This is a genomic window from Priestia sp. D51, from assembly GCF_053345675.1.
The window spans coordinates 803,275-860,945 of record NZ_JBLTIR010000001.1; the positions used below are offsets into that span (position 1 = coordinate 803,275).

Consider the following 57,671-nt stretch of genomic DNA (forward strand, 5'->3'; position numbering starts at 1 on the left):
AAAAATGACAAGGAAAGTGATACATATTCCTTCAATAATAAATGAATTACTTAAAGCCAAGCCTTTTAAGTCCAATGAATTTGTCATCGCACTATAACTGCCCCATAGAGACCATGTAAGAATCATGACACATAAAAGAATCAGGCTTTTGGATAAAAATGAGTTAAGCATATTACCTCCTGCAAATTATTTCAAAGATAAGGTACAAAATTCCTACCCTATGATACCATATTTTATTATTTTGTATATATTTTTCTTATAGAGTATAATATTAGATTGTTCTGAAATTACAACAGCGGCACAACGTGTAATAAAAGGTTCAGCGGAGTAGACAGTGATTTAGTAATAGATAAAAGAGGTTGGAAAAAAAGGATTTTAGTCGAAGGGAAAAACGAACCATTAATCATCATGTTTGATGGTTCGTTTTTTATGGTGAACGTAGGTTTCATTTGTTTAGTTCTTTCCAGCAGTTGATTGGAGGGCAAGACGAAGACTCCTGCGGGAAAAGCGGAAGGGGTGAGACCCCGCAGGAGCGCAAGCGACGAGGAGGCTCACCGGCCGCCCGCGGAAAGCGAAGTCTTGCACGGAAATCAACAGAGGTGTCACAAGCAATCCCTGCTAGCTTATTTATTTCATTTGTTTCCCTTTAGACTCGCTTGATTTAGTTATGTCTCAATCTCTTCTTTTTTATCATGTGTTTTCTGATGGGAACAGCTTTTATGTTTTAAATCGATCTTTTAATAAATTCCATAGGGAACTCACTCCGAGACTAATGCTGATCAGAATTCCTGATAAAGCTACTATTAAAGCGATATATTCAAAGATAGAAAACTGCTTCATACTATCCCAATTGATGTTTCCCTTTAGCTTGCTAATAACTAAATTCATTCCGTAAATACCGGAAAGAACGGTATAAATCGTTAAAATTAATAATAAGTAATTGTGACGCTTGGCCGCGATTTTCTCTTGATTTTGATACAAAGTACCAAGGGTTTCTTTGACTTCTTGATAAAGAGAATTGATGTGGAAGATTTTTTTAAAGAGCTCAGAAAACTCTTGACCTTCCGTGCGAGAGCTAATTTCTAAAAATAAATATTTACCTGAAAATACAGTAATAGAGCGAATTAGTCGCTCGATGCCCTCTGAATTTTTATGAAACGTGAGCTGAGAATACTCATAGGATAGTTTTAGCAACACGATTTTATAGAAAAAATGCAAAAATAAATTATAGTAATGCTGGCCAAATAGATGATTCATCAAAAGCTGATCCGTTTTAGAGTCTGTCGATTTAGAAATACACGAAAACACATGGTCTGTTATAACGTAATAGGTTTCAGGAGCCCATCTGGAATACACGTGTTTGGTATTATACGTTTTAATATACTCATGGTTGTGTGCAGAGATAAACGGTTTCCCGTCAGGCGTATAGCTATTTAGCTGCCCAGTACGAAATAAAGTTGTGGAGTTAATTTCTTGCTCTTGATTTACCGTTACATAACTTAATACAAACATCCGTTCATCGATAAAATAAGGAAGACTCCCGACGTGCTGTTCACGCGTCGCTTCTTTTTTGATGTGTTCGTTCAAAAATGGCGCGAGCTGTGAAAAAATATAATCCTGTACTTTGCTATAGCGATGATGTTCATAGGTAATGGTGGATCCATGCTCTTCAGCAAGCTTCGGTTCTAATACACGAAAATGATTCATGAATTCTAAAATGTCATCATAGGTGTAATGATTATGACTCATCTCAGTGCGAATGGTCATGACGCCAATTTCAAAAGGACATAAAAAAACATCCACAGACAGCACGTTGCTAGACACGGTGGTGGAGGAAGTTTGTAGCGTAACGGTATGGTCTATTTTTTTTGAAAATCGAAGCAAGCCTTCTTTTTCGCACGAATCAGGAAATAGAATACATTCAATGTAAGGAAGAAAATATTGATCCAAGCTATCATGAGATACGTAATACTGTTCTCCGTAGTATTCTTTTTCTACATGTTTGTTTTGAATGGAAAAAAACTCAAACATATTTGCTTCTAGTGCATGAACAAGCTGCTCTTTATTTTTTCGATCAAAGGAAAAAGGAAAAAGAAACATGTTCATTGCTTTGGTAGGCATAATAGTTTGAAATGGTTCTGTTTTCCTTGGTGTATTGGTCATAAACTACATCCTTCTTATAGTCGGTTGTATTTTTTTTGAGAGTCGAAAAAATGCAGACAGAAAGTAAAAGGTAAAACAGGCTTTATAAAAACCGCTCTACCTGCCTGTAATGATTCGACGTATCATTTATAATATGCCAATTTTTTTAGAAAACAAACGTAAAAAACCAACTAACATCATGATTAGTTGGTTTTACATACAGTGTGTAATTAGTGAATCGTGCGATATACACCAGTGACTTTTCCTAAAATCGTTACGTGGCGAAGAATAATAGGCGCCATCGTTGAATTTTCAGGCTGTAAACGAACGAAATTTTCTTCTTTAAAGAAACGTTTTACCGTTGCTTCGTTGTCCTCGGTCATAGCGACCACAATATCTCCGTTATTAGCAGTTTGCTGCTGACGTACGATTACCATATCGCCATCTAGAATACCTGCTTCAATCATACTTTCTCCCATAATTTCAAGCATAAATACATGATCATCTGGAGAAACGAATTTATCTGGAAGAGGGAAATATTCTTCCACATTTTCAACGGCTGTTATAGGAAGACCCGCTGTTACTTTACCGATAACAGGAACATTAATGACATTGCTTTTAGGGATGTTTACTTCGTCTAGTTGAAGAACTTCGATTGCTCTTGGTTTTGTTGGATCTCTGCGAATTAACCCTTTGCTTTCTAAACGAGCTAAATGCCCGTGTACAGTGGAGCTAGAGGCTAATCCCACCGCTTCCCCAATCTCACGAACAGAAGGCGGATAACCTTTTAATTTTACTTCGTGCTTAATAAAATCTAGTATGTCTTGTTGACGTTTTGATAGCTTCATATTTTTCACCTCGATTTTAGCTATTCTTTAGGTGAATTATACCACGTGATGTGTCAATATACAAACATAAGTTCGAAGAATTCCATTGACAGAAACAAATGTTCTCAATAAAATAAGAACATATATTCTGATAGGGGGATCATAATATGCACCAATTCTTACATTCTATGAAACATTACGCTATTTTTTTTGCAGTTATCGCTGCACTTACATATGTATTGACGCTGGTTTTAGGAGCGGATAAAGTAGATTTAGACAAATATTCAACGGTTACTATTACAAAAGGAGATACGCTTTGGGACTTGTCCAACAAGTATCATAATCACCATCATTTGACCACCAATGAATTTGTCAAATGGGTTGAAGACGTCAATGATCTAAACTCAGACACTGCCCAGTCTTTATCTCCTGGAGATAAATTATATATTCCTGTTTTAAAAAAAGAGTTACATAATCAAGTGGCAATTGAACAGTAGTGTGTAACGGCCGTTCCTGAATATTGTTAGAAGCCGAAAAGGTCGTGATAAAAGTGGACGCCATTATTTATTGCCGTGTAAGTACGGATAAAAAAACCCAAGAAACATCTTTACAGCGCCAGCAAGAAGAATTAAAAAAGCTTGCTGATCTTCACCATCTAAACGTAAAAAAAGTCGTAATGGAAAAAGCAAGCGGATATGACGTAGACAGAGAGGGTATATTGGATGTTCTTCATACAATGAAAGAAGAAAAAATATCTGTGCTGCTCATTCAAGACGAAACGCGATTAGGCAGAGGAAATGCCCGAATCGCGCTTCTTCATGCTTTTCATAAAGAAAATGCTACGATCTATACGATTAGTCATCAAGGTCAGCTTCAGCTTTCAGAATCTGATTCGATGGTGTTAGATATTATTAGCTTAGTGGAAGAGCATCAGCGGAAATTACATAACGCTAAAATTAAAAGAGGAATGAAAAGAGCCGTAGAAAACGGTTATCGTCCGCAGCAAAATTTAAAAAATCAAGGAGTTAACTCAGGAAGAGAAAAAAAAGAAGCGCCGATTGAAGAAATTGTCCGCCTTCGTCATAACGGCTTAACCTTTGCTGAAATTTCAGTTACGCTAAAAGGTTTTGGTTATAATATTTCAAAAGCAACGGTACATCGTCGCTATCAAGAGTATCAAGAGAGTGCTCAATCTCTTGATAAAACGAAAGAGATTTAGTAAGATGACTACATGTTGCCGGAACTGTTCGGTAATTTTAATTATTGATTATAAGGAGATAGGTTTTATATGCTATCAAAAGATAAACTTGCTCGTATTAATGCTCTTTCAAAAAAGGCAAAGGCTGAAGGTCTGACAGAATCTGAAGCGAAAGAACAGCAAGAGCTACGTCAGGAATATTTAAAAGTTTTCCGACAATCTATGACAAACCACCTTCATACGATTAAAGTTGTGGACGAGGAAGGTAAAGATGTTACGCCTAAGAAGTTAAAAGAGAGCAAAAAGAAGCGTCTTCACTAAGACGTTCTAGTAAAACTAGAGGGAGAGTTCCCTCTAGTTTTTTGTATATTTTTAATAAGGCACACAAAAACTGTAAAAGTGGAAATTTTTTTGGTTCAAGTATTGTACAAATAAGCAAATCATTAGTATGATAACATATGTACATAGTTTTGAAAGGAATGAAGAGTATGACACAACGTATTGAAGATCTTTCGATTGCAACAATTCGTACTTTATCAATCGATGCGATTGAGAAAGCAAATTCAGGTCACCCAGGTATGCCAATGGGAGCTGCTCCAATGGCGTATACATTGTGGACAAAATTTATGAACATCAATCCAAAGAATCCAAACTGGTTCAACCGTGACCGCTTTGTATTATCAGCAGGACACGGATCGGCACTATTATACAGCTTGCTTCATTTAGCTGGATATGACTTATCAATTGAAGACCTTAAAAACTTCCGTCAATGGGGAAGCAAAACACCAGGTCATCCAGAGTTCGGTCATACAGCAGGTGTTGATGCAACAACTGGTCCACTAGGACAAGGTATTGCAATGGCTGTTGGTAAAGCAATGGCAGAACGTCATTTAGCTGAAACATACAACAAAGAAGGTTTAGAAATTGTAGACCACTTTACGTATGGTATTTGTGGTGACGGAGACTTAATGGAAGGTGTATCTGCTGAAGCAGCTTCATTAGCGGCACACTTAAAATTAGGACGCTTAGTTGTTTTATACGATTCAAATGATATTTCTTTAGACGGAGATTTAGATCGCTCGTTCTCTGAGAACGTAGAAGATCGTTTCAAGGCTTACGGATGGCAAGTAATTCGTGTTGAAGACGGCAATGACTTGACAGCGATTGCAAACGCAATTGAAGAAGCAAAAGGCGATTTAACACGCCCAACGCTAATTGAAGTAAAAACAACAATCGGATTTGGTTCTCCAAACCACGCGGGTACTTCTGGCGTGCACGGTTCTCCATTAGGTTCCGATGAAACAAAATTAACAAAAGAAGCTTATGCATGGACATTTGAAGAAGATTTCTATGTGCCAGAAGAAGTGTATGCTCACTTCAAAGCTACAATTGCTGAAGATGGCCAAAAGAAAGAAAACGAATGGAACGATGTATTTGCACAGTATAAAGAAAAATATCCTGAACTAGGTCGTCAATTTGAACTAGCAGTAGAAGGAAAGTTACCGGAAGGCTGGGAAGAAACGCTTCCAGCATACGAAACGGGTTCAAGCCTAGCTAGCCGTGCTTCTTCTGGAGAAGTATTAAACGCAGTAGCACAAGCTGTACCTCAATTCTTCGGCGGTTCAGCTGACTTAGCTGGGTCAAATAAAACAATGATTAAAGGTTCAGAAGACTTCACTGCAGCTGATTACAGCGGACGTAATATTTGGTTCGGTGTACGTGAATTTGCAATGGGAGCTGCATTAAACGGTATGGCTCTACACGGCGGTGTAAAAGTATTCGGAGGAACATTCTTTGTATTCTCTGATTATCTTCGCCCAGCAATTCGCTTAGCAGCTTTAATGAAGCTTCCTGTAACATATGTATTCACACATGACAGTATCGCAGTTGGAGAAGACGGCCCAACACATGAGCCAATTGAACAATTGCCATCACTTCGTGCAATGCCAGGTCTTTCAGTGGTTCGTCCTGCAGATGCAAATGAAACAGCTGCTGCATGGCGCTTAGCATTAGAATCAACTGACCGCCCAACGGCGCTTGTATTGACTCGTCAAAACTTGCCAACGCTTGAAGGTACAAAAGAAAATGCATACGAAGGCGTGTCTAAAGGCGCGTACGTTGTATCTAAAGCTGGTAAAGACCAAGCGGATGCATTAATACTTGCAACAGGCTCTGAAGTAAGCCTAGCAGTAGAAGCACAAAAAGCATTAGCTGCAGAAGGCATTGATGTATCTGTAGTAAGTATGCCTGCATGGGATCGTTTCGAAGAGCAATCTGCTGAGTACAAAGAAAGTGTTATCCCTAAATCAGTGAAAAAACGTTTAGGTATTGAAATGGCTTCTACACTTGGCTGGGAACGCTATGTTGGAGACGAGGGACAAGTTCTTGGTATTAATCACTTCGGTGCATCTGCTCCTGGTGAAACAATCATGAAAGAATTTGGTTTTACAGTTGAAAATGTAGTAGCAAAAGTGAAAAGCTTGCTTAATGCATAATTCTTTTTCACAAGAAAGAGCAGACTCCTATGGTCTGCTCTTTTTTTTCGACAAAAAAACAAAGAAATTTTTTCATCGATAGACAAGCATTGCGTACACCATTCGGTATAATAGTACAAAAAAGAACGAGCCGAAAGGGAGGATGAATCGTGAGAACGTATGAAGTATATTTAATGGAGGAAGAAGTTGCATCATCCTATTTTCGAAGAGAAAAGCTCATTTATCAGCTGCTGATTGAATATAAAATGAAACGTCACTTGCAGGAAACGCATTTACAAAAACAAGTTCATTACATTACTCGCCAACTGCCCAATTCATTTATTCAACGAGAATTACTTCAGGCGTTTTCTCATTATCCTCATTTTTTTACTCATCAAGAGACGTTTGTGCTGGAGTATCCTCATAAAAAAAGTCGAGCATCTATAAAATTAACGAATCGCTGTATAACAATTGAAGGAGATGGCAATGTTGATGCTGAGACAGCTTTTTTTGAAGTATTACGCAAGCTAGATCCTTGTTTTTTAGCAGTGAATTATGGAACGGATGAATACGGCTGGCTGAGGCCTGTGAAAACAAGAAAATTTGTGTAATTATTTAAGGAAATTGGAACGGAAATATTGTATAATAGCGTATGGTCTAGTACACTGTAAGTTAGACAACACGAAGGAGGAAGTAATACCATGGGAATGTATATTCTAGTTGGTGTTCTAGCATTAATTGTTGGGATAGCGCTAGGATTTTTCATTGCTCGTAAGTATATGATGAGCTATCTGAAGAAAAATCCACCAATTAATGAACAAATGTTAAAAATGATGATGATGCAAATGGGCATGAAACCATCGCAGAAAAAAATTAACCAAATGATGAAAGCAATGAACGGCCAAATTAAATAATGGTTAATTGGACAGACACTCTCTATTCAGAAGGGTGTCTTTTGTTTTATGATAGAGATAAGAAAATGGTTGTAGGGCTAGGGGGATACGATGAAAATTTTTCGAGAGTTATGGTGGTTTTTCAAACAGGAAAAAAAGTCTTACATAACGGGGATAGCGCTGCTTATTATTGTGGCAGCATTAGAACTTCTCCCGCCTAAAATTATTGGTTTAACGGTAGATGGCATTAAAGAAGGGACGCTGAATGGAAAGCGCTTAATGCAGATGGTTGGCATTTTGCTAGGAGCTGCTGTTGTGGCCTATTTCACAAGATACATATGGCGTATTATGATATTTGGTTCATCTGTTAAACTAGCCAAGCAGCTGAGAAATACCCTCTACACTCATTTTACCAGGATGAATCAGGCCTTTTATCAGCGGCGGCGAATTGGGGATTTGATGGCCCATGCAACGAATGATATTCAAGCTATTCAACAAACTGCAGGTTCGGGCGTTTTGACGCTCGTGGATTCCATTGTCACAGGAGGGCTTGTTCTATGCACAATGGCCCTAACAATCAGCTGGAAATTAACGCTTATTTGCCTTATTCCTATGCCGCTTATGGCCGTTTTAACAAGTTACTATGGTACATTGCTTCATGCGCGGTTTCATCACGCACAAGCAGCATTTTCTACTTTAAATGATAAGGTTCAAGAAAGCATTAGCGGAATTAAAGTCATTAAGACGTTTGGGGAAGAAGCAGCTGATGTCGAAGAATTTCGTATGAAGTCTGCAGATGTTGTTCAAAAGAACATGAAAGTAGCACGAGTAGATGCATTGTTTGATCCGACCATTTCGATTATTGTAGCACTTTCTTTTTTACTTGCTCTTATTTTTGGCAGCAAGATGGTGATTAGTGAAGAGTTAACACTGGGACAGCTTGTTACCTTTACAACTTATTTGGGCCTTCTTATTTGGCCGATGCTCGCGTTTGGCTGGCTATTTAACATTGTGGAACGAGGAAGAGCATCATATGACAGGGTATTTTCTTTATTAAAAGAAGAAAATTCGATTGAAGAAGCAGCGCATCCTAGTGTTGAACTGCCAACAGGAAATATTGAAGCTGTTATTCATAGGTTTTCGTATGGTAAAGAAGACGAATACACGTTAAACGAAATTTACTTTACACTTTCTCGCGGTCAAACGTTAGGGATTGTCGGAAAGACGGGTGCTGGGAAAACCACGCTTTTAAAGCTGTTGCTTCGTGAATTTGATGTAAGCGACGGAGCTGTTTTATGGGGAGGAAAAGACATTAAAGATTATGCTTTTGATTCACTGTACAAAAGCATTGGATATGTTCCTCAAGATCACTTTTTGTTTTCAACAACAGTCGCTGCTAATATCGCGTTCGGAAAAGAAGACGCAAGCAATCAAGAAATCCAAGAAGCGGCTAAAGTTGCAAATGTACATAAAGACATCCTCGATTTTACAGATGGCTATCAAACAATAGTAGGTGAAAAAGGCGTTTCGTTATCTGGTGGACAAAAACAGCGTATCTCGATTGCAAGAGCTCTTCTATTAGATCCTGAGCTTTTAATTTTAGATGACTCGCTATCAGCGGTAGATGGAAAAACGGAAGCGGGTATTTTACAAGCGTTGAGGCAAAAACGTCAAAATCGAACAACGATTATTACAGCGCATCGGCTGAGCTCGGTTACTCATGCAGACCTGATTCTTGTCCTTGATAAAGGGAAAATTATTCAGCGAGGAACTCATGAGGAACTGCTTAGCGTGAGCGGCTGGTATCAGGATATGTACGATAGACAGCAGCTTGAACGTGCGGTAGAAGAAGGAGAGACGAAAAATGAAAATTGAGCATTCTTCGGTACATAAACGTCTGTTTCACTATACAATTCCGCATAAAAAATCATTTTTTTTAGCGTTCACTCTATTATTAATTGCTACGGCTGCTGATTTATTAGGGCCCATTTTGATTAAAATTTTCATTGACGATTATTTAACTCCTAAGTATTTGCCTTTTCAGCCTCTGGTGTGGCTTGCAAGCAGTTATTTGCTTTTACAGCTTTTAAAAATTGTCGTTCAATACTTTCAGCTTCTGCAGTTTCAGAAAATTGCGCTTCAAATTATTCAGCAGATTCGAATTGACGTTTTTTCTCATGTTCATCGTCTGGCGCTTCGCTTTTTTGACAACACGCCAACGGGAAGCCTTGTTTCTCGAATTACAAATGACACGGAAGCTATGAAAGAAATGTTTGTAGAAGTCATCGCGGTTTTTATTCAAAATGGGGTATTTTTGATTGGTATTTTTATAGCGATGTTTATGCTAGATGTGAAGCTGGCTTTTTACTGTTTAGTTCTTCTCCCGTTTATTTGGGGACTTATGAAGCTTTATCAGCATTACAGCGCTATTTACTACGGACAGCTCCGAGAAAAGCTAAGTCAGTTAAATGCCAAGCTTCATGAGTCTTTACAAGGCATGTCCATTATTCAATTATTTCGTCAAGAAAAGCGGCTTCGCTCGGAATTTGAAGAAATTAATGATGAGCACTACAAAGCGGGCATGCGCAATATTAAGTTAGATGGTTTGCTACTGAGGCCTGCTGTCGAAATTCTTTATATTTTAGCCGTTATTCTTGTGCTCAGTTATTTTGGCATTTCCGTAGCTGACAGTCCTGTTAAAATTGGTGTTCTTTACGCGTTTATCAACTATTTGGATCGTTTTTTTGAGCCCGTTAATGAAATGATGCAGCGTCTTTCTATGTATCAGCAAGCGATGGTATCAGCCTCCCGGGTATTTGATTTGATGGATGAGGAAGAAAAAAATCCAGTGATGACAGGAGAACAAAAGCAGGGGGTACAAAAAGGAACGGTAGAATTCAAAAACGTCACGTTTTCCTATGACGGTGTTCGAGATGTGCTTTCTGATATATCATTTACGGTAAACGAAGGAGAAACAGTGGCTTTAGTAGGCCATACTGGAAGCGGGAAAAGCTCCATCATTAATTTATTAATGCGTTTTTATGAGCAGCAAAAAGGAGACATTTTGATCGATAATAAACCACTGTCGTCCTTTTCAAATAAACAGCTTCGAGATCAGGTAGGGCTGGTGCTGCAAGATGCCTTTTTATTTGCCGATACCGTAAAGCGAAATATTACGCTGCATGAAGACCATTTTTCTGATGAGCAAGTAAAAGCAGCGGCGAAATTTGTGCAAGCTCACGCATTTATCGAAGCTCTTCCTAATAAGTATAATGAAGTGCTAGTGGAAAGAGGTTCAACTTTATCAAGCGGTCAGCGTCAGCTCTTAGCATTTGCAAGAACGGTGATTCGAAACCCTAAAATCCTTATTCTTGATGAAGCAACAGCCCATATCGATACAGAAACGGAAGAAGCGATTCAAGAAGTGTTAAGAGATATGGGAAAAGGCCGCACAACGATTGCGATTGCACATCGTTTATCAACTATTCAACACGCCGATTGTATTTTAGTATTGCATAAAGGGAAAATCGTCGAAAAAGGAACGCATGCTGAACTGCTAGATAAAGGCGGTTTGTACTATAATATGTATCAGCTTCAGCACAGTGAAAAAGAGGAAAATTTCAATAAAGAAACAGGAGTAAAAGAGATTTATAAAGAATTGATAGAGTGAAGGTGAAAAAAAGAAACAACCTTCATGAAGAGGTTGTTTCTGTTGTTTGAGCAGGGAATTCATTGTAAACGTTTAATAAATGATCTAATTCTTGACTATGTTTAATAGCAGGTGGAGAGTTTAATCCACTTACTCGGACTATGCGGATGAGTTCTTCTCGTTTCTTTTCAATCGCTAATAGAATATCTTTTTTGGCCAATGCTATGTATCCCTTCTAACAAGTCGTTTACCTAATTATACAAGATAATGGTACTATTTGAAAGAAGTGAGATAAGACAATTTGGTTACAAAATGGTAACGAAAAAGAACAAAAAGAACAAAAAAGGGAAGTGGGAAATGTGGGAGATTTAAATTTATTTTTGGCATTTGGCGCAGGCTTTTTATCGTTTATTTCACCCTGCTGTTTGCCTTTGTATCCAGCTTTTTTATCGTACATAACGGGAGTATCAGTCAGCGAGCTAAAGGAAGGCGCTAAGTCACATCAGCGCAAAGCTTTTATTCACACAGCTTTTTTTCTTCTGGGATTTTCTGTTATCTTTATTATGATTGGTTTTGCGACATCCTTTATTGGTCAGTGGTTTTTTAACTATAAAGATTTAATTCGGCAGATTGGCGCTATTCTTATTATTTTCTTTGGTCTAGTTGTACTAGGGATTTTTAAGCCTCGAATTCTTATGCAGGAACATAAAGTTCAATTCGCCAATAAGCCGGCTGGACTCTTAGGTTCTTCTTTTATTGGTATGGCTTTTGCTGCCGGCTGGACTCCTTGCACGGGACCTATTTTAGTATCGGTTATGGCGCTTGCAGCGACAAACCCAGGCTCCGGTCTTTTGTACATGATAACGTATTCACTTGGGTTTTCTATTCCGTTCTTTATCATGACATTCTTTATTGGAAAAATGAACTGGTTAAAAAAACATATGAATTCCATGATGAAAGTTGGCGGATACGCAATGATTGGCATGGGGTTTATTTTATATTTTGACTGGATGACAAAAATTATTATTTATACAACGAGCGTATTTGGAGGGTTTACGGGCTTTTAAAAAGGGAAAATGATACAAAAAAGAATCTGGAAGTTGGCAGGTTCTTTTTTGTTTTTTAAAGACCAAACGTTCATTTTAGCTCTTAGGAAATAAGCAAGAATATGACTCGAAAAAATATATAGAAAAAATTTATTTTTACTATATCTTCTATAAATACGGAGTGATACAATGAAATCGTCATATTTTTAATTGTTAAAAAGAGGTGTATAAATTGAAAGATATTTTGTTAATCTTGCTTTTGCAACTGATCTATGTACCGATCTTGACGCTGCGCACAATTTTTTTAGTCAAAGGTATGAGTATGTATGCCTCGGTTTTTGGATTTGTTGAAGCGTTAATTTATGTATTTGGCTTATCCCTAGTATTTTCAGGAGATCAAAGCACGCTTGCTATGGTTGTATACGCAGTTGGATTTGGAGTGGGAATTATACTTGGAAGTTATATCGAATCTAGGCTTGCTATCGGATATACAACATTCTTAGTTAACCTTATGACCAAAAATGAAGAGTTAATTAACCGCCTTCGACAGGAAGGTTTTGGTGTTACTGTGTATCAAGGTGAAGGAAGAGACAGTGCACGCTATAGATTAGACATTTTAACAAAAAGAAGTAGAGAAGAAGAGCTATTAGCATTCATTGAAGAATATGAGCCTCGTGCTTTCATTATTTCATACGAGCCGCGTAAATTTAAAGGCGGGTTCTTACTAAAAGCAATGAAAAAGCAAAAACAAAAGCAAAAAGCAAAAGCAGATATTACCTCTACTAAATAAAAACAGAAGAGATCCTCTTCTGTTTTTTGTTGCACTTTTACTTCTGATGTTTTTTGGATTATAATATAAGTACACACTAAACTATAGTAAAGGAAGGATTTCATTGGTTATTGCTTCAACACTTGTCGCAATTTTTATGGCTTCTTTCATATTAGTTGTTCGAATGAAAGCCGCTGATAAACCAACGAATGCAAAAAAAATTATACTTCCGCCTTTTTTTATGAGTACGGGAGCGTTAATGTTTATCTTTCCAATGTTTCGAGTAACGGGTGCAGAACTGCTTGAGGCGTTAATAGCAGGCATGATCTTCTCAATCCTGTTAATTAAAACGTCTAAATTTGAAATTCGTGACGATCATATTTACTTGAAGCGTTCAAAAGCTTTTGCATTCATTATTATTGGTTTGCTTATTATTCGAATTGCAATGAAAATATATTTAAGTTCTTCAATTGATGTTGGCCAGCTTGGCGGTATGTTCTGGATTTTAGCATTTGGTATGATTGTACCTTGGCGCATTGCGATGTACACATCGTACAAAAAGCTCGAACGAAAGCTGCACAATGATCGTCTTGGAAATACAACGATATTAAATTAAAAAAGGTGGCTACGCAGCCACCTTTTTTGATTTAAAATAAATGCTGATAGGGGACGGCATCTATTTTTTGCTTTTTTAATGTTTTTAATAAAAATTTATGATCACGTTTAGGCGTAGCTAAGATGTATCCACGTACGATTAAGTCTTCTGTTATAGAGGCGGCTTGTTCCTCAAGTGCGAGTTCCCCAATTTTCCCTGCAATTTTTTGTTTGGCCACATCGCGAAATAGTTCAGGTACTGGTTCAACAAGAACGTTTAATAGCTGCTTTTGATCCGCTGACCAAAGGTGAATGGTTTTGGAAAGATAGTGATCTTGCCAATCAAGTTCAGACATGCCGTCTTCTTTTGGTAAGCGCTTTAAAAATTTTCTGAACATAAAAAATCCGCCGATAGCAAACATGCTCATTAAAAAGACAACCCAAAATAAAATAACCCATAAAAACCAGCCCTCTAGCATATTTTTCACTCCTTTATAAAGAGATTAATCATAACATTACTATATTTATACATTTATTATAAAAGCCTTGTTCCTTTTATGGCAATATAAAATTCCTGCACTTTATGTGAAAAGAGAGTCATTTTTGACTTATCGATAAGTTTATATTGACTTATCGATAAGTGAATTATCGTTAGAATTATCTAAAAATGCTTATTTTTCCGCCTTTTAAAAGTTGGCACGATTTTTGCATATAAACTAATTGAAGAATTATTTAATATGAGAGGAAGATAAAAAATGAGTCAAACTTTTAGCAAAGTAGCAACAAATTTACCGGGAGAAAATGCAAAGCAATTATTAGATAGAAGACACCGTGCCATTCCGAAAGGTGTAAGTTATGGCATTCCGACATTTGCTGATACGGCTGAAGGGGCGATCGTTAAAGATGTCGATGGCAATACGTTTATTGATTTCGTAGGGGCAATTGGCACAATCAATGTAGGTCATAGTCATCCAAAAGTGAAAGAAGCGCTTCACAAGCAAGTAGACCGTTTTATTCACACAGGATTTAATGTCATGATGTATGAGTCATATGTAGAGCTTGCAGAAAGACTAGCAGCAATTGCTCCTGGTGAATTTGACAAGAAAGTATTACTTTTAAATAGCGGAGCAGAAGCTGTAGAAAATGCAGTGAAAATTGCTCGTAAATATACAAAGCGTCAAGGAATTATTTCATTTAACCGCGGTTTCCACGGCCGTACATTAATGACAATGACAATGACAAGTAAAGTAAAGCCATATAAATATGAATTTGGACCGTTTGCTCCTGAAGTATACAAAGCTCCATATCCTTATGAGTATCGCCGCCCACAAGGATTATCAGTTGAAGCATACGAAGAGTTTATGATTACTGAATTCAAAAACTTCTTAAATACAGAAGTAGCACCAGAAACGATTGCAGCTGTTGTAATGGAGCCAATTCAAGGTGAAGGTGGTTTCATTGTTCCAGGTAAACGTTTTGTGCAAGAAGTGTATCAATTATGTAAAGAGCACGGAATTTTATTTGTATCAGATGAAATTCAAGCTGGTTTTGCACGTACGGGCCGCTACTTCGGTATTGAACACTTTGACGTTGCACCAGATTTAATTACAGTATCTAAATCACTAGGAGCTGGTGTACCGATTAGTGGTGTCATCGGCCGCGCTGAAATCATGGATGAATCTAATCCTGGTGAGCTTGGCGGAACGTACTGCGGAAGCCCTCTTGGATGTGAAGCGGCTTTAGCTGTACTTGATATCATTGAAGAAGAAAAGCTAAATGAACGCGGTGAGTACCTTGGAAAAGTGGTAACATCACGATTTGAAAAATTAGCAGAAAAATATGACTGTATCGGTGATATCCGCGGATTAGGAGCTATGTCTGCTATCGAGCTTGTGAAAGACCGCGAAACAAAAGAAGCGGATAAAGAGCTTACACAGCGCATCGTAAAAGAAGCAAACAAACGTGGATTATTACTGCTTAGCGCGGGAGTATTCGGAAACGTTCTTCGTATCTTAATGCCAATTGTTATTACAGATGAGCAGCTAGAAGAAGGCTTAGCTATTTTTGAAGCAGCACTAGAAGCAAGCGTGCAGCAAACGGTTGAAGTATAAGAGAAATTGAGGCATGAGTGAAGAGAGAACTCTTCACTCATTCTTCATGAATCACAAAGAATGGATATGTTTGGACACTCTATTTATAGATTTTTCATTTTCTGATAAAATAAAATAATAATTATTTTTTGACGAAAAGGTGATTCAAATGACCATTCATAAAAAGCAGATTCAGCAAATTAACGACGAACTTTACGATATATTTGAGTCATCATTTGATGAAATCTTTGTAACTGATGCAAATGGGTATGTATTAGTTGTAAATTCAGAGTGTGAAAAAAATTATGCTTTGAAAGTGGAAGATTTTATTGGAAAGCACGTAAAAGAACTTCAGGAAATGGGCATCTTTTATCCTTCGGCCACGTTAAAGGTGATTGAATCTAATCAAGCAATTGAATTGGTTCAAAAAACAAACTCAGGCCGATATCTTCATGTGCGGACTAGGCCAGTATTTACTAATGACGGGCAATTGAAAAGTGTTATTAGCTATTCTCGAGATCTCACAGACTTAATGGAATTAAAACGAAAAGTAGAAGAGATGGAAGAACAGCTTGAAAACTATAAGAAAGAGTTAAACGAATCCGTAGATTTAGAAGGAATCGTAACAAAAAGCGAAGCGATGAAAAAAGTTTTTTCAACCATTCAACGAGTGGCTTCTGTAAATACAACCGTTCTCTTACTTGGAGAAACAGGGGTAGGAAAAAGCAGAGTAGCAAAACTGCTTCATCAGCTTAGTACAAGAAAACAGCAGCCGTATCATGAGCTTAATTGTGCAGCGCTTCCTGAACAGCTTATTGAGTCAGAGCTATTTGGCTATGAAGGCGGTACGTTCACTGGAGCATTTCGCGAAGGGAAAAAAGGGATCATTGAGCTTTCGAACGAAGGCACGCTTTTTCTAGATGAGATTGGTGAACTTTCTCTTTCAGCACAAAGTAAGTTGCTCCATGTACTGCAAGACCGTACAATTCGTCCCGTGGGCTCAACAAGAGCAGTATCAATAGACGTACGAATTATTGCTGCTACGAATCAAAACCTGGAGCAAATGGTCGAAGAAGGAAAGTTTAGACGTGATTTGTACTATCGACTTAACGTGGTGCCAATTACGATCCCACCTTTACGAGAGCGAAAAGAAGATATTCTGCCTCTTGTCTATCAGTTTCTTCATCATTTTAATACGGTATACGAACGTAATGTACGCTTATCACCAAAGGCATTAGACGCATTTTTAGGGCAGGAATGGAAAGGAAACGTTCGCGAAGTGGAAAATATCATTGAGCGTCTGGTTGTTACAGGAGAAGAAATGATTACGCTTAAAGACTTGCCATTTGCAAAAGAGTTTGCTATCGATCCACCTGTGCATACGCTTCCTGAAATGATTGAACATGTGGAAAAAGAAATGGTCATCAAGGCGTTTGAACAGCATAGGTCATCTTACAAAGTAGCCGAACAGCTTGGTATTAGTCAATCACAAGCGAGCCGTAAAATTCGAAAATATGTGTCGGACAGTACCGAACAGTGAGTAGATAAATTTAAGCAGGGAGTGAAGAAATATGAAGCAAGCAAACTTATATATTAACGGAGAATTTGTTTCGGCAAATGATACATACGAAGTGGTAAATCCAGCAACAAATGAAGTAGTAGCTACCGTTGCAAAAGGCGGAGAAAAAGAAGCAAAGCTAGCAGCAGATGCTGCTTATGAAGCGTTTCAAACATGGTCTAAAAAAACAGCAGAAGAGCGCGGTAAATTATTATTTAAATGGCATCAGCTGATCGAAGAACACACGGATGAACTGGCTGAAATCATGACAGTCGAGCAAGGTAAGCCTCTTAAAGAAGCAAAAGGTGAAATTGGCTATGCCAACGGATTCGTTTCATGGTACGCAGAAGAAGGAAAACGCATTTACGGAGAAACAATTCCAGCTTCTTCTCCTAATAAACGATTATTTGCTCATAAGCAGCCTGTGGGAGTTATGGCAGCTATTACACCTTGGAACTTCCCGGCAGCTATGATTACGCGTAAAGTAGCCCCAGCTCTAGCAGCTGGATGTACAGCGGTTATTAAACCGGCAGAACAAACGCCACTAACGGCTCTTCGTCTAGCAGAGTTGGCGCAGGAAGCAGGTATTCCAAAAGGCGTAATGAATGTAGTTACAGGAGATGCAAAAGCGATTGGAGAAGCGTGGCTTCAAGATGGACGCGTACGCAAACTATCGTTTACGGGCTCTACAGAAGTAGGTAAACTGTTAATGCGCGGAGCAGCTGATACGGTTAAAAAAGTGTCTTTAGAATTAGGAGGACACGCTCCGTTTATCGTAACAGCAAATGCTGATTTAGATAAAGCAGTAACAAATGCAATTGCTTCTAAATTCCGTAACGCTGGTCAAACATGCGTATGTACAAACCGCATCTACGTGCACGAGTCTATTGCTAAACCGTTCGCAGAGCAGTTTGCAGCAGCCGTTAGTCAGCTGAAAGTCGGAAACGGCTTAGAAGAAGGTACGGATATCGGACCTTTAATCGATGAAAAAGCGTTAGAAAAAGTAAAGCGCCACTTAGATGATGTTGTAGCAAAAGGTGGAAACGTCTTAACTGGAGGGGCTGTACGCGAAGAGGGAAGCGGACTTTTTGTTGAGCCTACGGTTGTAGATGGTGCAACGGATGATATGCTTTGTATGTACGAAGAAACATTCGGACCGATTGCTCCAATTGCGACGTATCAAACAGAAGAAGAAGTTATTCGCCGTGCAAATAACTCGCCTTACGGATTAGCAGCTTATGTGTTCACTGAAAATATTTCAGAAGCTATTCGTATTGCTGAAGCTTTAGAATATGGTATTGTAGGACTAAATGATGGACTACCTTCTACACCACAAGCGCCGTTTGGCGGCTTTAAAGAAAGTGGACTTGGACGTGAAGGCGGACATTACGGAATTGAAGAATATTTAGAAGTAAAATATATTTCTTTAGGCTTTTAATAAAAAGTGATTTCGCTTTCCTGCGAAATCACTTTTTTAGTAATAGTACACGTGGGGAATTTGTGCATGGATTGATTGAAAATTCATGAATAAAAAACAAAACTCCTCAAGAGTACAGCATGCAAGGTCTTCGCAATCGTGAGAATTAAAAAAATCTTCTAGTATAGTTGGTTCGGCGTCTTTAAATAACCAGTGGTGTTCAACATCTTCAAATTTGCCTCGATAAACCTCGCTCAGTCCATAAAAGTCAAATATATCTTCCAACTGCTTTTGGTGCATAGCCATCCCTCCTCTTCTTAGTATAAGAAAAAGAAAGAGATATTAAACAAGCCGTCATACTACTTTGTTTTTTTGAAAAAATCTCGTATAGTTAATAGTAATGACAAGCAAAGGAGTTTCGGCATGTTTACATATATTACGTTATTTGGTTTTCTTGGATTCGCTGTGTATTCGAGTACGTGGATTTATTCCATTGTCAAAAAAGATGGAAGAGCAAAGAAAAATGGAAAGGGTACTCTTATTAGTTTTCTTGTGATGCTTATCGGGTTAGTCGGTATGCAGTTTACATAACTATAGATTATTTTGACATTTTTACCACCTTCACTTATAGTTAACGTTGGGCGAACATATGTATGATTTTGGTTACGGTGCTTGCCTTAAGTTGAAAAAGAAAGAAGGTGGCATATTTGAGATATCACACACATATTGCAACATCGATTGCTGCCGGTGCCGGTGTGGCTATAACAGGAGACGCTTCGTTTACATTTCCTTATGTTGTAGGCATTGCGATTGGAGCGCTGCTTCCTGATATAGATGAACCAAATTCATATATTGGTAGAAGATCTCTTGGTCTCGCAAAAGTCATTAAATCTATTTTTGGACACCGAGGTATCACGCATTCTATTCTTGCAAGTGGACTTATTTTTTATTTACATACGATGTATAACAACGATTTTACATTAGGGATAGCCTATGGATACGCTTTTCATATTCTTGGAGATTTCTTTTCTAAACGAGGGGTACCTTTTTTCTCTCCTCTTAGCAAGAAGAAGTTTAAGCCTCCTTTAACATATGAAACAGGTGGTGGAGCAGAGACTCTCATCTTTTACCTGGCAGTGATAGGAAGTTTCTATATGCTTTATAAGTATCAGCTGTACACCCAGCTGTTTTAAAGAAAGAAGCCATCTGAGTAAATTAGATGGCTTCTTTTACACTTCTACCACATAAAGTTCAGGCGTTTTCATAGGCAGGGTAATGGTAATGCTTGTGCCGTCATTTTCTTCACTTGATACGTGGAAAAAACCATTATGCTCGTTAATAATTTTGTTGCAAATGGTTAGTCCAAGGCCTATTCCTCGTTCTTTGGTTGTATAAAAAGGCTCTCCTATATGAGGGATACGCTTTGAGTCAATTCCACATCCGCTATCTTTTATCACAATGCATAGCGTTTCTCTAGCTGATTTTTCAATCGATACAGCCAGCTTGCCGCCGCTTTCCATAGAATCAATGGCATTTTGTATAATATGAATAAATGCTTGGGTTAGCTGTGTTTTTTGCCCACTAATGAGCAGGGGATATTCTTTTGGATAATGGCGAATGATGTGGATGTTTTTGACTTCGGTAACCGGTTCAAATTGCTTTAATACCTCATCTAGCAAGTCTGTCATAATAAGGCTTTCTGTATAAGCGTACTCTCGTTTAGCTAAGCTCATAAATTCTGCGATAATATGTTCAATTTGTGAGAGTTCGTGCTGAATGAGATCTCGATAAATCATTGTTTTTTTCGGCTGCTGTGTCTCACTGAACAGTTGTATAAACCCTTTAATGGTTGTCAAAGGATTTCTAACCTCGTGTGCGATACTTGCAGCAAGGTGACCAATGACAGAGAGTTTTTCTGAATTCTGGATCTTTTTCTCTGCTTGTCTTTTCTCTGTTACGTCTCGTGAGATAAATACAAACCCTTCGATTTCTCCAGTAGCTGTAATAATTGGAGCGCCTTTACATTCTAATAAAACGATGGTGCCATTCACGTGAAACTTTCGGTATTCAAATGTGGAGGCATCTTTTGTTTTGCTCATGTTAGCTAAAATAGTCGAGATTAGGTGCTTGTCTTCAGGATACGCATTGATAAGCACATGTTGTCCAATAAGTTCATCAGGATAAACCCCTAATGTTTTAGCGTAAGAAGGAGAAGCGTATTCATAAATGCCATCTTCAGTAATAGCACATACTAAATCATGGGTATGAGATAAAATAGCTTGATGCTTTGGTTCATTGTCATCGGCAATGATTCGATCTTTTAATGGATAAAAAAGCTGATCTTCTTGGTTGGTGAAGGTGTGACGAACTTGAGTGCCGCACATTCTGCAAAAATTATAATCTTCCTTATAGTTACAAGAAGGACAAACGGGCATCGAATCACTCCAATCAGATCTATGCAGTGAGAGAGTTCTCAAGCACATATAATCATTATTATATATTCAAATTATAGGAAAAAATATGAAAAATCAAATGTGCTATAGAGAGGGAAACTGGGCTTGAAAACCCTATAAATGGATTTCAAATACATGTTTTTAGTTGCAAATAGATGCGAAATGGGAATTTTTACACATTTAAAAAATTAAGACGTCAAATAAGAGGTGAATAATACCTCTTATTTGATGTCTTGATAATGCTCTAGCGCACGCTCTCTAGCTGCTTTATGATCGACAATTGGAGTCGGATATGTTTTATCAAGCGTAACGTTTGCTTTTTCTAATACGTCTGCTGGAGCCTCCCAAGGTTTATGAATGTAGGAGGAAGGCAGATCTCTAAGCTCTGGAAGCCACTTTTTAATATATTCTCCTTCTTTATCAAATTTTTCTGATTGAGCAGTTGGATTAAAGATACGAAAATATGGCGCGGCGTCTGCTCCCGAGCCTGCAACCCACTGCCAGCCCATTGTGTTGTTAGCTAAATCTGCATCTACTAAGGTATCCAAAAACCAATTGGCTCCGTGTTTCCAATGAATTAAAAGATGCTTTACTAAAAAGGAAGCAGCTACCATTCGAACTCGATTGTGCATAAAACCTGTTTCCCACAGCTCCCGCATTCCGGCATCGACAAGGGGATAGCCGGTTTTTCCATTTTTCCAAGCTTGAAGCTCTTCATTGCCGTCCGCCCACTGAAATTGCTTGAATTTTTCATTCAGCGGTTCACTTGTAGTATGTGGGAAATGATAAAGCAGCTGATAAGCAAAATCTCTCCATACAAGTTGACGAACAAACATTTCAGCTTGATGGTCAAAGGCATCAGAGCTTACTTTTTCTGCTTTAGTTCTCAAATAATGATAAAGTACTCGAACTGAGAGCTGTCCTGTAGAAAAATAAGGAGATAGAAATGAATTTAATGCTTCAGCGGGAAAATCTCGTCCTTTTTCATAGTGAAGCAACTTCTTCTTTAAAAACGTTTTAAAGGCATTAACAGCGCCTTTTTCCGTAGCTTCCCACGTCGACTTAATCGTTTCGTCCCAGGGGATGCTTGGAAGTAAATCGAGATCTGAGACCGAAAGAGATTCAATTGGTTTAGAGAAGGCCTGTATGGAAGTAACTTTTTTTACAGCAGAAGATACGGAATGTTTTTGAGAAGCTTTATAGTAAGCTGTAAATACTTTATAAGGATCTCCATTTTCTTTTGTGATTTTCCAAGGTTCATGAAGGAGAAATCCTTCAAATGTGCGAATATTTATTTGTTGCTCTGAAAAAAAAGCTTGAAGCTCTTTATCTCTTTTGAGCGCATGTGGTTCATAGCGTCTGTTCCAATAAATATCTTGTGCATTCGTTTCATGGAGTAATTTTTGCAACACATCTGTAGGGTTTCCTTTTTGTACAATTAGCGTTCCTTGTATTTGTTCGATCGAAGTTTTAAAGTCATTTAGCGCATGGTGAAGCCACCATTTACTTGCACTTCCCATTGAGTTTTCTTCATGGTCGTCATGGATATAAACAGGTACAACCATTCCTTCTTTAGCTGCGTGAAATAGAGCTGGGTTATCAACCAGCCGAAAATCTTTTCGAATCCATACGATAATGGTTTTATTCATCATGTGCCACCTTTCTATCTGCAATTTGCCTCGATTATAGCTTTTTTCTCATACGTTATACAATTTTGAATGTGTAGAAGGCCTATTTTCTTATGGACGAATTTCAGATTGATGGTAAAAAGAATAACGTAAACAGAGTAAGAGAATGGGAAGGAGCCCTTAAAAATGAGAAATTCGTATGGAATGAAACAAACCGGACAACCGATATCCAATCCATATATGCAAGCAGCACCTAAGCCTGCTAAAATGCCGCCGATGCCTTCTGCAAAGGAAATGCAGGCAATGCCGATGCACGGAGAAATGCCGCCGATGAAAGACGGAATGCCGTCGATGCATGGCGGAATGAGTCAAATGCCAACTATGCAAAAAGACATGAATCAAATGCCAATGTACGGAGAACTACCGCCAATGCATGGAGGGATGGATCAAATGCCCATGAAAGACGGAATGCCGCCAATGCATGGAGGGATGGATCAAATGCCCATGAAAGACGGAATGCCGCCAATGCATGGAGGGATGGGTCAAATGCCAATGCATGGAGGAATGCCGCCAATGCACGGAGGGATGGGTCAAATGCCGATGCAAGGTGGAATGCCGCCAATGCACGGAGGGATGGGTCAAATGCCGATGCAAGGTGGAATGCCGCCAATGCACGAAGGAATGTGCCAAATGCCGATGCAAGGTGGAATGCCGCCAATGCACGGAGGAATGGGTCAAATGCCGATGCATGGAGGAATGCCGCCAATGCACGGAGGAATGGGTCAAATGCCAATTCAAGGTGGAATGCCGCCAATGTACGGAGGAATGGGTCAAATGCCGATGCAAGAAGGAATGCCGCCAATGCACGGAGGAATGGGTCAAATGCCGATGCAAGGTGGAATGCCGCCAATGCACGGAGGGATGGGTCAAATGCCGATGCATGATTGCGGATGCCGCGATGTCTCAGCACCTGTTGGTCATCAGCAGCCTCATTCTTTAAATGAGTGGATGTTCATGCAACAAACAAATCCACGCTCTTTTTAATAAACCCTTTACCCTAGATAAAAGGGATGTATTTTTGGATCTTTAGTATAAATATAGAATTTTATTGATTGAAACGTCATGAGAAAAAGAATAGTTCTTACTCTTTTTCCATGACATTCAATTTTTTGAAAATATTAATCACATCTTTTGGGTGTTTTCTTACATAAGAGAGTTTGGTAGAGTTTTTTAAGTATAAATACAGGGAAAAGAAGGCAAAAGCTCTATATTAAAGGGGAAAGGGTGTTTTTAGAATGATATTAGAAGTCACAGCTGCAACCTTGCATGATGCTAAAGTTGCCCAGGAACATGGTGCCGATCGTATAAGTCTTGTAACTGGAATCGGTGAAGGCGGCTTAACCCCAAGCTACGGTTTGATGAAAAAAGTGAAAGAAACGATACATATCCCAATATTTGTGATGATTCGTCCACATAATCAATCTTTTCAATATGATGAAGATGATTTGCAAACAATGATTGAAGATATTCACTATGCAAGAGAAATTGGCATTGATGGAATTGAAATTGGCTGTTTAACAGAAGACAAAATTATCGATGAGCAAGCTTTAAAGCGACTGCTGGATGCGGCAGGAGAAATGAACGTAACGTTCCACTTAGCATTTGATGAAATCAGTGATCAAGAAAAGGCGCTTGAAACGCTTTTAAGCTATAAGCAAATTCAGCGTGTCATGACTTCAGGAGCGGATAAAAGTGCGCTAAACGGTATTCCTCATATTAAAAAGCTGTTAAGAAGAATGAAAGATAAAGATATTATTTTAATCGGGACAAAAGGGCTGAAGCCTGAAAATCTTCAAGCGTTCTTATCCGTTACTCCCGTGAAAGAAATTCGTATTGGTTCAGGGGTTCGAGTAAATTGTCAATATACGAAACCGCTTGACCCAAGGAGTGTAAAAGCTGCAAAAGAAACGATGAATAAGCAAAAGTAACAGAAGTGCTACAAGAAATTGTAGCACTTTTTTATTTGGAAATAGAAAGGGACTTATTACATAGTTTTCCCTAATTGGAAAACAACATAAAACTCTTTCAACCCTTGATACACAAGAGAAATACTGAGTTTTTGCGACTGTAGAGTGAAATAGGAATAATTTCATATTTTCAGAATAATTATTGACAGTGATAATCATTATCATTTATTGTTGTAATTGTTAATGAAAATCATTATCAATTGAACAAACAGGAGGATATGATATGTCAACGTCAACGAAACAACTTACATCAAACGAAATGCTGCTTGCTATGCAAAATGAACGAGAATCCAATGCAAGATCTTATCCTAGACGCCTTCCTATTGCGATTAAACAGGCAAAAGGCGCCGTGATCACGGATATGGATGGAAAAGAGTATATTGATTGTTTAGCAGGAGCCGGCACACTTGCTCTTGGTCATAACCATCACGTAGTTCATGAAGCAATTCAAGACGTTTTAGCAAAATCTATTCCTTTACATACATTAGATTTAACAACGCCTGTAAAAGAAGCTTTTATCGATGAAGTATTCGCTAGTTTGCCGGAAAATTTCGCAAGCAAAGCGAAAATTCAGTTTTGCGGTCCCACTGGAGGAGACGCAATTGAAGCGGCTTTGAAACTTGTGAAAACAGCAACAGGCAACCGAACGATTTTATCTTTTCAAGGGGGATATCACGGCTCCACACACGGAACATTAAGCATCAGCGGTACAACGAGTCCAAAAAAGCACATTCATGCGCTAGTGCCAGATACACATTTTTTACCCTACCCATATGAATATCGCTGCCCTTTTGGCGTAGGTGCTGAAGGACACACGTATATTAGTACATATATTGAAAATATGCTGGATGATCCTGAGAGCGGAATTGTTACTCCTGCCGGTGTTGTAGTAGAAATTGTACAAGGAGAAGGAGGCTCTGTTCCAGCACCGATTCCATGGTTAAAAGAGCTTCGGCGAATTACAAAAGAACGAAATATTCCGCTTATTGTGGATGAAGTTCAAACTGGAATTGGACGAACAGGAAAACTGTATGCATTTGAGCACGCTGATATCGAACCAGATGTATTAGTACTGTCTAAAGCCATTGGAGGAAGCCTTCCATTATCCGTTGTTCTGTATGATAAAAGGCTTGATCAATGGGAAGCAGGTGCACATATCGGCACCTTTAGAGGAAATCAGCTTGCAATGGCTACAGGACGGGCTACTCTGCAATTTATAAAACAAGAAAACTTACCTGCGCATGCTCACGAGTTGGGAGCCTACATTCAAAGCCAGCTAAGACATATTCAAAAGCAAGTATTGTCGATTGGAGATGTACGCGGAAGAGGTTTGATGCTGGGTGTTGAAATCATCGACGCGACAAAGCCGGCTAATAAAATCGGCAGTCATCCTGCAAACGGTGAGTTAGCTAAGCTGATTCAAAAAGAATGTTTTAACAGAGGCGTCATTTTAGAAGTCGGTGGAAGGCATGGTGCTGTTATTCGTTTGCTTCCTCCATTAATTTTAACGAAACAACAAACGGATGAAATATTAACGAAATTTGAAGAAGCGGTAAAAGCAGCAGAAGAGAAGTGGGTGAATAAATAGAATGGCACCGTTTGAAAAGTGGTTTTTATCATCATCAAAGGAAAGCCTCGAGAATTATGAAGCGATGATAGGCGGAATGACTGAGATGATCAAACGTCACTACTATGAATTAAAGTCCGCTTATACTCACATCGACGTTGAAGAGCTGTCAAACTTAGTCAATCGTTCTGTCTATTTTAGCAAGCACGAACAGCCGCTAGAAGATTTATTTGATAACGTACAAGCAGTAGTGATGAATCATTCGCTTCATATTTCGCATCCCGGAGCAATGGCGCACTTGCATTGCCCTCCGATTATACCCGCTCTTGCTGCGGAAGTGATGATTTCTGCTTTGAATCAATCTATGGACTCGTGGGATCAAAGTCCGGCAGCTACGTATATAGAAGATAAAGTGATTGATGAGTTAACACAACAAATTGGTTATCCAAGCTCATCTTCAGGCATTTTTACAAGCGGAGGGACGCAGTCAAATTATATGGGACTCCTGCTTGCTCGTAATGAATATTGCCATTCTGCCTTTTCAATGGATGTTAGTAAAGAAGGCTTACCGTTCCAAGCTAAAAAACTGCGGATTTTCTGCTCGGAAAAAGCGCACTTTACGGTGCAACAATCTGCAGCTCAGCTTGGGCTGGGCATGCGTGCAGTGGTGAGTGTAAAGTGCAATGAGCAGCATGAAATGGATATAAAAAGCTTAGAAGAAGCAATACAGGAAGTGAAAGCTCAGGGCAACCTTCCCTTTGCTATTGTAGCAACGGCAGGTACAACAGATTTTGGCAGTGTAGATCCTCTTTTTGAAATAAGTGAGCTTGCTAAAAAAGAAGGGCTCTGGCTCCATGCTGACGCCGCTTATGGAGGAGGGCTGCTGTTTTCCCATAAGTACCGTGAACGCTTACAAGCTCTTGAACAAGCGGATTCTATCACGATGGATTTTCATAAATGGTTTTATCAGCCTGTAAGCTGCGGAGCATTTTTGCTGAAAAATTCAGCTATGTTTAAACACATTCAGCTTCATGCAGATTATTTAAATCCTGAAGAAGATGAGCATGTGCACTTAGTAGACCGCAGCATTCAAACGACAAAGCGGTTTGACGCCTTGAAGCTCTGGCTTACTTTCGGTGCAGTAGGTGCAAATGAATACGGAGAAATGGTTGACCACACGATTGAAACTGCTAAGCAAACAGCTGACTACTTACAAAAACAAAGGAATGTAGAAGTGTTAAATGACCCTTATATGAACGCGGTTGTCTTTCGCTATGTACCAGATATTTTATATAGTGATTGTCAAAAGCAGCAGCATTATGAAAATAGGTTGAATCAGCGTATTCAGCAGCACTTATACGAAAAAGGCACGTTTATCATGGCAAAAACAAAGCATAAAGAACGAGTCTATTTAAAACTAACGATGTTAAATCCTATGATTACATTTGATTCTGTTGTCACTCATTTAGAAGAAGTTGTTGCTTTAGGCGAACAGTTGGAGAAAAAGGAGGAGCGATTACGTGAACGCTCAGTTATCGGCTAATTTTATTACGATGCAAAACATTATTAATTGCTATATTCGAGAGACAGGTAAGGGAGTATGGCAGTCCGTTTCAGAAATAAAAAGTGAGGAAACGCTCGTTCTTAGACTAGAAAAACAGCCGGTAACTCTTTACTTTCCAGTAAAGTACCGCTCAGCCACCGGACGTCACTTGTTCTTTTCAAACTTTTCTTATCGTATTCAGCAAGAGGAGATTAAGGAGTTAGATATCGTCACTCTTTTGGCCTTTCTTTTAAAAGAAGTAACGGATCATTTAGTACAAGTAAATGAGCTAATTATACGTGTTCTATTAAGCTATGAAAATATGAAATTATTCATTGAAAAAAGGCAGAAAGAGTTAGAGACGTGCTATAAATGGGACAAAACGTTCTTAGAATCTGAACAGTCCCTGCTTATTGGGCACCAGCTGCATCCAACACCTAAAAGCCGCCAAGGGATATTACCTGAAGAAGAAAAGGTATTTGGACCTGAAGTGAACGGGGAATTTCAGCTTCATTATTTTAAAGCGCATGCATCTCTCGTTGCAGAACAGTCCGCTGGAAATCAAACCGCTTCACAGCTTATTAAAGAGCAGCTGAAAAAAGATAAGACGGTTTCTGAAGAATTCATACATTCTTATTGCCAAGCGGACGATTATTCACTTATACCTATGCATCCGCTGCAAGCTCGTTATCTTTTAGGAAAAGAAGAAGTGTGCCAATGGATTCAAAAAGGCAGGCTTGCTTATCTAGGGCCACACGGTCAGCCGTTTTATCCGACTTCGTCTGTTCGAACCGTATACAGTAACAATGCAGATGTGATGTACAAATTTTCCATTCCGGTAAAGATCACTAATTCACTGAGAGTGAACAAACGCAAAGAATTAAGCAGAGGGGTAGAAGTTAGCCGTTTATTGCAAAAGGGATTACAGGCGGAGCTTCACGAAAATCATCCGGCTTTTCAAGTAATTGAAGACCCTGCTTACATCACGCTTGGAGAAAAGGAGCTTGGATTTGAAGTTATGATTCGAAGCAATCCTTTTCAAGGTAAGCAAGGGGATCGTACAACACTTCTAGCCAGTTTGTGTCAAGATCATGTGTTTGGAGAAGCTTCTCAAATTGAAAATATTATTCATCACATTGCTGCAAGTGAAAATAGCACGACTGAAGATGTAAGCAAGCGCTGGTTTAAACGCTATTTAGACGTATCTTTTCATCCTATGATGTGGCTTTACACTCAAAAAGGAATTGCGCTGGAAGCTCATCAGCAAAACTCCGTTATTAAACTTGATGAAAACGGATATCCATCGGTGTTTTACTACCGCGATAACCAAGGCTATTACTTTATGAAATCAAAGGAACAAGAGCTTCGCAAGTTGCTTCCTTTCTTAAACGGAGAAAGCGATACGGTCTGTGATGACGCTGTAGCAGAAGAAAGATTTCGTTATTACGTATTTTTTAATCATATTTTAGGATTAGTTAACGCTTTTGGTGCAGCTGGCCTCACTCAAGAATCAGATCTGCTATTGATTTTGCGACAAGAGATCGAGATGTACAAAGAAAAAGATCATACAGGGCTTGTTTCATCAATGTTAGAAGAGAAAGTGCTTCCTTGCAAAGCCAACTTCTTAACGCGCGTTCATGATATGGATGAGCTGGTAGGATCTCTTGAAACACAGTCTGTTTATGTAAATGTCGAGAATCCATTGTTCGAATCTGCAGGTGTACGTGTATGAAATCAGCCTTGCAAACGCAGTATCCATTTATGATTCAGCAAAAGGAGCAGAGCATTACCTTTCGCTCTGTTTCTTTTGCAAAAGATTTCGAACGGCTGTACAAGTGGATGCATGAACCGCATGTTATTCCGTATTGGAATTTAAGTATTTCAAAACAGGCATACGAGCAGCATTTAAAAACATTTCTAGCTGATTCTCATCAAAAGCTGCTAATCGGAGAAATTGATGGTGTACCTATGAGCTATTGGGAATCTTATATGGTTGAAGGTGACATAATCAGTAACTATTATCCTTATGAAAAAGGAGATCAAGGAATTCATTTATTGATTGGAGAACCTGCTTTTTTAGGAAAAGGCTATATTTATCCGCTCCTTCTTAGTTTGCTAAAGCATAAGTTTAACGTAGCAGACACTGCTAAAGTAATAGCGGAGCCAGATAGACGAAATGAAAAAATGATTGCAGTATTTAAAAAATGCGGGTTTCAATTCATGAAAGAAGTGTCGCTGCCTGATAAAACGGGTGTACTGATGAAATGTGAAAGAGAAGTATTTGAAAGAAGGTGGAGCGAATGGAACAACGGGACATTTTAGACGTAATTGGAGTAGGAGTTGGTCCATTTAATTTAGGATTAGCCGCTTTAATTGATAAAAAAGATTGTACATATAAATGTTTTGAACAAAAGAATGAGTTTAATTGGCATCCAGGAATGCTTTTAGAAGGGACAACACTTCAAGTGCCGTTTATGGCAGATGTGGTCACGATGGTGGATCCGAAGAGTCCATACACGTTCTTAAATTATTTGCATGAGCATGAGCGCTTGTATCAGTTTTATTTCTTTGAAAAGTTTCATATTCCGAGAAATGAATACAATCACTATTGCCGCTGGGTAGCGAGCCAGCTGAGTGGGCTTGAATTTAACAGCACAGTAAAAGAAGTGAAAATGCATGAAGACGCTAAGCCTTACTACGAAGTAACAGTTGAAAAAGAAGGAAAGCTTTATACCTATTACAGCTATCATCTTGTTACTGGAGTAGGTACGCAGCCCGTAGTGCCAAGAGACTTTCAAACAGTGGCAAGCGATACGTTTTATCACTCCGCTCATTACAAAATGAAGCGTCAGCAAACGCTGCAGGCTAAAAGCATAACCGTAATTGGCTCTGGTCAAAGTGCAGCTGAAATTGTCTATGATTTACTTCAACAGCAGCCTGAGTTTGAGTATAAGCTGAATTGGTATACGCGCTCAAAAGGTTTTTATCCAATGGAATATTCAAAGCTTGGCCTTGAACATTTTTCACCGGATTATACCCGCTATTTTTACAGATTGCCCGAAGAGAAAAAAGAGAGCGTTTTACGAAATCAAGCTCTCCTCTATAAAGGAATAAGCTTTGAAACAATCGGGAATATTTATGATTTGATTTACGAACGAACAATTGGAGGAAAAGAAGTGCCTCTAACGATGCGCGCGCTTACGGAACTTGCAGGCGTTGAAAAGATAAACGATACACATCTTCTGACTCTTCACCAATACGAGCAGGACTCATTTGAAAAAGAAGAAAGTGAAATTGTCATTATGGCTACCGGCTATCATGCAAAAGAGCCTGCTTTTATGGAAGGTTTAAAAGAACATGTATTATTCAATGAAAAAGGCCAGCTGAAAATTAACGAACGCTATCAAGTTGAGATGAAGAAGAAAGGAGCCCCGCTATTTGTGCAAAACGGAGAGCTTCATACACACGGAGTTGGAGCACCGGACTTAGGTTTAGGCGCTTATCGCAATGCTGTTTTGATTAACCAAATTGCAGGCAAAAGCGTGTACAAAATATATAAAAATACTGTTTTCCAAAAGTTCGGATTTTAAGAAATGATTTCTGCGCGTTTTGTTTTTATCTGCTTGTTTATGACCATGACGTCAGAAGTATTATTATCACCATTTTATCCACAGTATTTTACACATGCATTTCATGTAGATGGAGTGGCGATGACGTCTTTTTTCATTATTTGCTGCCGGATTGTGGTCATTGTTATGACACCTTTATGGGGAATGCTGTTTAAGAAATGGAACGTAAAATATGTAGTTGTAACGTCACTTTTAATGACGGCCTTAATTAAAGTCATTTTGAGCGAAGTTTCTACTTTTTATGGATTTTTAGCTACTTCCTTAGTGCTGCTCCTATTTCAAAGCAGTTTATATCTTTTGTACCCCTATTTAGTAGGCGGCATGAAAAAAGGACAGAAAAAGGCAAGTGCTGCAACAACGTATGTATTTATTGTTCATACGGCTATTATTGTCGCTAGCTTGTTTGGAAGTACGGTTATTGCATGGGAAATGCCGCTTAACGTATATCAATACTTTGCTTTAATTGATATGGTACTGGCCGTATGGCTCTTAACAAGAAAAGCATTACCTTTAAAAGCAGAAAAAACGCCATCCATTCAAAGCATAAACGAGCCCATCTTTTTTTATTTGCTGGCGATTTTCTTTTTTCACCTTGGGCACAATGTCATTCGCCCTTATTTTACATTGTTTACACATGAAACATATGGCATGAGCAGTCAAGGCAGCGCTTTGCTGTATGCGATGCCGAGTATTATGGCGATTGTCTTAAAGCTTACGGTACCTACCAAACTATTGAACGGCAACGTTATACCGCTTTTTTATGGCATAACGGGTGCTAGTGTTTTGGTGCTGTGTTTGCAGGCATATGCTGATCATCTCAGCGTGTTTATTATCAGCCGAATTTTATATGGAGCCGGGTTTTATCTCAGCATGGTTATACTGGATATCTATTTATTTCGAAAAAGTAAAGAAGCGGCTGCTTACTATTACAGCTGGCTTATTGCTGTTCAAAATATCGCTCTGCTGATTGCACCGATTTTAGCATTAGAAATCAGCAAAGTGGATTTGGCATTTCCTTTAGTAGCGGGAGCAGCTGCTTTGCTAGCTGCTAGCGCTGTAATGCCGCTGCGTAATAAAACAATCCCTATTCTAAGACAAGTAAAGGAGAATGAAGGATGAAAATCAAAGAAACGAATCTTTCTGTATTTAATAAGCAATCATGGGAAAAAGCAAATCGACAGCTTTTAGCTAAAATGCTGCAGGAATTCATGTATGAACATATTATTAAGCCGGAACAACTGCAAAAACAGGGTGCGATTGCTATGTATCAATGGGAAGACCATCGGGGCGTTACGTATACATATCAAGCGAAACAGCGAATGTTTAATAGTTTTTTTGTACTGCCAGAAAGTATTAAACTAACATCTCAAACGTCAAACCCCACATTTTCAGAAGCACTGCAGCTGTTAATTAGCTTATCTGAAGACAAAGGAATGTCTAGCTCAACTGCAGGCCACTTAGCAAAAGAATATTTTCATACATTAGTAGCAGATTTGCATTTACAAAATCGAAAATCAGCTGATGAATTAGCAGATATGGATTATGCAGAGCTAGAAGGTGAAATGACGGGGCATCCTTGGATTACGTATAATAAAGGGCGCATTGGGTTTGGTTATGATGACTATCTTCGGTTTGCGCCCGAGCAAAAACAAGAAATTCAGCTTTCATGGATTGCTGTAGAGAAGCAAATTGCTTCATTTCATTCGTTGGATACCCTTGGTTTTGATGATGTCATGAAGAAGGAGTTAAGCGCTGAGACGCTAGCTGAATTTGAAAAAGAGTTAACAAGCCAAAGTCTTTTACCTGCGGACTATTATTATATTCCCGTCCATGAATGGCAGTGGCTGAACGTAATTGTTCCTTTATTCGCTGAATACATTGCAAATAATTTAATTGTTCCTTTAGGAGAAGGGCAGGATCAATACTTGCCTCAGCAGTCGATTCGTACATTTGTGAATACAACAAATCGAGATAAGTATCACGTAAAGCTTCCAATGAGTATATTAAATACGCTTGTGTACAGAGGCCTTCCAAGTGAGAGGACGGTCATTGCTCCTCAAGTCACTCAGCATATAAAAGGCATAAGAGATCGTGATACGTTTTTAAAAGATACGTGCAAAGTAGGACTTTTAGGAGAAGTGGCTACGTTAAACGTCACTCAGCCGACGTTCGCTTCTATTAAAAATGCGCCTTATCAGTATCTAGAGATGCTTGGAGTCGTTTGGCGTGAAAGCATTTATCAAGAGCTAGAAGAAGGAGAGCATGCGATTACGCTAGCTGCGCTAATACATGTTGACGGTCAAGGAAAGGCTTTAGTTTCGTCATATATTGAAAAGTCAGGCTTAACTCCTAACGAGTGGATTAATGCGCTAACCAGCGCTGTGTTGCCGCCACTACTTCATTACTTGTATCAATACGGCACTGTATTTTCCCCACACGGTCAAAATACGGTACTGGTTCTTAAAAACAACAAGCCGGTTCGAATTATTATGAAAGATTTTGTAGACGACGTGAATATTAGCGATCAGCCGTTTGAAGAATTGCAACAGCTATCTTTTGAATTAAAAGAAGTGCTGCGCAGCGAAGAGCCAGAAGGATTGACGCAGTTTATTTTAACAGGGTTATTTGTTTGTCACTTCCGCTATTTAGCAAGCATCTTAGAAGAGCATGAAGGTGTAGAAGAAGAGGACTTTTGGAAAAGTGTACGAGCAGAAATCTTGCATTATCAAGCATCATTTCCACATTTGAAAAAACGATTTGAATTATTTGATTTGTTGCGTCCAACGATTACGAAGTTAACGTTAAATCGAAATCGAATGTTTGACTACGGATACGAAGATGACGGAGATCGTCCTCACGCAAGCGAATATGGTACGGTGAGAAATGCCTTGCATGAAGTGAGTGAAAAAGCCGTGCAATAATAAGGAAAAGCCGCTGGTGTTGTACTAGCGGCTTTTTTATGGTTAATTCTAAAGCAGGAAGCTAAGGGGATGAGCGGCAACACTTTAGGAAACACTCATTTTATGTATGTGTAGAACGTAAAGATCAGTAAATGAACGATTTGATGGAGTAGATGGTAGAACAACAAATACGCAAGCCGAAGCAAACGTTTCGGCTTTCTTTTGTCAAAGCCTTATTTCAATGTCGCATCGCTACAAGGATAATGGTACAATTGTCTGTATATTTAAAAAAAGAGAGGGAATTACATGAAATCGCATATTCAAAAACATTTAACTTCATATAAAGAGAAATATAAAAACCGAGGTCGGCTGCTAATTAGCTGTCCGGACAAACCGGGTATTGTAGCCGCTGTGTCTACGTTTTTACATGAGCACGGTGCAAATATTGTAGAATCAAGTCAACATTCAACAAACCATGAAGGCGGCATGTTTTTTATCCGTTTCGAATTTGAATGTGAGGATTTATTAGCTAAAGAAGTAAAGCTAGAAGAAAGCTTCAAAAAGATTGCCGATACATTTTCGATGAACTGGCAGTTTACATATGCTCATAATTTGAAAAAAACAGCTATTTTTGTGTCAAAAGAGCCTCACTGTCTGCTAGAGCTGCTGTGGGCGTGGGAAAGCGGAGACTTGATGACAGACATCGCTGTCGTTGTAAGCAATCACGAAGATGCGCGCGAAGTAGTTGAATCGTTTGGCATTCCATTTAAGCATATACCAGCGACAAAAGACATTCGTCAAGGAGCAGAAGCAAAACAGCTTCAAGTATTAAAAGATTATGATATTGATGTAATTATCTTAGCGCGTTATATGCAAATTTTAACGCCGACCTTTGTGGCTGAAAATCCGTATCGCATTATTAATATTCACCATTCATTCTTACCGGCATTCATTGGAGCACGTCCATATGAACGTGCATATCAACGAGGCGTAAAATTAATTGGTGCTACGTCTCACTATGTAACGGACGACTTGGATGAAGGACCAATTATTGAACAAGATATTGAACGCGTGAATCACCGTGATGATGCGGATGACTTAAAGAAAAAAGGCCGCTTAATTGAACGTACGGTGCTTGCACGCGCTGTGAAATGGCACTTAGAAGACCGCATTTTAGTGCATGAAAACCGCACAATTGTATTTAATTAACAAAGATTAAGCTGTTAAAAAGTAGTTTAGCCGAAGGAAGATCCGAACGATGAATTGAGATTCTTGAGAGAGAATGAAATTCGTTCGGATTTTTTTATGGTCATGGTAAACGTAGGTTTCATTAGGTCTCATTCTCGTTTTTTTTTTCGGGGAAATGGCGTACCTACATGATAAAGAACTTTTCTATATGAGCTGAGATTTAGTTGTTTACTTAGCCCGTGAACACTTATACAATAGAAAAGGACTTTTTAATAAAGGAAGTGTCGGAAGTGAAACAATATCTTGAACTTTGCGAGCATGTGTTAGCAAATGGAACAAAAAAAGAAGATCGGACAGGAACAGGTACAATTAGCACATTTGGCTATCAAATGCGTTTTAATTTACAAGAAGGTTTCCCGGTATTAACGACAAAAAAACTTCATTTGAAATCAATTATTCATGAACTGCTTTGGTTTTTGCAAGGAGATACAAACGTTAAGTATTTACAAGATAACGGCGTGCGCATTTGGAATGAATGGGCGGATGAAAACGGCGAGCTTGGCCCTGTATATGGTCATCAGTGGCGTTCATGGCCAACGCCGGACGGCGAAAAAATTGATCAAATTACAAATGTTATTAATCAAATCAAAAACAATCCTGATTCGCGCCGCTTAATGGTAAGCGCCTGGAATGTATCTGATGTAGACAATATGGCTTTGCCGCCTTGTCACTGCTTATTTCAGTTTTATGTAGCGGACGGCAAATTGTCTTGTCAATTGTATCAGCGCTCAGCTGATATTTTCCTAGGCGTACCGTTTAATATAGCTTCATATGCGCTGCTTACAATGATGGTGGCACAAGTGTGTGATTTAGAGCCAGGTGATTTTGTTCATACGTTTGGTGATGCGCATATCTACAGCAATCACATCGAACAAGTAAACCTGCAGTTAACGCGTGAGCCTCATGCATTACCAAAAATGAAAATCAATCCAGACGTAAAGGGAATTTTTGACTTTAAATTTGAAGACTTTGAGTTAGTAGATTATAATGCGCATCCTCATATCAAAGGAGCTGTGAGCGTATGATTTCCCTCATTGTCGCAATGGATCAAAATAGGCTGATCGGTAAAGAGAATGATTTGCCATGGCGTCTTCCAGAAGATTTAAAGTATTTCAAGCGCATCACAACGAGTCATACGATTGTAATGGGAAGAAAAACATTTGAATCAATTGGACGACCGCTCCCTAATCGCGAAAATGTGGTTCTTACGCGTCAAAAAGATTATCAGCAAGAAGGAGCTACCGTTATTCATTCAGTTGAGGAACTAGAAGCATTAGATGCTGAAAAAGAAGACGAGCTCTTTGTGATTGGTGGAGCTACTCTATATGAGCAAACATTAGACGTTGCAAAACGACTTTATATTACGCATATTGAAGAATCGTTTGAAGGAGATACACATTTTCCTGCGATTGATTTGAGCGAATGGAAAGTTATTTCGAAGCAGCAAGGAATTAAAGATGAAAAAAATCCCTACACGTATTATTTTACAGTATACGAGCGAAGCTAATTTCTCTTATTAATAAAAAAATGCGAGTCTGGGACAAAAGTATTTTAGTTGATGAAAGATCCGAACCATGAATCGTTCGGATCTTTTCTTTGTGATGATGAACCTAGGTTTCATGTATTCCATTTGTTCGTCTTTAGATTGATTTCGTTATGTCTCAATCTCTTTTTATATGGATTTTAATTGCCTTATCATTTCGTGAAAAGCGGCTGTGCTAACAAACTGTTCAGCGCTCCAGTTTGCTTCAATCCATTGAATCAGCTCGCTTGGTGTATTAAAAACTTCTCCGCTTGTGTCTGCTTTGCGAAGCATATATCTACCGTTTTCTTCATCTGCAACTACTTCGCACGGAATGGCACTTTCATAACTTTGAAGTGAAAACTCCATTTATTCCACAACCTTTCTTAATTTATACCTGTTATAGCATCAGCTGCATGTAGAAAGTATGGGCAATTTTGTAAGTCTATTTAGCGTTTGCTAAACATATGTAAAGTATGTGGACAGTAAAATAGTTGGAAAAGTTTTTTTAGTCATTATTAATGAAAAATAATGATTTTTCTAAATTTTATGTGATATAATGTACAAATTAATAATGGTAGAACAGGAAGGAAGTTGGTTATGAAACAACAAGTAGATAATCGAACAAAACACGTACATTTAGAGGACATCATGATTGCAAATCAATTGATTAAAGATGTTGTTGTGCATACACCACTACAGCGTAATGACGTTTTGTCTGAACGATATGAATGTAATATCTATTTAAAACGTGAGGATTTACAGGTGGTGCGCTCATTTAAAATCCGCGGTGCGTACAATCGAATCAAAAAGTTATCCCCAGAAGAATTAGAAAATGGAATTGCCTGTGCAAGTGCAGGAAACCACGCACAAGGTGTAGCGTATGCGTGCCGTCATTTAAATATCGATGGTAAAATCTTTATGCCGAGCACAACGCCACGCCAAAAAATTAATCAAGTGAAATTTCTGGGCAAAGATAACGTAAAGGTCGTGCTAATCGGGGATACGTTTGATGATTCTTATGAACAAGCTATTGCATGCAGTGAAGAGGAGCATCGAACATTTATTCATCCATTTAATGATGTAGACGTTATTGCAGGACAGGGTACAGTAGCCGTTGAAATGTTCAATGACTGTGAAGATGAAATTGACTACGTATTTGCGGGTATCGGCGGGGGCGGATTAATTTCCGGTGTCGGCACATACGTAAAAAGCATCTCGCCTCAAACAGCTGTGATTGGGGTAGAACCAGCAGGCGCGCCTGGTATGCAGACATCTTTAGCAAATGGAAATGTAGTGACGCTACCGGCAATCGATCCATTTGTAGACGGAGCGGCTGTTAAAACAGTTGGAACGCTTCCGTATGACATCAGTAAAGAGCTTGTGGACGATATTGTAGTTGTTCCTGAAGGCAAGGTTTGCACAACCATTTTATCTCTATACAATGAAAATGCGATTGTAGCAGAACCAGCAGGAGCTCTTTCGATTGCTGCTCTTGACTCATACCGTGAGCAAATTAAAGGAAAAACGGTTGTTTGCGTCATCAGCGGAGGCAACAATGACATTGGACGTATGCAAGAAATCAAAGAACGTTCGATGATTTATGAAGGATTACAGCATTATTTTATCGTTAACTTCCCTCAGCGCGCAGGAGCTCTTCGTGAATTTTTAGACGAAGTGCTTGGACCGACAGACGATATTTCACGCTTCGAGTATACGAAAAAGAATAACAAAGACAGCGGGCCTGCACTTGTGGGAATCGAGCTTAAGCATAAAGAAGATTATTATCCACTAATTAATCGTATGGATAAAAAAGGATTTCCTTACACAGAAATTAATAAAGAAAGCAACTTGTTTCACTTATTTATTTAAATAGAAGGTCGTTTTAAAAAGGAATGCTTCATCAACTGTCGAATAAGTTGATGAAGCATTTTTATTTTAAAAAATATTTGTGTTTTCTTTTTGTTTTATCAAGACAGAAAGTACCTCAAGCATTATAATAAAATAAACGGGTAAAAAGAGGGTTGATCGCCTTGCTATTAAAAAGCCTTGAATTTAAACATGTCAGTGGTCAAAAAGTAAAAATTACTGAAATTCCAGTTTTAGAGGAAAATAGCACGTTTCGGTTCATGTTATCTGCAAAACTTGATTTATTTATTAGACAAATCACGAACGAATCAGTTCCGAAGCAAACCTACTCGTTTCAAGAATATTTAAAACGCGTGCTGAAATGGAAAGATTACGAACAGCTCTTTAAGTCTCATGTATTAAAGCATAATGCATAAACGTAAAAGTTGACTTTTCTGAATATTTCAGCAGAGTCAACTTTTTTTGTTGACCTAAAAGGTTGAACATGCATTTTACGAATTAGCAAAACTTGCATTCTATTATAACTATATTGTTGTAAGCGTTCATGTTATACTAGTTTGCAATGCATCTTATAGGGGTGAACACATGTCGAAAATTAAAGTGGTAACGGATTCAACAATTGATTTAACGTTGGAAGAAGCTGAAAAATACGGTATTGAGATGATACCTTTATGTATTAATATTGATAATGAAACATATTTGGATCGCGTGGAATTAACGCCGACAGATTTTATTGAAAAAATGAAAAATTCAAAAGAATTACCAAAAAGCTCTCAGCCGGCTATTGGTTCTTTTGTTGAAGTATATGAACGATTAGTGAGTGAAGGGTATGACGTCATTTCCATTCATATGACTGGAGGAATGAGCGGAACCGTTCGAGCAGCTGAAAGCGCGGCTCAAATGGTGGAAGGAAATATCACCGTTGTTGATTCTATGTACATTACAAAAGCTCTTTCTTTTCAAGTCTTTGAAGCGGTGAAAATGATTGAAGAGGGGCATATGGTAGAAGAAATTGTCGCGCGCTTGGAAGAGGTGCGTCAAAATACGAATCTTTTTGTCGTAGTCGATACGCTTGAAAATTTGGTTAAAGGTGGACGTATTGGACGTGGAAAAGGGCTAATCGGTTCTCTTTTAAATATTAAGCCAATTGCTTCCCTAGCTGACGGAGTATACACTCCTGTTGCTAAAGTGCGCAGTCATTCTCAAATTGTTAAGTTTTTAACGAAGCAGTTCGAAGAGCATACAGAAGGAAAAAGTATTAAAGGAGTAGGGCTTGTACATGCAGATGGACTTGGGCTCGCTTCTAAGCTAAAAGAATCAATCGTGAAGGCAAGAGGCTATACGCAATTTTCGATTGAAGATACGACGCCTATTATCTCGACGCATACGGGTATTGGTGCAATTGGTTTTATGTATTTTGCTGAATAAAGTGAGTTGCTTTTTGCAAGTCACTTTTTTGGCTTTCTCTTTTTTGGAAAAAGGAGAAAGAGAAGTGGACGAACGTGTGATATAATAGAATCAACTTTCTACCAGCGAATGCTGTGCTGGTTACTATTCTTTTGAATCCGGAGTATACCGATGAAAAAATATATTCGAAATTTGAGTGTGTTTAACAAAACGGTTTTATTTTCTACTTTAATTGTAGTTGCCCTTGGAGTCATTTCTTTAGCCATTAGCTATCAAGTTCAAAAAAAAATGGCAAAAGAGACGTTAACGCAGCATGTGTTAATTATGGCCGATTTATGGAGGGAGTCTTTATCTAAACAAGACGTAATAGCAGCAGTGGATTCAAGGAACGGGCCGATTCCTGAAAAAGACGAGCTAGAAAAGCAGTTCAGAAAGATTTATGAATTGCATCCGTCGTACTTGCAGGGATATATTATGACGACCGAAAAATTCAAATCGCATGGAAATAAGATTATCGTAACAGCGAATAAGAAAATTAAGCAATCGCTAGAGCCGTCCATGATTTATTATGGGGGAGAAGAATTTTACAAATCATTTAAGGAAGCAGAACGAAAAAAGAAAAATATCGTAACATCTACATACAAAGACGAATTCGGGACGTGGATAACCGTTTTATCGCCTATTACAAACAGCTCTGGAAAAGTTGTGGCTATTCTTGGTGTAGATGTAGATGCAAGCGCTATCTATATCTATCAAAAACGTTTAATTGTGTCTTTGGTCGTTGCGTTTACGCTTCTGTTTACCTTCATTATTGTGATTCAAGACTGGGGACTAAGGCGATTAATGTCGCCCCTTGGGGAATTAATAGAAGGAATTCAAGCGGTGAGTCAAGGGAAATTTGATGTGAAGCTGACACACGAAGATGATTCTGAGTTAGGGAATGTACACACAAGATTTAATGAAATGACCGAGCGGCTGCAGCAGCTTTTTCATCAAGTGTCAGTAACAAAAGAACACCTGAATGTAGAAACAGATCTCAGTCATACAAAAGACGGAATTACCAAAGCGATTGATGAATTGGAAGTTATTATGGAAAAAACGAGGATGCAAAAGGAATTGCAGCGAGCGGAGAAAATGAATGCAATTGGCCAACTAGCTGCTTCTGTAGCGCATGAAATTCGAAATCCTATGACGGTGGTAAAAGGGTTTTTGCAGCTGTTTCAAGATAACACAAAGCTTTCAAACACTGAATTAAGTTACATTCATCTTATGATTAATGAAATGGACAGAGCAGAAGCGATTATTCATGACTATTTATCGTTAGCCAAGCCGGATGTTCACCAGCATCGTTTTATTAACTGCTTGGAGTGTATTACAAGCTTAGTAGATTTATTATCTTCTTATGCTTTATTAACAAACAATATACTCATAGAATTAGACGCAAAAGAAGAGATGTATGTTCGCGGCAGCCGAAACGAATTGAATCAAGTTCTGCTTAATATTATGAAAAATGGAATTGAAGCCATGAGAGCTGGGGGAACGCTTCGAGTGGGGCTTTACAAGCGAGAAGGGCATGTACATATTCAAATTGAAGATACTGGTATAGGCATGACCAGTGAACAAGTGAAGCGGCTGGGAACAGCATTTTATTCTTTAAAAGAAAAAGGAACAGGGATTGGTCTGATGGTTTCTTATCAACTGGTGGAACAAATGAATGGAAGAATTGAAGTGGAAAGCATACCAGGAAAAGGTTCAACGTTTATCTTGATTTTCCCTAGCTATGACTAAACTTTAACCGTGCAGGAGGAACATATGAAAAGCTGGTCTTATAAATTGTTTTTTTTACTGCTTATTAGTTGCATGATGTTAACAGCCTGTGGTTCCAAAATAGAAAATCCGCTTAATTGGAAGATGGACTCTTTCTCTTATGTTAACCAAGATCAAAAGAAAGTAGGGCTAAGTCAGCTGAAAGGGAACGTTTGGGTAGCTAACTTTATCTTCACAAGCTGCGAAACCGTATGTCCCCCAATGACGGCTCATATGGCTAAATTACAAAAAATGGCTAAGGATGAAGGTCTGGACGTTCGCTTTGTTTCATTTAGCGTAGACCCTGAAGTGGACACTCCTCAGAAAATGAAGGACTATGCGACTAAATTTGGCGCTGATTTTTCGAATTGGGATTTCTTAACGGGCTATAAACAAGCGGAAATTGAAAAGTTTGCGCTGGATCAATTTAAGATGATTGTGAAAAAGCCGCAAGAAGATCCGCAGGTTATTCACGGTACGTATTTTTTTCTAATTGACAAAGATGGAGTGGTTCAAAAATCTTATCAGGGAGTGACTGATCCTCCTTATGATGATATGATAAAAGATATTAAAATCCTTCAGTAAGAGCTATAAAATCGTCAAATCTATCCGCCAAACACAGCTATCTTTACAGTGATGTGTGAGCGGATATTTTTATGAAAGAAACATGCTTATCCTTTTTTTTACATATACTATATATAAGAAACGTAGTAAAATATCAACTTGACATAGTATGATAAGATATAAAGATATAGTTATTCAGAGCGGTAAGCAGTATTGCTTGTGACAGCGAGAATACAGCATAGTTAGTAGGTGTTATGATGAGAAAATGGAAAAGTATAGTGATAAGCAGTATGAGTGCGGTGGTGTTAGCGAGCTGTTCGACGACGACTTTTTTGCCAACGGACAATAAAGAAGAAGCCGTTCAGAAAGAAGTGGATTTAACACCTAAAAAGCATATTCCGAAAGGCTTTTTCCCTGTAGATTTAGATATTGTAGCCATTGGCGACTCATTAACTGAAGGAGTAGGAGATGAGTCTAAAAAAGGCGGTTATGTACCATACTTAACTAAATACCTTTCTAAACAAAATGAAGTGCAAAATGTACGAACAGAGAATCTAGGCAAAAGAGGAAACCGGACGGATCAGCTATTAGCGAGGTTAAACCAGCCGGGAGTAGCAGCTGAAGTATCAAGAGCAGACATCGTTTTCTTGACGATTGGCGGCAATGACGTGATGAAAGTGGTAAGGGATTACTTTTACAATATCTCAATTAAGACGTTTGAATCACAGCAGTCAAAATATGAAAAACGTCTAAATGACGTGTTTTCACGCATACGTAAGCTTAATCCTAATGCCCATATTTATTTAATCGGTTTTTATAATCCATTCTTTAAATCGTTAAGTGATGTGAAAGAAATTAATGTCGTTATTAATGAATGGAATGCGGCAAGCGAGAAAATTGCTTCTAAATATGATAATGTAAGTTATGTAAAAATTGATGATATTTTTTATGATTCTGACGTAAATTTATTAGGGAAAGACGAGTTTCACCCTAATAAAAAAGGGTACAAACTAATGGCTGAGCGCATTAGTAAATCAATGGAGGAAGAAGATCCTCTCGTTGGAGACCAGAAAAAGGAAACAGCAGAAGAAGTTACATCTGATGAAAAAGAGAAAAACACGAAAGAGAGTGGGAACGAGTAAGGAGATTGTTATATGAAGAAGTGGAAAACCCTATTTATCGCGTTATTAGGGATTAATGTTCTAGGGGCTATCCTTATTATTGCGTTTATTTTTCAACCGGTTGACAAGGTCAATCCAACTCCCTCTGAAAAAGTAGAAGGAGACGCAGAACTAACTATTTTGGCTAAAAAAGCGGACTTAAATGTACTGATTGATAAATATTTAAAAAAAGAATTTAAGAATCAGCCGCTTAACTACAAAATTACTCTTACCGATGTAGTAAGAGTAGACGGAACGATTCAAGTATTCGGCGATGATATTAATATTCGAATGACATTTGATCCGATCGTACAAAAAAATGGAGATATTGTGCTTGAACAGCAGTCACTTTCTGTTGGGAAGCTGCAGCTGCCTGTCCGCACAGTGCTTCGATACGTAAATAATAATTTTGCGCTACCAGAATGGGTAACAATCGATCCAAAGAATGAATCAGTATACGTAGCGTTACAGCAGATGAAGTTAGAGAGTGATTTTGCTGTAAAAGTACAAAAGTTTGATTTAAAAAATGATGATATTCGCGTACGTTTAATTTCGCGCAGTGAATAAAAAAACCTTCCAATTTGGAAGGTTTTTTTTGTTAACGGTCTTGGGAAATCAGCGCTTCTAATGCAGGACGGTTTTTAGCAAATCCGACGGCATATACCGTATATGTTCGATTCGGGCGAAGGTTCAGTGCTGGGATTTCGAGTACTACATTTTTGGTTCCTGCTATGCGCACACTAAGTTGAACATGCATGGGGGATAAAGGCAAATATTTTGTGACTTCTTTAAACTGTACGCCAGAAAAAATGACGTCTCCGCCTCTAGCCGCAATATCCACAGCAGGAGCATCAGGAGAAAGGTGCACAAACCGAAGCTTCGTTTCTCCACTTGGTACATCCGTATTATCATAGATAAATAATAAATCAAGCTTGTTTAGCTCATCTACCGCCGCTACCGTGTAATTTTGGTTTCCTTCAAATGTAAATGATTCCGTTAAAACAGGTCTTCCCGTTTCTCCAGCGGGATAAATAGAAATTGTGTATCTTCCAGGTTCTTGTAATTCAATATAATCTGTTTCTTGTTTATAAGTTAAGTTGCGAATCACTCGTTTGTTGTTAATATAAATATCTACAGATGGAGAATCTGGAGAAGCGTGAAGTATACGAATTTGCGGCGGATTTACGCGTAAATTCGTATTTTCAGAAGAAGTTAAGATGGCCTGCTGGATATAGTACAAATGCTTTTGATAATAATGAATATGCTTAGATGGATCACTATACTTATAGTAGTTAGCTAGAAAATCGTATTTCATTGCTTTTTTAATATATTGATCAAAGGAATAATTAGCCATATGTTCAGCTCCCTTATTGTCGGAGTATAAAAACATTTCCATACGTAACCAAACATATGCTAAAACTCATAATTTATGCCGATCACTGATCACTCTCGAGACCTCCAAGAAGAAACAATGAGCCAAACGCCCTCTATGTGCATATACTGAATCAAATTATTGACTGAAGGCTTATTGTACGACCGAATTTAGTATAGGAAAAAGGAGTGAGAGCATGCGTGATTTTTATGCTCGGATGCTACGGTTAATCATGTTAAGTTTTTTACTGCTGCTACTTTTAATTCAATTTACAGAGCGCTCTACTTCATTTAATCACATTACCCCCGCGCTAAATAAAGTAACCGAGCGAATTGAGATGATTACCTATGATCAATAAATGTATGTTTTCTGCGTTTCGATATGTACTTGTTCTTTATGCAATTTGCTTTACATTTTTATTTGTTAGTACAGTTCCAAGCCTATTTGGTTTCACCGTGACCGTTCAAGAAACGGATTATCACTACCTGCATCGCGGAGATATAGTTGTCTTTAGAGACGAATCATCTTCTTCAAAGAATGAACTTGTACTGGCCCATAATCAAGACCCTGATGTACTGGTTACAGCTCAAAGAAATTCTTTGCCTGCTTCTTTTAAAGTGATTGGAAGCTACGCATACCATCTCCCGTATATAGGGGTCATTATTGAGTTTATGAAAGATTTTACTACGCTACTGGTGATGGGCAGTATTTTACTTTTGTTGTTTTCGTATACGCTGCAGCCCAAAAGGCGAATATGGCGTAAGAGAAAGTAAAAAATGGGCGAATGCACATACAGGACAATCAACTAACGCATATAAAGTACAGTGTACGAAATGAAAAAAACAAGAGGAGAGATTGCTATGTATAACTACGATTGTTACGACCCATGCCATCACGGAGGCTATCACCACCTATATGATACTTGCCACTATCCAATTGGCGGTTATCATCATTGCGGAACGGGCCAGTCATTTGCATTAATTGTTGTACTATTTATTTTATTAATCATCATTGGCTGTACTTGTTTTTGCTGATTAGGTCTCATTTGCTCGCATGTGCGAGCTTTTTATAAAAGATGGAAAAGGACAAACTTACATATAAATTGTTTAAATAATAAAAAAATTTTGCCAAATCAACATTTACCATATTATACTATAGCTAGTAACTCAATAAGCGAAGGTGAATATATGGAAAAGGAAAAAGTATTTCAACAGCTATTTTCAATGTCATTTACACCAATGCTCGTAATGAATATGGATGGCGATATTCAAATTTTAAATGAAGCTTGCTGCCACCTTTTTAAAACGACGGAGGAACGGCTTCTTTCCTGTAATGTATTTGAAGAGCCAAATCGCTTTTTTATCGAAAAGCATGAAGTGGAACCGTTAAGAAAGCAAGAGGAAGAAGTTGTTTTACTTAAGAAAAAAGTAGATCAGCAGTTTCCGATGCATATCCATATTCAGCGCACGGAAGAAGATATTCCGCTCTTAGTTGTTCAGTGGAAAGAGTTTTCCTCAAGCATTGAAAAGCAAGAGGAAGTCATTCGGAAAATGAAGCAATATAAGCAGTTTGTCCAGCAAAGTCAAGATGCATTTATTGTAACGAGAGAAGGCAGAATTCAATATTTGAATCCCGCTGGTGTTAAACTTCTTGGCGGCGAGAAAAAAGAAGAGTATATCGGGCGTCCTTGGCTTCACTTTATTCACCCCGAACATTTAGAAATTGTAAAAGAACGAATGGTTCAGCTGATGAATGGAATGTCCGTGAGGCCACGTGTTGATGTGAAATTATTGACTAAAAAAGGGGTCGTCATTATTGAATCTTCGGCAACCAAAATTAAGTTTGAAGGACAGGATGCCATTCAGTATATTATTCGCGACGTAACGGATCGAAAAAAATATGATGAAATGGCAAGCAAATCTGAAAAGCTTACAATGGTGAGCAAGCTAGCGGCAGGAGTAGCACATGAAATCCGTAATCCAATGACGGCGATTAAAGGGTTTATTCAGCTGCTAAAAGCATCGAAACAGTATAATGAAGAATACAATGATATTATGCTTGAAGAATTGAATCGCGTCGAATCCATTATTCAAGAATTTTTAACACTGGCCAAGCCTAAAATTGAAAATTCATACCATCCGAAAAGTCTCAATCAAATCATACGTCACGTGACATTATTATTAGATACACACGCCAATTATAAAAATTGTCGTATTATTAATGAGATTAGTGATGAGATTACAATCTTTTGTGAAGAAAATGCGCTTAAACAAGTTTTTATTAATTTAATTCAAAATGCGCTTGAGTCAATGAGCAAAGGTACAGTTAAAGTTACCGTTGAGAAAAGAAATGAATACGGCATGGTCATTATCGAGGATGAAGGATGTGGAATTGATGAGCAATCTTTAGCTCGGCTAGGTGAACCATTTTATTCCACCAAACAAACAGGAACAGGGCTAGGATTAATGATTAGCTACCGAATAATCGAACAGCATCAAGGGCATATTTCATTTGCGAGTAAAGTAGGAGTAGGAACAAAAGTAGAAATTGCTCTTCCGTATATTAAAGAACCAGTGAACATTTCGTAGCGCTTGCTATTCGTTCGCTGGTTTTTATTTGGTTAAAATAAAAACGAATGTTTTTTTATTTTTTTATTTTAATGTTCGTGTATATTGTTGACTAAAGGGTTTGTTTTTGATATATTATCAAATGGCTAGAAAATAACCGAATGATAATAAAAAAAGAAAATTCGGTCAATAACTTTTATCTTTTACCCAAAGAAAAAAGATGATGGGAGAATGTACAATGAACTCAAATTATGATGTTATTGTGGTAGGGGCAGGACCCGCTGGAATTTTTACTTGCTATGAGCTAACGTTAAAATTACCGGAAGCAACTATTTTATTAATCGATAAAGGACACGATATCTATCGACGTAATTGTCCGATTCTTCAGAAAAAAATTGAAAAATGTCCGCCTGCAGTTGGCAGAAAAGAGTTTGCTGGCTGTTTGCCTGCTTGTTCTATCACAAATGGTTTCGGTGGAGCCGGCGCATATTCAGATGGGAAGTTTAATATCACCAGTGAATTTGGAGGCTGGATGACGGATTATCTGTCTGAATCACAGGTGGTAGATTTAATTAAATACGTGGATGAAATTAATTTAAAACACGGAGCAACCGATACGATTACGGATCCGTTAACTGATAAAGTTCGTGAAATTGAAAAACGCGGATACGCAGCAGGATTAAAGCTATTGCGTGCCCAAGTGCGTCATTTAGGAACAGAGCAAAATTTAGAAATTTTAAAAAGCATTTATGAATACTTAAAAGAAAAAATTGATATGCAGTATAAAACGGAAGTAGCCGATTTAATAACAGAAAAAGAAGATGGTCAGCATATCGTGCGCGGTATTGAATTGAAGAATGGTGACAGAATTACGGCTGATAAAGTCGTGGTTTCACCAGGTCGAGACGGCTCGAAGTGGATGAGCGACTTACTAAAAAAACGCCGTTTAAAAATGATTAACAATCAAGTAGACATCGGTGTTCGAGTAGAAACATCTAACGTTGTTATGGAAGAAATCAACAAGCACTTGTACGAAGGGAAATTTATTTACAATACGTCTGTAGGTACAAGAGTCAGAACGTTCTGCAGCAATCCTTCAGGGCATGTGGTAGTAGAGAATCATTCAGGGATTATGTTAGCAAATGGACACGCATACAAAGATCCGAAGCTTGGAAGTCAAAATACGAACTTTGCGCTGCTTGTTTCTCATAAATTTTCGGATCCATTTGATCAGCCGAACGAATATGCGCACGAAGTATCAAGATTAGCTAATATGCTGTCAAACGGAGGCTTAGTTGTTCAAAAGTATGGAGATATTTTAAAGGGGCGCCGTTCAACAGCGAATCGAATTAAAGAAGGCTTTTTAGAACCAACGTTAAAAGAAGCTGTCCCTGGTGATTTGGGTTTAGTGCTTCCATACAATACAATGAAAAGCTTAATTGAAATGACAGAAGCACTGGATCATGTAACGCCTGGGTTAGCATCTGAACATACGCTGTTTTACGGTGTGGAAGCGAAATTTTACTCCGCCCGTCCGAAGTTAAACGATAAGTTTGAAACTGAAATTTCCGGTTTATACGTGGGAGGAGACGGAGCTGGTATTACGCGAGGACTCGCGCAGGCAAGTGCGTGTGGTGTGTGGGTAGCTCGTGACATTGTTGAAAAATTAAAGAATCGTAAAGCAAGTTCTGAACCTGTTACTGTATAAAAAAAGAGGCCGTCACGGCCTCTTTTTTTTATGGGTTAAATCAATGAGAGGGAATAAGTAAAAAGTAAAGAACTTGCACCGCTCCAACTCCGATAGTTTTATATGATAATTACCCGCTCCTTTTTTAAAAGATAGTAGGAAATCTATACTTCTATCTTGAGCAGAATTAAGTAGAATAAGGGGAATTGATAATGTCGATTTCTTCGCATCAATAAAGTCAGTGAAATTTTAGGGAGTGTATATCAAGCAGTACAAGGATAAAATCAACAGTTGGAAAGAGTTTTTTTTTTTTGGATAAGTAAAATATTTATGGAAGCAGTAAAGTACATGGATATTAGAATAATTATACATATTTATGAATGATATTAACGAGAATAAAGTTCACTTTATAAACTATTTTTTGAATTAATTTTTTATTCATTAGATTGTAAGTCTTGTTAAATAGGTGTTTTTGGTTTATTGAAATATGATGTAAATATTTTAAAATATAACAATTCTCAACTTTTTACGATAAAATCATGCATTATTTTTGAATAAAAACTTGACAGAAACATATAAAATGAATTTTAATTAAAGTAACAATTATTATCATGCAAAAATATTAAAGAAAATTATTTGCTTAATCTCTTTTGCTTTATAAGAGAACGGAGGACCCATATTTGTGCGTAATGTACTTGGGGTGAATCTTGAATGAATCAAGTAGGGTAACTCACATACCCGAATCCGACAGCTAACTCCGTAAGCATTCAGTGAGGGAATAACAGGTCTATGAAACCATGATATTCTCATGGTTTTTTGTATAGCTAAAAATATTCCTAAACTATTAATCTGAAAATTTTTAATATATTGTATATTTTGAGTGTTATCGCCCTCAATGCATGGTAAAATAAGTATGGTAGTTAGAATCATTCTAATATAATTTATTTACGGGAGGTAAATCGATGAAGCTATCGACAAAGATTATTATCGCGCTAATTGCTGGCGCTATTGTAGGAGTGTTAATCAATGCTTTTGCTCCAAGTGCTTTTGCTCCGCTGGACAAGTACTTGTTTACACCGCTTGGCCAAATTTTCTTAAGCTTAATTAAAATGCTTGTTGTACCAATTGTGTTTTTCTCTATCACGTTAGGTGTAGCAGGTTTAGGAGATCCTAAAAAATTAGGAAGAATCGGGGCAAAAACAGTTTCCTACTTCCTAGTGACAACAACCGTTGCAATTATTATCGGTTTAATTTTAGCGTATGCAATTAAACCGGGTACATTTGGATCTTTTGATACACAAAACGCTTCTTTTGAAGCTGAAAAAGCACCACCTGTTGGAGAGACATTCTTAAATATGATTCCAGTCAATCCAATTCAAGCGATGGCTGAAGGGAATATGCTTCAACTTATCGTTTTCTCTATCTTTATCGGTTTTGGTATCACGATGCTTGGAAGTAAAACAAAAGGACTTTACAATTTACTTGAGCAAGGAAATGAATTGATGATGTACCTTGTGAATCTAGTGATGAAGTTTGCTCCGTACGGAACATTTGGGCTTCTTGCAACCGCGGTTGGAAGTCAAGGCTGGCAGGCAATTAAAGCGATGGGGCTATACATGATTGTAGTCGTGCTCGCGCTGTTCATCCATTCAATCGTAACATATGGGGGATCAGTCGCTCTTATGGCCAGACGTAACCCTATTGAATTTTTTAAGGGGTTTGCTCCTGCGATGACAGTTGGATTCAGTACATCAAGCAGTAATGCAACGCTTCCGATTTCAATGAATGTGGCGCAAAAAAATCTTCGTGTCCCCGAGTCTATCAGCAGTTTTGTTCAGCCATTAGGTGCAACTATTAACATGGATGGAACGGCAATTATGCAAGGTGTAGCGACTATTTTTATTGCGCAAGTATACGGGGTTGATCTGTCGTTGGGCGCTCTTGTGACGGTTGTGTTGACAGCGGTGCTTGCTAGTATTGGTACAGCAGGCGTGCCGGGAGTTGGTCTTATTATGCTAGCGATGGTACTGAGTTCGGTTGGCCTGCCTGTAGCAGGTATCGGATTAATTATCGGAATTGATCGCTTGCTTGATATGCTTCGTACGTCTGTAAATATTACAGGAGACGCTGCGTGTGCCGTTATTGTGGCTGAGTCAGAAGCAAAGCGTATCGATAAATCTGTAACGCAATCAGCTTAATATGTGTAAAAGCTCTAGCTATATGCTAGGGCTTTTTTTATTGGCAAGAAACTCTTCTTTTCAGCATACAGTTTAATAAGAGTGTGTGTTTGAAAGGAGAGTGCGGAAATGAATAAAACCCATGTGATAAAGCCGCTGCTCGACGACGACTACCCAGTTATTTCATATGGAAAAGGAATTTATTTGTACGACCAAGATGGAAAAAAGTACATAGATGCTTCGTCAGGGGCAGTTACAGCAAGTATCGGACACGGCGTAAAAGAAATTATTGATGCGATGACGGATCAGGCACAGAAAGTTGCGTTTGTATATCGGTCGCAGTTTACAAGCGATCCGACGGAAGCCTTAGCTAAGAAACTATGTGAATTAAGCAGCAATCATTTCCAGTGGAGCTTTTTTGTTAACAGCGGGACAGAAGCGACTGAAACGGCTATGAAAACAGCCATTCAGCATTTTCAAGAGCAAGGAAAGCCAACCAAAACAAAGGTTTTGTCACGCTGGATGAGCTATCACGGTATTACAATAGGAGCGCTGTCTATGTCAGGGCACGTTGGAAGACGAAAACGTTTCTCGTCTTTGCTTGAAGATTATCCTTCGGTTTCACCTCCTTATTGCTATCGATGTCCGTTTCATCAAACCTATCCATCCTGTAATCTTGCTTGTGCACACGAATTGGAAACAGTTATCAAACGAACCGGCCCTGAACATATTGCTGCTTTTATTACAGAGCCCATTGTAGGAGCTGCCGGAGCAGCTCTCACACCTCCACCCGGTTATTATGAAGTGATAAGAGAAATTTGTGATAAATATGATGTGTTATGGATAGCCGATGAAGTCATGACTGGAGTTGGGCGTACAGGCGTGATGTTTGCATATGAGCACTGGGGAGCTAAACCAGACATCATGACGCTTGGAAAAGGAGTGGGAGCAGGATATACACCGATAGCCGTTACGTTAGCTAGCAGCAAAACGATTGAACCTATCATGAACGGATCCAAATTAATTATGAGCGGCCATACGCTAAGCGCTAATCCGCTGTCAGCCGCTGTAGGGCTAGCTGTCTTAGCTTATATTGAAAAGAACGATCTTGTTCAACAAGTAGCGCTGAAAGGAGCCTATTTAGTAAAAAAATTGAAGGAGCTTCAACTTCTTTACCCTATCATTGGTGATATTCGTGGCAAAGGCTTACTAGTTGGTCTTGAGCTTGTACAAAATCCAAAAACGAAGGAGCCTTTTTCATCCTCCGAAAATATGACGGCGCGCGTAATAAGTAAAGCCCATAAAAATGGTCTTCTCCTTTATCCTTCACAAGCAGGAACAGATGGAGTAGAAGGAGACGGTATTATTATTGCGCCACCATTTACGATTACTCATCGCCAACTTGATGAAGCGGTCGTGTTGCTTTCGAAAACATTGTATGAAGTACAAAATGAAAAACAGGGAGATGAGGTGAAATAAGTGACAAAGGTCGAAAACTCATTTCAAAAGATTACAACTGTGGAACAAGCAATTGAATACGTGGATCATGCTGCTACGCTGATGATAGGAGGGTTTGGAGGCGTAGGCAGTCCGCCTTCTCTCATTGACGGCCTTATTGAAAGCGAAAAATCAAATTTCACACTGATATGCAATGATTCAGGCTTTCCTCATATTGGTGCGGGAAAATTAGTAAGTCAAGGAAGAATTCAAAAACTGATCGCTTCTCACATTGGATCGAATCCTGTGGCTGGAACGCTGATGACAGAAGAAAAGCTGAAAGTTGAGTTTTCTCCTCAAGGAACGCTTGCTGAACGGATTCGAGCGGGGGGAGTTGGACTTGGAGGAGTACTGATTGATGTAGGAATAGAAAATGACATTATTCAATTTGGAAAAGAAAAAGTGGAAGTAGACGGCAAGACATTTTTAGTTGAAAAACCGCTCACAGCCGACGTGGCTTTTGTATATGCAAAAAAAGCAGATCCATTCGGCAACTTGCTCTATGATAAAAGCGCTCGAAACACTAATCCATTAATGGCTATGGCAGGTCGTATAACTATTGCTGAAGTGGAGGAAATCGTTCCTCTTGGCGACATTGACCCAGAGAATGTGATGACGTCAGGCGTATTTGTGGATTATATTGTGCCTTCAAAAGGAGTGAATTGGAAATGGGTTTGGGAATAGATATTCGTCATCGTATTGCAAGACGTGCTGCGGCTGAAATCAAAAACGGCATGATTGTTAACTTAGGGATTGGCATTCCTTCTCTTATTCCTAATTATGTACCAAGCGCTGTTCATGTGATGTTTCATGCTGAAAACGGAATTTTAGGGTTAGGATCTTCGCCTCCTTTAGGTGAAGAAGATGAGAATGTCTGCAATGCAGCAGGCTATCCAACAACTACTGTTCAAGGGGCTTCATACTGTGATAGTGCTACAGCCTTCGCGATGATTCGAAAAGGATACGTCGATATGACCATTCTTGGTGCGTTAGAAGTGAGTGAAAAAGGGGATTTAGCTAATTGGATTGTGCCAGGTAAGCGAGTTCCTGGGATGGGAGGAGCGATGGAATTAGCTCAAAAAGCGAAAAAAGTCATTGTGCTAATGAATCATACGAGCAAGACAGGAGAACCAAAACTGGTCAAGACATGCTCTTTACCTCTTACTGCTTCGGGCTGCGTGGGATTAGTTATTACGGATCGGGCGGTTTTTAAAGTAGAAAAAGATGCGCTTCTTCTAACCGAGTTAATGTCTCCTTATACCGTAGAGGATATTTTGAGTTCAACAGAAGCGACAGTTCGCCTGAGTGATCAATTGATTACGATACCATAAGGAGGACCATTACATGAACATACAGCAATCTATTCATAACTGGATGACAGAGCATCGTCAAAGTGCAGTGCGTTTACTCAAGCGTTTCGTAGAAGAAGCAAGCGTACAGGGTTCTGAAAAGCATGCGCAGGCAATTGTCATTGAACGCCTTCGACAGCTGCAGTTAGATATTGATATATGGGAACCAGACGAAAAAACACTTCGTACCCATGAAGCTTTTGCCTCCAACCGTTCTAGTTTCCGAGATAGCCCGAATGTGGTAGGCGTGTTAAAAGGAAAAGGTGGGGGAAAATCCATCATTTTAAACGGACATATTGATGTTGTGCCTCCCGGCGATCTTTCACAGTGGAAGGAAGACCCTTATACGGCCGTTGTAAAAGATGGAAACTTATATGGGCGCGGTGCAACAGATATGAAAGGAGGGAATGTGTCGTTACTTTTAGCGATTCAAGCATTAAAAGAGCTAGGTATTTCATTAAAAGGAGATGTTATTTTTCAAAGCGTAGTAGAAGAGGAAAGCGGAGGGGCAGGAACACTTTCCTGCGTGCTTAGAGGGTATAAAGCAGATGGTGCCATTATTCCAGAACCAACCAACATGAAGATCTTTCCTAAACAGCAAGGGTCGATGTGGTTTCGCGTGACCGTACATGGAGTAGCAGCACATGGAGGGACTCGGTATGAAGGCGTGAGTGCCATTGAAAAAGCAGCTGTTGTGCTTAAACATATTGAGGGTCTTGAAAAAGAGAGAAACAGCCGAATTACAGACCCGCTCTATAATAAAATTCCCATTCCCGTGCCCATTAATATCGGAAATATACAAGGAGGAACGTGGCCTTCTTCAGTTGCTGATCAAGTAGTATTAGAAGGCAGGATAGGAGTTGCTCCGCATGAAAAAATGAAAAATGTCAGAGCGGAAATGAAATCGTGGCTTGAACTTTTGCCTCAGTGTGATGAGTGGTTTGCTGAGCATCCTGTCGACTTGGAATGGTTTGGGGCCCACTGGCTTCCTGGTGAAATTGAATTAGAGCATCCGCTTATGACCTCTCTTTCGTCCTCTTTTTATCAAGTGAAACAGAAACAGCCGATCATTGAAGCATCTCCTTGGGGAACGGACGGAGGGATATTGTCACAAGTTGGAGATATTCCAACAGTTGTGTTTGGACCAGGAGTAACAGAAGTAGCCCACTTTCCGAATGAGTATATTTGTATTCAAACGATGCTTGATGCAGCAGAAATTATTGCGCTCACCGTAGCAGACTGGTGCAGTATTGCGGAATAAGCTAAAAAGGGAGAGGATACAAACAAATGGCGAAACAAGAAACTATTTGTCAACCAACCTTTGCTATGACTCTTTTTTTAGATGAATGTAACAAGCGTCTGAGAATGGATGATTACCGGGGAAATGTGAACGATATTTGCAGCTATATATATAAAGAAATTGATAAGGCAACGTACGAAAAGTGGATTATAAAAGCACGTGCCGAACATCTGTTGGACTGGATGAGCTTGGGATTTTCTTTAGAAGCAACTGTTCCCTACTATTTTAACGGAAGCGACGCGTATCTTTTATGCTACTATACGTCTCAATCCCGCCGAGACAGCGGGGAGACGTTAAAAGAAACAGAGCTGCTTCAAGATGTTTTGAATTTGCCGACATCTGATTATTCTCCTTTATCGAATCAACTGATCATGCGCCGAGCCATTTCATCTGACGCTAAACAACTTTCTCAGCTCTACCGTCAAATCTTCACAGTGTATCCGACTCCCCTCTATGAAGAAGAGTATCTCTCTAGTTTGCTTCAAGAAGATAGTTTGTTTTATATCATCGTTGACAAGAACGATATCGTTAGCGCTGCTTCTGCTGAAATTGACTATGTCTATCACAATGCTGAACTAACGGATTGTGCGACTCTCCCTGCTTACCGAAAGTATGGATTCATGAAGCATTTATTAAGCGCACTAGAGGCGGAGCTAAAACAGAGGCATATTTTTTGTGCATACACAATAGCGAGAGCGCTTTCATTTGGGATGAATGCCGCTTTTCATCAGCTTGGGTATACCTATACGGGACGGTTAACGAATAATTGTTACATTTATAAATCGTTAGAAGATATGAACGTATGGGTGAAGGATCTATCAAAAATTAAAGGATGAGAAATAATTAACCAATTTATGGGCTGTAACATATAACAATAGTAAATCTTCATAAAGGAGCGATTGTATGTTATATGATTTATATAAGCCGTCCCGACATTGGAAAGATATCGAATTATGGAAAGATGTGCCCGAGGAAAAGTGGAACGATTGGATTTGGCAATTAACAAACACAATTCGAACGCTAGATGATTTAAAAAAAGTCATTAATTTAACTCCTGAAGAAGAAGAAGGAGTGCGCATTTCAACCAAAACCATTCCGCTTAATATTACGCCTTACTATGCATCTTTAATGAATCCAGATGATCCTCGCTGCCCCGTCCGTATGCAGTCTGTTCCGGTTGGCCAAGAACTTCATAAAACAAAATACGATCTGGAAGATCCGCTAGATGAAGACGAAGATTCTCCAGTGCCAGGATTGACTCATCGCTATCCGGATCGCGTTTTGTTCTTAGTTACCAATCAATGCTCCATGTACTGCAGATACTGCACTCGAAGAAGGTTTTCAGGACAAATTGGAATGGGCGTTCCAAAAAAGCAGTTAGATGCTGCGATTGCTTATATCGCCAAAACACCTGAAGTACGAGATGTACTCATTTCAGGCGGTGATGGCTTGCTGATTAATGACAACATTTTAGAATATATTTTGAAAAATTTAAGAGCTATTCCCCACGTGGAAATTATTCGAATTGGCACCAGAGCACCCGTTGTGTTTCCACAGCGAATAACGGAAAATTTATGTGCCATTTTAAGAAAATATCATCCAGTGTGGTTAAATACTCACTTTAATACATCCATTGAAATTACGGAAGAGACAAAAAAAGCATGTGAAATGCTTGTCGATGCAGGCGTTCCAGTTGGCAATCAAGCGGTTATTTTAGCTGGGATTAATGACAGCGTAGCTAT

General features: G+C 38.7%; 58 protein-coding genes and 1 riboswitch (2 of these 59 only partly in view). Of the genes, 48 read left to right on the forward strand and 10 right to left on the reverse strand.

From position 1 onward, the window contains the following. Nucleotides 1-171, reverse strand: partial view of an ArnT family glycosyltransferase gene (locus ACNHOZ_RS04165; RefSeq protein ID WP_447697047.1) — the start only. Its footprint begins 1,335 nt before the window's first position; 171 of the gene's 1,506 nt are visible here — the first part of the coding sequence; the start codon lies at nt 169-171; the stop codon falls past the left edge of the window. Nucleotides 172-449: 278 nt separating this feature from the next. Between ACNHOZ_RS04165 and ACNHOZ_RS04170 the strand changes: the two genes are divergently transcribed. Next, nucleotides 450-650 carry a hypothetical protein gene (locus tag ACNHOZ_RS04170; protein ID WP_168761232.1) on the forward strand — a complete coding sequence of 67 codons (201 nt, stop codon included), beginning with the start codon at nt 450-452 and terminating at the stop codon, nt 648-650. Nucleotides 651-717: 67 nt separating this feature from the next. Here the strand turns inward: ACNHOZ_RS04170 and ACNHOZ_RS04175 are convergent, their stop codons facing one another. Continuing rightward, nucleotides 718-2,163 (reverse strand): hypothetical protein, encoded by a 1,446-nt coding sequence (locus ACNHOZ_RS04175; RefSeq protein ID WP_034270839.1) that lies wholly within the window; start codon nt 2,161-2,163, stop codon nt 718-720. A gap of 209 nt (nt 2,164-2,372) precedes the next feature. Beyond that, nucleotides 2,373-2,990, reverse strand: a complete 618-nt coding sequence (gene lexA / locus ACNHOZ_RS04180) for a transcriptional repressor LexA (protein WP_013058778.1) — start codon at nt 2,988-2,990, stop codon at nt 2,373-2,375. A gap of 146 nt (nt 2,991-3,136) precedes the next feature. On the opposite strand from lexA, the gene yneA reads away from it, so the two are divergent. From yneA to ACNHOZ_RS04220, 8 genes are all read left to right on the forward strand, one after another. After that, nucleotides 3,137-3,466, forward strand: a complete 330-nt coding sequence (gene yneA, locus ACNHOZ_RS04185; RefSeq protein WP_028411366.1) for a cell division suppressor protein YneA — start codon at nt 3,137-3,139, stop codon at nt 3,464-3,466. A gap of 53 nt (nt 3,467-3,519) precedes the next feature. Then, a complete protein-coding gene (locus tag ACNHOZ_RS04190) occupies nt 3,520-4,188 on the forward strand; it encodes a YneB family resolvase-like protein (RefSeq protein WP_028411365.1) in 669 nt (222 codons plus the stop codon). Nucleotides 4,189-4,257: 69 nt separating this feature from the next. Then, entirely contained in the window at nt 4,258-4,488 is a 231-nt protein-coding gene (locus tag ACNHOZ_RS04195) for a DUF896 domain-containing protein (protein WP_013058775.1), read from the forward strand. A 167-nt stretch (nt 4,489-4,655) separates the two neighbouring features. Next, nucleotides 4,656-6,662, forward strand: coding sequence for a transketolase (tkt, locus tag ACNHOZ_RS04200; protein WP_013058774.1), 2,007 nt, complete (start codon nt 4,656-4,658; stop codon nt 6,660-6,662). A gap of 149 nt (nt 6,663-6,811) precedes the next feature. Beyond that, nucleotides 6,812-7,252, forward strand: a complete 441-nt coding sequence (gene sirA, locus ACNHOZ_RS04205) for a sporulation inhibitor of replication protein SirA (protein WP_028411364.1) — start codon at nt 6,812-6,814, stop codon at nt 7,250-7,252. A 90-nt stretch (nt 7,253-7,342) separates the two neighbouring features. After that, nucleotides 7,343-7,555, forward strand: coding sequence for a YneF family protein (locus ACNHOZ_RS04210; RefSeq protein WP_013058772.1), 213 nt, complete (start codon nt 7,343-7,345; stop codon nt 7,553-7,555). Between the two features lie 90 nt (nt 7,556-7,645). Continuing rightward, complete coding sequence (locus tag ACNHOZ_RS04215) at nt 7,646-9,409, forward strand: ABC transporter transmembrane domain-containing protein (protein ID WP_048019870.1); 1,764 nt, start codon at nt 7,646-7,648, stop codon at nt 9,407-9,409. Next, nucleotides 9,399-11,204, forward strand: coding sequence for an ABC transporter ATP-binding protein (locus tag ACNHOZ_RS04220; RefSeq protein WP_048019871.1), 1,806 nt, complete (start codon nt 9,399-9,401; stop codon nt 11,202-11,204). Before ACNHOZ_RS04215 ends, ACNHOZ_RS04220 begins: the two co-directional genes overlap by 11 nt. A gap of 22 nt (nt 11,205-11,226) precedes the next feature. On the opposite strand, the gene ACNHOZ_RS04225 is transcribed toward ACNHOZ_RS04220, so the two are convergent. Then, entirely contained in the window at nt 11,227-11,403 is a 177-nt protein-coding gene (locus tag ACNHOZ_RS04225; protein ID WP_013084718.1) for an aspartyl-phosphate phosphatase Spo0E family protein, read from the reverse strand. A gap of 139 nt (nt 11,404-11,542) precedes the next feature. On the opposite strand from ACNHOZ_RS04225, the gene ACNHOZ_RS04230 reads away from it, so the two are divergent. The 3 genes from ACNHOZ_RS04230 (at nt 11,543) to ACNHOZ_RS04240 (ending at nt 13,614) form a co-directional block, all read left to right on the forward strand. Beyond that, nucleotides 11,543-12,250, forward strand: coding sequence for a cytochrome c biogenesis CcdA family protein (locus ACNHOZ_RS04230; protein WP_033579815.1), 708 nt, complete (start codon nt 11,543-11,545; stop codon nt 12,248-12,250). Nucleotides 12,251-12,461: 211 nt separating this feature from the next. Next, on the forward strand, nt 12,462-13,019 hold the full coding sequence (locus ACNHOZ_RS04235; RefSeq protein ID WP_013058767.1) for a DUF2179 domain-containing protein: 558 nt from the start codon (nt 12,462-12,464) through the stop codon (nt 13,017-13,019). Between the two features lie 103 nt (nt 13,020-13,122). Next, nucleotides 13,123-13,614, forward strand: a complete 492-nt coding sequence (locus ACNHOZ_RS04240) for a CcdC family protein (protein ID WP_013084715.1) — start codon at nt 13,123-13,125, stop codon at nt 13,612-13,614. Between the two features lie 31 nt (nt 13,615-13,645). Here the strand turns inward: ACNHOZ_RS04240 and ACNHOZ_RS04245 are convergent, their stop codons facing one another. Next, nucleotides 13,646-14,071 carry a DUF2621 domain-containing protein gene (locus ACNHOZ_RS04245; protein WP_028411360.1) on the reverse strand — a complete coding sequence of 142 codons (426 nt, stop codon included), beginning with the start codon at nt 14,069-14,071 and terminating at the stop codon, nt 13,646-13,648. A 276-nt stretch (nt 14,072-14,347) separates the two neighbouring features. Between ACNHOZ_RS04245 and gabT the strand changes: the two genes are divergently transcribed. The 3 genes from gabT (at nt 14,348) to ACNHOZ_RS04260 (ending at nt 18,678) form a co-directional block, all read left to right on the forward strand. Continuing rightward, nucleotides 14,348-15,703, forward strand: coding sequence for a 4-aminobutyrate--2-oxoglutarate transaminase (gene gabT, locus ACNHOZ_RS04250; protein WP_028411359.1), 1,356 nt, complete (start codon nt 14,348-14,350; stop codon nt 15,701-15,703). 148 nt (nt 15,704-15,851) lie between these two features. Next, the gene (locus tag ACNHOZ_RS04255) at nt 15,852-17,222 is read left to right on the forward strand and encodes a sigma-54 interaction domain-containing protein (RefSeq protein WP_028411358.1); all 1,371 of its coding nucleotides are present in this window, start codon (nt 15,852-15,854) and stop codon (nt 17,220-17,222) included. A 31-nt stretch (nt 17,223-17,253) separates the two neighbouring features. After that, a complete protein-coding gene (locus ACNHOZ_RS04260) occupies nt 17,254-18,678 on the forward strand; it encodes an NAD-dependent succinate-semialdehyde dehydrogenase (RefSeq protein ID WP_028411357.1) in 1,425 nt (474 codons plus the stop codon). 36 nt (nt 18,679-18,714) lie between these two features. Here ACNHOZ_RS04260 and ACNHOZ_RS04265 read toward each other — a convergent pair whose 3' ends face one another. After that, the gene (locus ACNHOZ_RS04265; protein WP_028411356.1) at nt 18,715-18,957 is read right to left on the reverse strand and encodes a hypothetical protein; all 243 of its coding nucleotides are present in this window, start codon (nt 18,955-18,957) and stop codon (nt 18,715-18,717) included. Between the two features lie 123 nt (nt 18,958-19,080). Between ACNHOZ_RS04265 and ACNHOZ_RS04270 the strand changes: the two genes are divergently transcribed. Both ACNHOZ_RS04270 and ACNHOZ_RS04275 read left to right on the forward strand, forming a co-directional pair. After that, nucleotides 19,081-19,248: a hypothetical protein gene (locus tag ACNHOZ_RS04270; protein ID WP_165573659.1), complete on the forward strand. Its 168-nt coding sequence runs from the start codon at nt 19,081-19,083 to the stop codon at nt 19,246-19,248. Between the two features lie 107 nt (nt 19,249-19,355). Continuing rightward, on the forward strand, nt 19,356-19,850 hold the full coding sequence (locus ACNHOZ_RS04275) for a metal-dependent hydrolase (RefSeq protein WP_228459494.1): 495 nt from the start codon (nt 19,356-19,358) through the stop codon (nt 19,848-19,850). A 36-nt stretch (nt 19,851-19,886) separates the two neighbouring features. On the opposite strand, the gene ACNHOZ_RS04280 is transcribed toward ACNHOZ_RS04275, so the two are convergent. Both ACNHOZ_RS04280 and ACNHOZ_RS04285 read right to left on the reverse strand, forming a co-directional pair. Further along, nucleotides 19,887-21,092 (reverse strand): ATP-binding protein, encoded by a 1,206-nt coding sequence (locus ACNHOZ_RS04280; RefSeq protein WP_048019872.1) that lies wholly within the window; start codon nt 21,090-21,092, stop codon nt 19,887-19,889. Between the two features lie 239 nt (nt 21,093-21,331). Then, the gene (locus ACNHOZ_RS04285) at nt 21,332-22,759 is read right to left on the reverse strand and encodes a cryptochrome/photolyase family protein (RefSeq protein ID WP_080968624.1); all 1,428 of its coding nucleotides are present in this window, start codon (nt 22,757-22,759) and stop codon (nt 21,332-21,334) included. A gap of 165 nt (nt 22,760-22,924) precedes the next feature. On the opposite strand from ACNHOZ_RS04285, the gene ACNHOZ_RS04290 reads away from it, so the two are divergent. From ACNHOZ_RS04290 to ACNHOZ_RS04345, 12 genes are all read left to right on the forward strand, one after another. Next, nucleotides 22,925-23,782, forward strand: a complete 858-nt coding sequence (locus ACNHOZ_RS04290) for a hypothetical protein (RefSeq protein ID WP_048019874.1) — start codon at nt 22,925-22,927, stop codon at nt 23,780-23,782. Nucleotides 23,783-24,033: 251 nt separating this feature from the next. Continuing rightward, entirely contained in the window at nt 24,034-24,726 is a 693-nt protein-coding gene (locus tag ACNHOZ_RS04295) for a copper homeostasis protein CutC (protein ID WP_014458532.1), read from the forward strand. Nucleotides 24,727-24,988: 262 nt separating this feature from the next. Then, a complete protein-coding gene (locus tag ACNHOZ_RS04300) occupies nt 24,989-26,353 on the forward strand; it encodes an aspartate aminotransferase family protein (RefSeq protein WP_048019875.1) in 1,365 nt (454 codons plus the stop codon). A 1-nt stretch (nt 26,354) separates the two neighbouring features. Continuing rightward, nucleotides 26,355-27,875 (forward strand): pyridoxal phosphate-dependent decarboxylase family protein, encoded by a 1,521-nt coding sequence (locus ACNHOZ_RS04305; protein ID WP_048019876.1) that lies wholly within the window; start codon nt 26,355-26,357, stop codon nt 27,873-27,875. Next, nucleotides 27,853-29,607, forward strand: a complete 1,755-nt coding sequence (locus ACNHOZ_RS04310) for an IucA/IucC family protein (RefSeq protein WP_053074056.1) — start codon at nt 27,853-27,855, stop codon at nt 29,605-29,607. The genes ACNHOZ_RS04305 and ACNHOZ_RS04310 overlap by 23 nt, the downstream gene beginning before the upstream one ends. Beyond that, nucleotides 29,604-30,197, forward strand: coding sequence for a GNAT family N-acetyltransferase (locus ACNHOZ_RS04315; RefSeq protein ID WP_048019877.1), 594 nt, complete (start codon nt 29,604-29,606; stop codon nt 30,195-30,197). Before ACNHOZ_RS04310 ends, ACNHOZ_RS04315 begins: the two co-directional genes overlap by 4 nt. Next, nucleotides 30,176-31,465, forward strand: a complete 1,290-nt coding sequence (locus ACNHOZ_RS04320; RefSeq protein ID WP_048019878.1) for a lysine N(6)-hydroxylase/L-ornithine N(5)-oxygenase family protein — start codon at nt 30,176-30,178, stop codon at nt 31,463-31,465. The genes ACNHOZ_RS04315 and ACNHOZ_RS04320 overlap by 22 nt, the downstream gene beginning before the upstream one ends. 3 nt (nt 31,466-31,468) lie before the next feature. Next, complete coding sequence (locus ACNHOZ_RS04325; RefSeq protein WP_048019879.1) at nt 31,469-32,623, forward strand: MFS transporter; 1,155 nt, start codon at nt 31,469-31,471, stop codon at nt 32,621-32,623. Then, nucleotides 32,620-34,425: an IucA/IucC family protein gene (locus tag ACNHOZ_RS04330; protein ID WP_048019880.1), complete on the forward strand. Its 1,806-nt coding sequence runs from the start codon at nt 32,620-32,622 to the stop codon at nt 34,423-34,425. The genes ACNHOZ_RS04325 and ACNHOZ_RS04330 overlap by 4 nt, the downstream gene beginning before the upstream one ends. Nucleotides 34,426-34,710: 285 nt before the next feature. Then, nucleotides 34,711-35,613: a formyltetrahydrofolate deformylase gene (gene purU, locus ACNHOZ_RS04335; protein WP_048019881.1), complete on the forward strand. Its 903-nt coding sequence runs from the start codon at nt 34,711-34,713 to the stop codon at nt 35,611-35,613. A gap of 269 nt (nt 35,614-35,882) precedes the next feature. Further along, nucleotides 35,883-36,677 (forward strand): thymidylate synthase, encoded by a 795-nt coding sequence (locus tag ACNHOZ_RS04340; protein WP_048019882.1) that lies wholly within the window; start codon nt 35,883-35,885, stop codon nt 36,675-36,677. Continuing rightward, the gene (locus ACNHOZ_RS04345) at nt 36,674-37,159 is read left to right on the forward strand and encodes a dihydrofolate reductase (protein ID WP_048019883.1); all 486 of its coding nucleotides are present in this window, start codon (nt 36,674-36,676) and stop codon (nt 37,157-37,159) included. The genes ACNHOZ_RS04340 and ACNHOZ_RS04345 overlap by 4 nt, the downstream gene beginning before the upstream one ends. Nucleotides 37,160-37,324: 165 nt before the next feature. On the opposite strand, the gene ACNHOZ_RS04350 is transcribed toward ACNHOZ_RS04345, so the two are convergent. Then, complete coding sequence (locus tag ACNHOZ_RS04350; RefSeq protein WP_048019884.1) at nt 37,325-37,543, reverse strand: hypothetical protein; 219 nt, start codon at nt 37,541-37,543, stop codon at nt 37,325-37,327. 231 nt (nt 37,544-37,774) lie between these two features. Between ACNHOZ_RS04350 and ilvA the strand changes: the two genes are divergently transcribed. From ilvA to ACNHOZ_RS04385, 7 genes are all read left to right on the forward strand, one after another. Continuing rightward, a complete protein-coding gene (ilvA, locus tag ACNHOZ_RS04355; RefSeq protein ID WP_013084697.1) occupies nt 37,775-39,046 on the forward strand; it encodes a threonine ammonia-lyase IlvA in 1,272 nt (423 codons plus the stop codon). Between the two features lie 161 nt (nt 39,047-39,207). Then, entirely contained in the window at nt 39,208-39,459 is a 252-nt protein-coding gene (locus ACNHOZ_RS04360; RefSeq protein ID WP_013058743.1) for a YpmP family protein, read from the forward strand. 169 nt (nt 39,460-39,628) lie between these two features. Next, the gene (locus tag ACNHOZ_RS04365; protein WP_048019885.1) at nt 39,629-40,471 is read left to right on the forward strand and encodes a DegV family protein; all 843 of its coding nucleotides are present in this window, start codon (nt 39,629-39,631) and stop codon (nt 40,469-40,471) included. 150 nt (nt 40,472-40,621) lie between these two features. Next, nucleotides 40,622-42,238 carry an ATP-binding protein gene (locus tag ACNHOZ_RS04370; RefSeq protein ID WP_033579850.1) on the forward strand — a complete coding sequence of 539 codons (1,617 nt, stop codon included), beginning with the start codon at nt 40,622-40,624 and terminating at the stop codon, nt 42,236-42,238. A gap of 24 nt (nt 42,239-42,262) precedes the next feature. Then, complete coding sequence (locus ACNHOZ_RS04375; protein ID WP_048019886.1) at nt 42,263-42,841, forward strand: SCO family protein; 579 nt, start codon at nt 42,263-42,265, stop codon at nt 42,839-42,841. Nucleotides 42,842-43,077: 236 nt separating this feature from the next. Continuing rightward, a complete protein-coding gene (locus tag ACNHOZ_RS04380) occupies nt 43,078-43,962 on the forward strand; it encodes an SGNH/GDSL hydrolase family protein (protein WP_048019887.1) in 885 nt (294 codons plus the stop codon). Nucleotides 43,963-43,974: 12 nt separating this feature from the next. Continuing rightward, complete coding sequence (locus ACNHOZ_RS04385) at nt 43,975-44,547, forward strand: YpmS family protein (protein WP_028415126.1); 573 nt, start codon at nt 43,975-43,977, stop codon at nt 44,545-44,547. 31 nt (nt 44,548-44,578) lie between these two features. On the opposite strand, the gene ACNHOZ_RS04390 is transcribed toward ACNHOZ_RS04385, so the two are convergent. Further along, a complete protein-coding gene (locus ACNHOZ_RS04390) occupies nt 44,579-45,334 on the reverse strand; it encodes a DUF4397 domain-containing protein (RefSeq protein WP_014458542.1) in 756 nt (251 codons plus the stop codon). A gap of 214 nt (nt 45,335-45,548) precedes the next feature. On the opposite strand from ACNHOZ_RS04390, the gene ACNHOZ_RS04395 reads away from it, so the two are divergent. From ACNHOZ_RS04395 to kamA, 12 genes are all read left to right on the forward strand, one after another. Continuing rightward, complete coding sequence (locus tag ACNHOZ_RS04395) at nt 45,549-45,710, forward strand: hypothetical protein (protein ID WP_168761226.1); 162 nt, start codon at nt 45,549-45,551, stop codon at nt 45,708-45,710. Next, nucleotides 45,700-46,125 carry a hypothetical protein gene (locus tag ACNHOZ_RS04400; RefSeq protein WP_230683531.1) on the forward strand — a complete coding sequence of 142 codons (426 nt, stop codon included), beginning with the start codon at nt 45,700-45,702 and terminating at the stop codon, nt 46,123-46,125. The genes ACNHOZ_RS04395 and ACNHOZ_RS04400 overlap by 11 nt, the downstream gene beginning before the upstream one ends. 87 nt (nt 46,126-46,212) lie before the next feature. Then, the gene (locus tag ACNHOZ_RS04405) at nt 46,213-46,386 is read left to right on the forward strand and encodes a YjcZ family sporulation protein (RefSeq protein ID WP_080518349.1); all 174 of its coding nucleotides are present in this window, start codon (nt 46,213-46,215) and stop codon (nt 46,384-46,386) included. A gap of 153 nt (nt 46,387-46,539) precedes the next feature. Then, nucleotides 46,540-47,940, forward strand: coding sequence for an ATP-binding protein (locus tag ACNHOZ_RS04410; RefSeq protein WP_028415123.1), 1,401 nt, complete (start codon nt 46,540-46,542; stop codon nt 47,938-47,940). 217 nt (nt 47,941-48,157) lie between these two features. Beyond that, nucleotides 48,158-49,627: an NAD(P)/FAD-dependent oxidoreductase gene (locus tag ACNHOZ_RS04415; RefSeq protein WP_028415122.1), complete on the forward strand. Its 1,470-nt coding sequence runs from the start codon at nt 48,158-48,160 to the stop codon at nt 49,625-49,627. Between the two features lie 606 nt (nt 49,628-50,233). Further along, a riboswitch (cyclic di-AMP (ydaO/yuaA leader) is annotated at nt 50,234-50,388 on the forward strand. 180 nt (nt 50,389-50,568) lie between these two features. Then, nucleotides 50,569-51,804, forward strand: a complete 1,236-nt coding sequence (locus tag ACNHOZ_RS04420; RefSeq protein WP_033579852.1) for a dicarboxylate/amino acid:cation symporter — start codon at nt 50,569-50,571, stop codon at nt 51,802-51,804. A 108-nt stretch (nt 51,805-51,912) separates the two neighbouring features. Then, nucleotides 51,913-53,262 carry an aspartate aminotransferase family protein gene (locus tag ACNHOZ_RS04425; RefSeq protein ID WP_048019888.1) on the forward strand — a complete coding sequence of 450 codons (1,350 nt, stop codon included), beginning with the start codon at nt 51,913-51,915 and terminating at the stop codon, nt 53,260-53,262. After that, nucleotides 53,263-53,964, forward strand: a complete 702-nt coding sequence (locus ACNHOZ_RS04430; protein WP_028415119.1) for a CoA transferase subunit A — start codon at nt 53,263-53,265, stop codon at nt 53,962-53,964. Next, nucleotides 53,949-54,611: a 3-oxoacid CoA-transferase subunit B gene (locus ACNHOZ_RS04435; protein ID WP_029715086.1), complete on the forward strand. Its 663-nt coding sequence runs from the start codon at nt 53,949-53,951 to the stop codon at nt 54,609-54,611. Before ACNHOZ_RS04430 ends, ACNHOZ_RS04435 begins: the two co-directional genes overlap by 16 nt. A 13-nt stretch (nt 54,612-54,624) precedes the next feature. After that, a complete protein-coding gene (locus ACNHOZ_RS04440; protein WP_034270777.1) occupies nt 54,625-55,890 on the forward strand; it encodes a peptidase in 1,266 nt (421 codons plus the stop codon). 26 nt (nt 55,891-55,916) lie between these two features. Then, nucleotides 55,917-56,765: a putative beta-lysine N-acetyltransferase gene (ablB, locus tag ACNHOZ_RS04445; protein WP_048019889.1), complete on the forward strand. Its 849-nt coding sequence runs from the start codon at nt 55,917-55,919 to the stop codon at nt 56,763-56,765. 67 nt (nt 56,766-56,832) lie between these two features. After that, nucleotides 56,833-57,671, forward strand: partial view of a lysine 2,3-aminomutase gene (gene kamA, locus ACNHOZ_RS04450; protein ID WP_048019890.1) — the 5' portion only. The gene runs 574 nt beyond the window's last position; only the first 839 of its 1,413 coding nucleotides appear in the window; it begins with the start codon at nt 56,833-56,835; its stop codon lies beyond the right edge, outside the window.

Coding starts and splice junctions, on each gene's coding strand:
- ACNHOZ_RS04175 (WP_034270839.1), bottom strand. CDS start 2,163: ATGACCAATACACCAAGGAAAACAGAACCATTTCAAACTATTATGCCT.
- lexA (WP_013058778.1), bottom strand. CDS start 2,990: ATGAAGCTATCAAAACGTCAACAAGACATACTAGATTTTATTAAGCAC.
- yneA (WP_028411366.1), top strand. CDS start 3,137: ATGCACCAATTCTTACATTCTATGAAACATTACGCTATTTTTTTTGCA.
- ACNHOZ_RS04195 (WP_013058775.1), top strand. CDS start 4,258: ATGCTATCAAAAGATAAACTTGCTCGTATTAATGCTCTTTCAAAAAAG.
- tkt (WP_013058774.1), top strand. CDS start 4,656: ATGACACAACGTATTGAAGATCTTTCGATTGCAACAATTCGTACTTTA.
- ACNHOZ_RS04210 (WP_013058772.1), top strand. CDS start 7,343: ATGGGAATGTATATTCTAGTTGGTGTTCTAGCATTAATTGTTGGGATA.
- ACNHOZ_RS04215 (WP_048019870.1), top strand. CDS start 7,646: ATGAAAATTTTTCGAGAGTTATGGTGGTTTTTCAAACAGGAAAAAAAG.
- ACNHOZ_RS04220 (WP_048019871.1), top strand. CDS start 9,399: ATGAAAATTGAGCATTCTTCGGTACATAAACGTCTGTTTCACTATACA.
- ACNHOZ_RS04245 (WP_028411360.1), bottom strand. CDS start 14,071: ATGCTAGAGGGCTGGTTTTTATGGGTTATTTTATTTTGGGTTGTCTTT.
- gabT (WP_028411359.1), top strand. CDS start 14,348: ATGAGTCAAACTTTTAGCAAAGTAGCAACAAATTTACCGGGAGAAAAT.
- ACNHOZ_RS04255 (WP_028411358.1), top strand. CDS start 15,852: ATGACCATTCATAAAAAGCAGATTCAGCAAATTAACGACGAACTTTAC.
- ACNHOZ_RS04260 (WP_028411357.1), top strand. CDS start 17,254: ATGAAGCAAGCAAACTTATATATTAACGGAGAATTTGTTTCGGCAAAT.
- ACNHOZ_RS04265 (WP_028411356.1), bottom strand. CDS start 18,957: ATGCACCAAAAGCAGTTGGAAGATATATTTGACTTTTATGGACTGAGC.
- ACNHOZ_RS04270 (WP_165573659.1), top strand. CDS start 19,081: ATGTTTACATATATTACGTTATTTGGTTTTCTTGGATTCGCTGTGTAT.
- ACNHOZ_RS04280 (WP_048019872.1), bottom strand. CDS start 21,092: ATGCCCGTTTGTCCTTCTTGTAACTATAAGGAAGATTATAATTTTTGC.
- ACNHOZ_RS04285 (WP_080968624.1), bottom strand. CDS start 22,759: ATGAATAAAACCATTATCGTATGGATTCGAAAAGATTTTCGGCTGGTT.
- ACNHOZ_RS04290 (WP_048019874.1), top strand. CDS start 22,925: ATGAGAAATTCGTATGGAATGAAACAAACCGGACAACCGATATCCAAT.
- ACNHOZ_RS04295 (WP_014458532.1), top strand. CDS start 24,034: ATGATATTAGAAGTCACAGCTGCAACCTTGCATGATGCTAAAGTTGCC.
- ACNHOZ_RS04300 (WP_048019875.1), top strand. CDS start 24,989: ATGTCAACGTCAACGAAACAACTTACATCAAACGAAATGCTGCTTGCT.
- ACNHOZ_RS04305 (WP_048019876.1), top strand. CDS start 26,355: ATGGCACCGTTTGAAAAGTGGTTTTTATCATCATCAAAGGAAAGCCTC.
- ACNHOZ_RS04315 (WP_048019877.1), top strand. CDS start 29,604: ATGAAATCAGCCTTGCAAACGCAGTATCCATTTATGATTCAGCAAAAG.
- ACNHOZ_RS04320 (WP_048019878.1), top strand. CDS start 30,176: ATGGAACAACGGGACATTTTAGACGTAATTGGAGTAGGAGTTGGTCCA.
- ACNHOZ_RS04325 (WP_048019879.1), top strand. CDS start 31,469: ATGATTTCTGCGCGTTTTGTTTTTATCTGCTTGTTTATGACCATGACG.
- ACNHOZ_RS04330 (WP_048019880.1), top strand. CDS start 32,620: ATGAAAATCAAAGAAACGAATCTTTCTGTATTTAATAAGCAATCATGG.
- purU (WP_048019881.1), top strand. CDS start 34,711: ATGAAATCGCATATTCAAAAACATTTAACTTCATATAAAGAGAAATAT.
- ACNHOZ_RS04345 (WP_048019883.1), top strand. CDS start 36,674: ATGATTTCCCTCATTGTCGCAATGGATCAAAATAGGCTGATCGGTAAA.
- ACNHOZ_RS04350 (WP_048019884.1), bottom strand. CDS start 37,543: ATGGAGTTTTCACTTCAAAGTTATGAAAGTGCCATTCCGTGCGAAGTA.
- ilvA (WP_013084697.1), top strand. CDS start 37,775: ATGAAACAACAAGTAGATAATCGAACAAAACACGTACATTTAGAGGAC.
- ACNHOZ_RS04365 (WP_048019885.1), top strand. CDS start 39,629: ATGTCGAAAATTAAAGTGGTAACGGATTCAACAATTGATTTAACGTTG.
- ACNHOZ_RS04370 (WP_033579850.1), top strand. CDS start 40,622: ATGAAAAAATATATTCGAAATTTGAGTGTGTTTAACAAAACGGTTTTA.
- ACNHOZ_RS04375 (WP_048019886.1), top strand. CDS start 42,263: ATGAAAAGCTGGTCTTATAAATTGTTTTTTTTACTGCTTATTAGTTGC.
- ACNHOZ_RS04380 (WP_048019887.1), top strand. CDS start 43,078: ATGAGAAAATGGAAAAGTATAGTGATAAGCAGTATGAGTGCGGTGGTG.
- ACNHOZ_RS04385 (WP_028415126.1), top strand. CDS start 43,975: ATGAAGAAGTGGAAAACCCTATTTATCGCGTTATTAGGGATTAATGTT.
- ACNHOZ_RS04390 (WP_014458542.1), bottom strand. CDS start 45,334: ATGGCTAATTATTCCTTTGATCAATATATTAAAAAAGCAATGAAATAC.
- ACNHOZ_RS04395 (WP_168761226.1), top strand. CDS start 45,549: ATGCGTGATTTTTATGCTCGGATGCTACGGTTAATCATGTTAAGTTTT.
- ACNHOZ_RS04400 (WP_230683531.1), top strand. CDS start 45,700: ATGATCAATAAATGTATGTTTTCTGCGTTTCGATATGTACTTGTTCTT.
- ACNHOZ_RS04405 (WP_080518349.1), top strand. CDS start 46,213: ATGTATAACTACGATTGTTACGACCCATGCCATCACGGAGGCTATCAC.
- ACNHOZ_RS04410 (WP_028415123.1), top strand. CDS start 46,540: ATGGAAAAGGAAAAAGTATTTCAACAGCTATTTTCAATGTCATTTACA.
- ACNHOZ_RS04415 (WP_028415122.1), top strand. CDS start 48,158: ATGAACTCAAATTATGATGTTATTGTGGTAGGGGCAGGACCCGCTGGA.
- ACNHOZ_RS04420 (WP_033579852.1), top strand. CDS start 50,569: ATGAAGCTATCGACAAAGATTATTATCGCGCTAATTGCTGGCGCTATT.
- ACNHOZ_RS04425 (WP_048019888.1), top strand. CDS start 51,913: ATGAATAAAACCCATGTGATAAAGCCGCTGCTCGACGACGACTACCCA.
- ACNHOZ_RS04435 (WP_029715086.1), top strand. CDS start 53,949: ATGGGTTTGGGAATAGATATTCGTCATCGTATTGCAAGACGTGCTGCG.
- ACNHOZ_RS04440 (WP_034270777.1), top strand. CDS start 54,625: ATGAACATACAGCAATCTATTCATAACTGGATGACAGAGCATCGTCAA.
- ablB (WP_048019889.1), top strand. CDS start 55,917: ATGGCGAAACAAGAAACTATTTGTCAACCAACCTTTGCTATGACTCTT.